Origin of the sequence: Pseudomonas sp. H9 (assembly GCF_004353925.1) — a bacterium.
Classification (GTDB): domain Bacteria; phylum Pseudomonadota; class Gammaproteobacteria; order Pseudomonadales; family Pseudomonadaceae; genus Aquipseudomonas.
Genome location: NZ_SMOK01000024.1, coordinates 112243 through 168623 on the forward strand (window position 1 = coordinate 112243; position 56381 = coordinate 168623).

A 56381-nucleotide genomic window follows, 5' to 3' on the forward strand; every position below is an offset into this window, starting at 1 on the left:
CGGCGTGGTCGCCTAGAATCGGAGTAATTACTATTAAGCGTGATATGAGAAACGATAAACGAGCTGCACCGAAAGCCCCGATCAACGAGAATATCTCGGCACGCGAGGTTCGGTTAATTGGCGCTGACGGCGAGCAGATTGGCATCGTCTCGATCGATGAAGCGCTTCGTATCGCTGAAGAAGCGAAGCTGGATCTGGTAGAGATTTCTGCCGACGCGGTACCTCCGGTATGCCGCGTCATGGACTACGGCAAGAGCCTTTTCGAGAAGAAAAAGCAGCAAGCCGCAGCCAAGAAGAATCAAAAGCAGATCCAGATTAAAGAAATCAAGTTTCGTCCAGGGACGGAGGAAGGGGATTACCAGGTAAAACTACGCAACCTGGTACGTTTCCTTAATGATGGGGACAAGGCCAAGATCTCTTTGAGATTCCGCGGCCGTGAGATGGCTCACCAGGAGCTGGGCATGGAGCTGTTGAAGCGGGTTGAAGCTGACCTTGCTGAATACGGCACCGTTGAGCAGCATCCGAAGATGGAAGGACGCCAGCTTATGATGGTCATCGCCCCCAAGAAAAAGAAATAACCACCAGGGCACGGCAGGCCTTGCGGTTATGTTTATCCACTGAATGCGGAGTATCCGAACATGCCAAAAATGAAAACCAAAAGCGGTGCAGCGAAGCGTTTCTTGAAAACCGCTTCTGGCTTCAAGCACAAGCACGCTTTCAAGAGCCACATCCTGACCAAAATGTCGACCAAGCGTAAGCGTCAACTGCGTGGTAGCAGCCTGCTGCACCCGTCGGACGTTGCAAAAGTCGAGCGCATGCTGCGCGTACGTTAATTTCGGTCAAAGATAGAGGAAGTTACTCATGGCTCGTGTAAAGCGTGGCGTCATCGCTCGTAAGCGTCACAAGAAAATTCTGAAACTGGCTAAAGGCTACTACGGCGCACGCTCGCGCGTATTCCGTGTTGCCAAGCAAGCGGTCATCAAGGCAGGCCAATACGCCTACCGCGACCGTCGCCAGAAAAAACGTCAGTTCCGCGCTCTGTGGATCGCTCGTATCAACGCTGGTGCGCGTATCAACGGTCTGTCCTACAGCCGCCTGATCGCTGGCCTGAAAAAAGCGTCGATCGAAATCGACCGTAAGGTTCTGGCTGATCTGGCAGTGAACGAAAAAGCGGCGTTTGCTGCGATTGTCGAGAAAGCTAAAGCCTCGCTGGCTTAAGTACCCCGACAATCACCCGGCGTCATTTCCGGCGCCAGGTGTTAACGTCTTAATAGGGGAAGAGCCTGCGCTCTTCCCCTATTTTGTATCTGGAGTCTGTACATGGAAAACCTGGACGCGCTGGTCTCCCAAGCCCTGGAGGCCGTGGAACGCGCTGAAGACATCAATGCCCTGGAACAGATCCGGGTTCAATTCCTTGGCAAGAAAGGCGAGCTGACCCAGGTGATGAAGACCCTGGGCAATCTGCCTGCCGAAGAGCGGCCAAAAGTTGGCGCGCTGATCAACGACGCCAAGGAACGCGTCACCGAAGTGCTCAACGCGCGCAAAGCAGCCTTCGAAGAAGCTGAGCTCAGCGCCCGTCTGGCGGCCGAGTGCATTGATGTGACCTTGCCGGGCCGTGGCCAGACCTCCGGTGGTCTGCATCCGATCACCCGTACCCTGGAGCGCATCGAGCAATTCTTCACCCACATCGGCTACGGCATCGCCGAAGGCCCAGAGGTTGAAGACGACTACCACAACTTCGAAGCCCTCAACATTCCCGGCCACCACCCGGCCCGGGCAATGCATGACACCTTCTATTTCAATGCCAACATGCTGCTGCGTACCCACACCTCGCCGGTGCAGGTACGGACCATGGAGTCCAGCCAGCCGCCTATTCGCATTGTCTGCCCGGGCCGCGTCTATCGTTGCGACTCGGACTTGACCCACTCGCCGATGTTCCATCAGGTCGAAGGCCTGCTGATCGATCGCGACATCAATTTCGCCGACCTCAAAGGCACCATCGAAGAGTTCCTGCGGGTGTTCTTCGAAAAGGAACTGGCGGTGCGTTTCCGTCCGTCCTTCTTCCCCTTCACCGAGCCTTCGGCTGAAGTCGACATCCAGTGCGTGATGTGCAGCGGCAAAGGCTGCCGTGTGTGCAAGCAAACCGGCTGGCTGGAAGTCATGGGTTGCGGCATGGTTCATCCGAACGTGCTGCGCATGTCAGGCATCGACCCTGAAGAGTTCCAGGGCTTTGCCTTCGGCATGGGCGCCGAGCGCCTGGCCATGCTGCGTTACGGCGTCAACGATTTGCGCCTGTTCTTCGACAACGACTTGCGGTTCCTTGCGCAATTTCGCTAGGTCGCGCACCCGTAACGAATCTTTCAGGAGAGCAGGATGAAATTCAGTGAAAAATGGCTGCGCGGTTGGGTCAACCCGCATGTATCCCGAGACGAGCTGGTTGCACGTCTTTCCATGGCCGGTCTTGAAGTCGACAGCGTCACCCCGGCTGCCGGTCAGTTCAGTGGCATCATCGTCGGTGAGGTGCTGAGCACCGAGCAACACCCAGACGCCGACAAGCTGCGTGTGTGCCAGGTCAGCAGCGGCAGCGAAACTTTCCAGGTGGTGTGTGGCGCGCCTAACGTGCGCCCAGGCCTGAAGATCCCGTTCGCCATGATCGGTGCCGAACTGCCGGGCGACTTCAAAATCAAGAAGGCCAAGCTGCGTGGCGTTGAATCCAACGGCATGCTGTGCTCGGCTGCCGAGCTGCAGATCAGCGAAGAAAACGACGGCCTGCTGGAATTGGCTGCCGATGCGCCGGTTGGCGAAGACATTCGTGTGTACCTCGACCTGGACGACGCCAGTATCGAAGTCGACCTGACTCCGAACCGCGGCGACTGCCTGTCCCTGGCGGGTCTGGCGCGTGAAGTGGGTGCCCTGTACGCAGAACCCGTTACCCGTCCACAAGTGCCTGCCATCGCGGCCGTACACGACGAAGTGCGCCCAGTTGAAGTACTGGCGCCAGCGGCGTGCCCACGTTACCTGGGTCGCGTCATCCGCAATGTCGACCTGTCGCGCCCAACCCCGCTGTGGATGGTTGAGCGTCTGCGTCGCGCCGACGTCCGTAGCATCGACGCTGCTGTCGACATCACCAACTACGTGATGCTCGAGCTGGGCCAGCCGCTGCACGCCTTCGACCTTGCCGAAATCAACGGCGGCATTCGCGTACGCATGGCCGAAGAGGGCGAGAAGCTCGTTCTGCTCGATGGTCAGGAAGTCGCTCTGCGCAGCGACACCCTGGTCATTGCTGACCACACCCGCGCCCTGGCAATCGCCGGCGTCATGGGTGGCGAACACAGTGGCGTGTCGACCAAGACCCGCGACATCTTCCTCGAAAGCGCCTTCTTCGAGCCGATTTCCGTAGCTGGCAAAGCCCGTTCCTATGGCCTGCACACCGATGCCTCGCATCGCTACGAGCGTGGTGTAGATTCGCAACTGGCGCGTGAAGCCATGGAGCGCGCTACCGGTCTGCTGCTGGACATCGTCGGCGGCGAAGCCGGCCCGGTTATTGAAACTGTCAGCGAACAGCACCTGCCCAAGGTTGCGCCCGTGACCCTGCGTTCCGAGCGTATCAACCAGATGCTCGGCATGGACATGGACACCGCCGAAGTCGAGCGCCTGCTCAACGCCCTGGGTCTGAAAACCAGCGGTGAAGCCGGGCAGTGGCAGGTCGAAGTACCTAGTCATCGTTTTGACATCAGCCTGGAAGTCGACCTGATCGAAGAGCTGGCCCGACTGTACGGTTACAACCGCCTGCCGGTTCGCTACCCGCAAGCGCGCCTGGCCCCGCAGGCCAAAGCCGAGGCCCGTGGCGAACTGCCGGCGCTGCGTCGTCTGCTAGTTGCCCGTGGCTATCAGGAAGCGATCACCTACAGCTTCATCGACCCGAAACTGTTCGAGCTGTTCAGCCCAGGCGTTGAGCCGCTGCTGCTGGCCAACCCGATCTCCAGCGACATGGCCGCCATGCGTGCATCGCTGTGGCCGGGCCTGGTCAAGTCGCTGCAGCACAACCTTAACCGTCAGCAAGACCGCGTGCGCCTGTTCGAAAGTGGCCTGCGCTTTGTGGGGCAGCTTGAAGGCCTCAAACAGCAGCCAATGCTCGCTGGCGTTGTGTGCGGCAGCCGCCTGCCAGAAGGTTGGGCCAACGGTCGCGACACCATCGACTTCTTCGATGTGAAAGCCGACGTAGAAGCGCTGCTGGGCTTCTCCGGTTCGTTGGCCGAGTTCAGCTTTGTACCGGGCAAACACCCGGCGCTGCATCCAGGTCAAACCGCCCGCATCGAGCGTGACGGTCGCGAAGTCGGCTACCTGGGTGCCATTCACCCGGAACTGGCCAAGACCCTCGGCCTGGATCGTCCGGTGTTCGTTTTCGAGCTGGTGCTGGGTGAAGTGGCCGAAGGCCGCCTGCCGACATTCAGCGAACTGTCGAAATTCCCGGAAGTCCGTCGTGACTTGGCCTTGGTTGCAGGACGTGATGTTGCTTCGAGCTCGGTGCTTGAAGTAATTCGTGACAATGCAGGCGAATGGCTGACAGACCTCAGGCTGTTTGATGTTTATCAGGGTAAAGGCATTGATCCTGATAGAAAAAGCCTCGCAGTAGGCTTGACCTGGCAGCATCCGTCGCGCACTCTTAATGACGAAGAGGTGAATACCGCAACGCAAAACATCCTCACCTCGCTCGAACAAAGGTTGAACACCACGTTAAGGAAATAGCGTATGGGTGCTCTGACGAAAGCTGAGATGGCTGAACGGCTGTACGAGGAGCTGGGCCTGAACAAGCGTGAAGCCAAGGAATTGGTTGAGCTGTTCTTTGAGGAAATCAGGCACGCTCTAGAAGACAACGAGCAGGTCAAATTGTCCGGATTCGGCAATTTTGACCTGCGTGACAAGCGTCAGCGGCCGGGCCGCAACCCCAAAACGGGGGAAGAGATCCCGATCACGGCGCGTCGAGTCGTCACCTTTCGTCCAGGGCAAAAGTTGAAAGCCCGAGTTGAGGCCTATGCTGGAACCAAGTCATAACGACGAGCTTCCGCCGATTCCAGGCAAACGTTACTTCACCATTGGTGAAGTGAGCGAGCTTTGTGCGGTAAAACCGCATGTGCTCCGCTACTGGGAGCAGGAATTCCCGCAACTCAACCCGGTGAAGCGCCGCGGTAACCGGCGGTACTATCAGCGCCAGGATGTGCTGATGATCCGCCAGATCCGCGCGCTGCTGTACGACCAGGGCTTCACCATCGGCGGGGCGCGTTTGCGCCTCTCTGGCGATGAAGCCAAGGACGACACCACCCAGTACAAACAGCTGATCCGGCAGATGATTGTCGAGTTGGAAGATGTGTTGGTGGTGCTGAAGAAGTAGCCCATACCGGGCCGGGAATTTTGGAAAAAATGCTTCCATAATTCAAAAGGTTAGGGTACATTCTTCAACGTTCTCAGCAATTAGGAGATCATGCTTCAAGCCCAGTCGGGGCGTAGCGCAGCCCGGTAGCGCACTTGCATGGGGTGCAAGGGGTCGAGTGTTCGAATCACTCCGTCCCGACCATTAAATTCAATGACTTAGGCCAGTTTCGTAAGAGCTGGCCTTTTTCATGTGCGTGACATTTGCGTGACTTCTCAGGATTTTACGCCTGCCTCCTCTTCAATATTGTCAGTACCGGCCCGAGAGAATCGGTAGCCGATACCTTATTTACCGCCTCGATTAGAACCGCTGTTCGCCGCCGAGCTTGTAGGACCAGCAGAATGGCTCGCTTGGTGCTGGGCGACAGGGGCATCAAGTAGACCCTGCCAGAACTCTGCGTGTGGTGACGGGCAGGGGTGGGCTTGGTACGGGAGCAGCTTCACCAGGCGCTCAACTTCATCGCGCGGCACACTGACCATCTGTTCGATGTTGCTGGATCGGTTTTCTGTGGGCATGGGGATACCTCGTCGGGCTGGCTTGATTCTGTGGCGTTGGAGTCGGCTACGCTTAACGTACTGCAGAGAGGTGCGCGTTATGAGCGAGAGTGCCAATAAAGCGATGCTAATGTCGGGTTGTGCGGGCTGCGGGGAGGCAATGAACTTCGACCCCGATGACCCAAGGCCTGAGTTTGAGTTCCAGTGTGAGCACTGCCAAAAGATCAATATCGTGATCTGGGGGGTAGGTGAGCCGCCTCACTGGTATACAGAAATCAAACCAAACTCACACGGTGCCGATGCTTCGGCGCAATAGGTTGTGGGTGGTTAAGCCGCCATCAGCAGCGCCTCAATCACCCTCTGGCCAGCCAGTGGTGGAACAGCGTTACCAGCCATGTGCATGGTCAGCAGGTGGTTGTCCGGGCGCAGCGTGTCAGCCGGGAACGACATCGCGGCCAGGGCCTCGTTGGCAGTGAGTATCTGCATGTGATCACCGTCGACCAATGCCCAGCGGTCCAGGGTGGTGATGGTGCCGATCGGGCGGTTTATGTCGCGCCCGGTGATCCACATGCAGCCCTGCATCTGGTCCATGATGCCGCTGGCATCGTTGTCGATGTGGAAGGCCCGGAGCTTGCCCGGGGCCAAGAAACACTTGTACCCGCTGCCGCCATCTTCTCCGATCAGACCGGTCTGCATCTCGTGTTCCATCCAACCCATGGGCTCCAGCTCATGGCCGCGTATCACAAGGCCAAGAAGGTCGATGCCATGGGCAAGCTGGTGCCGCTGATCGCCACTCAGGTGCCGAACCTCTTCTGGTACAAGGCCGTCACCGTTTGGGCTATTCCGCCAGTGAAGAGGGGCAGGCTTCATCCGGAAACGAGATCGCGAGCCGATCGGCCCGAGAGCGCACAGAGTTCGAATCACTTAACGCTGCCGTGACCGGTCACCTGAGGGGTGGAGAATTGCCTGATGACGCAGGGCAAGCCAGGCGCGAGCAGTACGTGAAGCGCCCCACAGACATGATCGTGCTACCGCCTGGGTTTTACGACATCAACACCTGGGACAGCCAGGGCCTCACAGGACCACTTAATGGCGCTGGAGGAAGGCCATCGAGAAGGTGTTGGACGAAATGGTGGCCGAGGCTTTGGCTGTGGCTGGCAAGATTCTTCGGGAGGAAAGCGTTCTGATGGCAGATGCCGCTTGACACCTGTGCAACGGTGCAACATTGTTTCTCGTCCTGACATTCCTGCGCGTGTTGAGGATTGATCGCAAAAGCCTCGCCAGAGAAATCTGCCGGGGCATTGTCGGCTTTGGCTTAGGAGGAATTATGTCCAGAGCACAACGCCGACACGATACACGCCGAATTAAGGCTCGCTTTTACCTGAAGCAGCGAGCCTATGAATCATGGGTAACCAGTGAGCACAACGCTGGGTTATTTGCTAATCATGGCAAGGTCTGCTCATGCTGGATGTGCGGAAACCCGCGCCGATCTGGCGAGCTCACTATGCAAGAAAAACGGGCGAACCTACACGATATCGAGTGACAACCAAGAGTCGGCCATTTAGTCGGTTTTTTGCTTCGGGTTTGACAATCATCCGTCAACTTCAGGCTGTTTATGCATTTTTTTGCACGTGGAAGAGTTGAAAATTTCGACCATGAGTTCGTGAGTCTCTTGGCTGTCGAGCTTATCAAGTCCCAACTTTTCTCTTCCGCCTAGGGATATTTTTTTGATCTCTTCAGCATTCGGTAAAAAGCCGGTGCTCCGAGTAAACTCCTGCGCATAACTGGTAATTTCGTAGAGCGCCTGGGTTTGCGAGAGCCGTTGTGCAGATAAGTTGCACTTAATGATTTCTAGGTAGTCGTCTTCGTTGTTGGAGCAGCCCGAGATCACTGCTGCCATAACCCCTAACATGAATAGCTTTTTCAATCTGCGTCCTTGATTCGAATTGCCTGCTTGAGACACGAATGATCTCAGAGTGCTATCGGGCTTGTGAAGGGCTTGCCGTGGTGAGCTGACGTCCCCGGTACGCTTTGATGCCCATTGAAGGTGCGATTCACGGAAGGCGGGAAAGACCGCATACCAATTCAGGGCCTCGACATTGATCGGGCCCTTTCTGTTTTCGGCTCCACCACGCCCATCGCTTTGAGCAGGGAGTGCTGCTGGGGCCGTTCCAAACCTAGTGATGCCAATGGAGTCGAGCGCATGGAGTATTTGCACCGCCTGCTCGAAAAGCTCGACTGGGCCAGTTGGTGGCACCGGGACGAACTGACAGACCGAAAAGGCGTGGTTGCTGTTCCTGTCCACGGGCGCCGCCTGCGCGCACTACCTGACCGGCATGGTCGAAGAAAAGCTCAACGCAGTGTCCAGGATAAGTTGACCACTACATTATGGAGCTGGCGAGACAGACCTGTAGAGAGGATTACAGGAACTCGGTTCCTCCGACAGAAACCCGGTGACTCTTGAGCCCAACCCCACACTGTTTCAGCGCCCTGCGCGTTGAACATCGCAGCTATGGCCTCGGTGTGCCTCTTTCTCCTTGAGACTGCTGCAGCGCAATAGCTCTCCACGCCCGCTAAGCAGACTGTAGAATCGTGAGAAATTTATTAGTGAATCTAAGGAGTTAGGGTGAGAGGCCTGGAGAAATTCGTATCGCTGCGGTTCTTGCTGACAGTGGTGTTTATTGCGTTGGGCGCCTTCCTTCACGAAGCGGGTCATGTTGGCTTCTCGGGGATGCTAATCATCATGATGCTGCCGAACATCGTCTTCATAATCATCAGGGTCAGAAATCGGAACCAAGCGCGGTAAGCGTAATGAGTTGTAGCAGAATCAGGTAGGTTGAAGCGGGGATTTTCATGAACGTGACCCAATGCGCCAGATTCTGCGATTCAACATTGTTCTTCGCTTTGTGGCGCAGCTTGTCATGAAGTGGATAGCCTCAGTCATGAGATGTACATAACCCGCGCTCGAACATTCGTATATTCCAGTCTAAAGGGCTGTAGCCCTCCAAGAACACTCAGACTGGAGAAACAACATGGCCAAAGCTGTTCGCTTCTACGAAACCGGCGGACCTGAAGTACTTCGCTATGAAGACGTCGACGTCGGTGAGCCAGGCCCAGGGCAGGCGCGCGTCCGGCACAGTTACATCGCAGTCAATTTCATCGATATCTATCACCGCACCGGCTATTACCCGGCACAGTTGCCGGGCGGCCTGGGGTCGGACGCAGTTGGCGTTGTCGAAGCGGTGGGGCCGGATGTTACCGATATCAAAGTCGGCGATCGCGTCGGTTATTTGATGGGGCCGCAGGGCGCCTATGCCGACGTGCGGGTGATGCCTGCCGCAGTGTTGATTCCGCTGCCTGATGGGATCTCGGATCGCACCGCGTCGACGCTCATCATGAAAGGCCTGACCGCTCAGTATCTGTTCCGTCAAGTCTATCCGTTGAAAGGTGGCGAGACAATTCTCTATCACGCAGCAGCCGGAGGGGTGGGGCTGATCGCCTGTCAGTGGGCGCGTGCACTTGGGGTCACGATGATTGGTACCGTCAGCACTGACGAAAAGGCGGAAATCGCTAAGGCTAACGGTTGCACGCATACGATCGTGACTTCCCGTGAAAACATCGCGGAGCGGGTGCGCGAGTTGACGGACGGGCAGGGTGTACCGGTCGTCTATGACTCTGTTGGCAAGGATACCCTGCAGGCATCGTTGGACAGCCTGCAAGTGCGCGGCACCTTCGTCAGCAATGGAACGAGTTCCGGCCCGGTCAATGTCGATGCTTTGACGCTTGCGCTCAAAGGCTCCATTTGGTTCACGCGTCCGGCGATGGTGCACTACATCCAGCCTCGCTCCCACATGCTCAGCATGGCCAAGGAATTGTTCGATCTGGTGCTTGCCGGGAAGATTTCGGGTGAGCCGAAACAGTTGTTTGCGCTTGCAGAGGCCGCTGACGCACATCGCATGCTGGAGTCACGCAAGACAATCGGGGCGACTGTCCTGGTTCCGTAAAGTCACAGCGCCTAACTCCAAAAACGACGCAGGAGACTTTGCGATATGCACATCAAACCACAAACCTGCGCGTTAGGCGCCGAACTGGTGGGTGTAAAGCTCGTAGATGCCATTCACGATGACCAATTGTTCGCCGAAATTCGCGCGGCAATGCTCAAGTATCGTGTGCTTTTTCTAAGGGATCAGGTGATCAGCAGCGCTGAGCATGTGGCGTTTGCCCAGCGATTCGGTGAGCTCGAAGATCACCCGGTCGCGGGCAGTGACCCGGAACATCAAGGCCTGGTTCGTATTTACAAAACACCGGATCAACAGCCGGACCGCTACGAGAATGCATGGCACTCCGACGCCACGTGGAGGGAGGCACCGCCATTCGGTGCGGTGTTGAGGTGTGTTGAATGCCCGCCAGTTGGGGGCGATACGATGTGGGCAAACATGGTGCTGGCTTATGAAAACCTACCTGCCTACATCAAAGAAAAGATTGCCGGCTTACGGGCTCGCCACAGTATCGAAGCCACCTTTGGTGCATCGATGCCAATGGAAAAGCGCCTGGCACTCAAAGCGAAGTTCCCGGACGCAGAGCATCCGGTGGTGCGAACGCATCCGCAAACCGGAGAGAAGGTGTTGTACGTCAATGTATTCACTACGCACTTCACCAACTTCCACACCGCCGAACATGTCCGCTATGGGCAAGACGCCAACCCTGGTGCCGGAGAGTTGCTGCGCTACCTGATCAGTCAGGCATGCATCCCGGAGTATCAGGTTCGCTGGCGCTGGGAACCCAACAGTGTCGCGATCTGGGACAACAGCGCCACTCAACATTACGCAGTAATGGATTATCCGGCGTGCCATCGAAAGATGGATCGTGCCGGGATCATAGGCAATAAGACTTTTTAAATGTTTCTTCCTGTCGACTGACAAAAATACTAAATCCAACAATATGTCCTCGGAGATACCTATGAATTTCATAGACGGCTCGCTGTACCCCGAAAATCAGGAAAAACTGGTCATCACCGTTGCTCCTTACGGCCCCCAGTTCGAAGTCGATGATTTTCCGGAAGACATTCCGGTCACCATGGACGAGCAAGTCCAGAAAGCTGTCGACTGCTATGAGGCCGGTGCCACCGTGCTGCACCTGCATGTACGTGAACTCGACGGCAAGGGCTCTAAACGCCTGTCCAAGTTCAACGAGCTGATTGCCGGGGTACGAGAAGCCGTACCGGATATGATCATTCAGGTAGGGGGCTCGATTTCATTTGCGCCGGAGTCGGATGGCGAAATCGCCAAATGGCTGTCTGACGACACGCGCCACATGTTGGCTGAACTGACGCCGAAGCCGGATCAGGTCACTCTGGCCATCAACTCGAACCAATTCAACATTATTGAGGCGCTGTCCGAAGATGATGTCGCTGGCACCTCATTCGCCGATCCGTTAAAGCAGATTGCCTACCGTGAAATGACTATTCCGGCAGGGCCCGGTTGGGTTGAAGAGCACGTAAAACGTTTGACTGCGAACGGCATCCAGGTGCAGTTCCAGATGGGCAACATCAACTCGTTGGAAACGGTGGAGCGCATGATGCGCCGCGGTGTGTGCAACGTTCCGCTGATTTTGACCTGGATTCCCATCGGCGGTGGTGCGGATGCCATGACGCCTTACAACATGACGAACTTTTTACGCGCAGTGCCCGACGGTGCAGTGCTCACGTTCGAGGGCCAGATGAACAACGTGCTGCCGCTCAACATGATGGCCATCGCGATGGGACTGCATGTGCGTTGTGGCATTGAAGATACGATCTGGACGCCTGATCGTTCGCGCAAGATGAGCAGCGTGGAGCAGGTCGAGCAACTGGTGCGAATTGCCAATGAATGCGCTCGGCCCGTTGCCAATGGCAAAGAAGCACGGGAAATCTACAAGATCGGTACGTTCTACAAGGATGCGGACGAAACGCTGGCCGCGAACGGTTTCGCACCGAATCGCAAGCCTCGACACTAACAGCGCGGCATTAACCTGACGTCAGTCTACCCATGGCGGGGGCGTAGCACGCCCTTTGCCATCAAAACCAATAACAACAAGACGCATCGACTCGAGGACCTGCCATGGCTTTTCATCACGCTGCCGTCGGTGATAGCGCGGACGTCTCCACCAGCGTCCCCCGTACGTTTGCCTGGGTCGTGTTCGCACTGACCTTTGGCTTGCTGATTTCTGATTACATGTCGCGCCAGGTGCTCAACGCGGTTTTCCCACTGCTCAAGGTCGAATGGGCGCTGAGTGACGCACAGTTGGGGATGCTCAGTAGCATCGTCTCGGTGATGGTTGGCGTACTGACTATCCCCTTGTCGTTACTCGCAGATCGCTGGGGGCGCATCAAAAGTCTGGTGTTGATGGCCATGTTCTGGAGCCTGGCGACGCTGGGCTGTGCAATCGCGGAAAGCTTCAACCAGATGTTTGTCGCACGCTTTCTGGTAGGTGCTGGTGAGGCTGCCTACGGCAGTGTCGGCATTGCCGTGGTGCTATCCGTTTTCCCCAAACACATGCGTGCGTCTCTTTCGGGCGCGTTCATGGCCGGCACTATGTTCGGCTCTGTGTTGGGTATGGCGCTGGGCGGCATCATCGCGGCACACCTGGGCTGGCGCAGCGCATTTGCCAGCATGGCGGTGTTTGGCCTGTGTCTGGCCGTGCTGTATCCGATCGTAGTGCGTGAAGGGCGCATCGGTGCGCAGCAGAAGGTCTCGACGGCATCAGCCAAGCGCCCACTGGCTACGCTGTTTGCCAGTCGCTCCGTGATCTGCGCCTACGTTGGCAACGGGCTTCAGCTTTTCATCGTGGGCTCGGTGCTTGCCTGGTTTCCGAGCTATTTGAATCGCTACTACCACATGAACACCGACAAGGCCGGGATGTTATCCGCCTTGATTGTTCTGATTGGCGGCGGCGGAATGATTCTTTGCGGCATATTGAGTGATCGTCTGTGCCGCAATGCACCCGACCGAAAGATCTCCCTGGCCATCACGTACTGCCTGATCAGCGGTTTTTTACTGGCAACTGCGTTCCGTTTGCCGCCCGGCATTGGGCAGCTCACCCTGGTCTGCCTGGGGATGCTGGTTGCCAGCGGCACCTGTGGGCCGGCCGGTGCCATGGTGGCTAACTTGACTCACCCTTCGGTGCATGCCACGGCATTTGCGGTGCTGGCACTGGCCAACAATATCCTGGGCCTGGCACCTGGCCCGCTGGTCACGGGCATGCTCGCGGATGCCCTGGCATTGGACCACGCCTTTCAGATTATCCCGCTGATGGCCATCGCATCCGCTCTGGTGTTTTGGTACGGCAAGCGTCACTACCACCGTGATATCGGAAAATCGGGACTGCCCGACACAGCTACCGCAGGCGTGGCGTGAACATGACGCTTATGCCCAGACGTCGCCAGCGTTGACCTTGCACCGACTTTTTTTCGGCCGCATCGCTCCGGCCCTCAGCCTGTATCGAGAGAAATTGATATGAACGAGAATCCCGTTTTTCAGCCTTCCCCTGAGAGAATTGCCAACACGCGTCTCAGCGCTTTCATGCAGTTCGTGAAGTCGCGTACTGGGCATGAATTCATCGACTATGACGCACTCTGGCGTTGGTCTGTCCAAGATATAGAGCAGTTCTGGCCACTGGTTTGGGCATTTTGTGGCGGCGTCGGCGAGCTGGGCGAAGTAGTGTTGGAGCAGGCCGAACGGATGCCCGGAGCGCATTGGTTTCCGAATGCTCGATTGAATTATGCACAATCGCTGCTTGCGCGCCGCGACGACACTGATGCATTGGTATTCTGGGGTGAAGACAAGGTCCAGGTGCGACTGTCCAGAGGTCAGCTCTACGAGCAGGTGTCACGCTTTCGCCAAGGTCTGCAAGCATTGGGGATCGGCCAGGGCGATCGGGTTGCTGCGGTTATGCCGAACATGCCTGAAACTTTGGTGGCCATGTTAGCGACCACCTCGTTGGGTGCTGTCTGGTCCTCCGCCTCACCTGATTTTGGTGTTCAAGGCGTTCTGGATCGATTCGGGCAAATCGAACCCAAGCTACTGCTGTGTGCTGATGGCTATTGGTACAACGGCAAACGTATCGATTGCATGGAGAAAAACGCACAGGTAGTGGCGCAGTTGCCTAGCCTCCTGTGCACCGTGGTAGTGCCCTATGTGGGCGAAAGTCTGGACGTGACCAATGTTGCTGGCGGTGTGGGTTACGCTGACTTTATCAAGCCCTATGCTACAGCCGAGATTGCGTTCGTTCAGGTGCCTTTCGATCATCCGTTGTTTATCTTGTTTTCCTCGGGAACCACTGGCGCACCTAAATGTATTGTTCATGGTCACGGCGGCTCCTTGTTGCAACACCTCAAAGAACACCAGTTACACACCGATGTGCAACCGGGTGATCGATTGTTCTACTTCAGCACGTGCAGCTGGATGATGTGGAACTGGCTGGTTTCCGCCTTGGCGTCCGGAGCTACGGTACTGCTCTACGACGGCTCGCCGTTCCTTGCCGGGCAAGATGGCCGCCCTGGCAGTATTCTTTTCGACTACGTCGATGCGGAAGGGATGACTCACTTCGGTACATCGGCCAAGTTTATCGATGCACTGCTCAAGCAGGGGCTATCACCGCGCAGTAGCCATTCTCTTGCGACCTTACGGAGCGTTTTGTCGACAGGTAGCCCATTGGCGCCGGAAGGCTTCGAGTATGTCTATCGCGAGATCAAAAGTGATGTTCATCTGTCTTCGGTCGCCGGGGGGACGGACATTCTTTCCGGTTTCGTTGTAGGCGTTCCAATACAGCCGGTGTATCGCGGGGAAATCCAGCGGGCAGGTTTGGGTATGGCGGTGGCTGTATTTGATGAGCAAGGCAAGTCTGTCCGGGAAACCAAAGGTGAGCTGGTGTGCACACGACCGTTCCCATGCATGCCCGTCGGGTTCTGGAATGACCAGGACGGTTCGCGCTATCACGCAGCCTATTTCGCCCGCTTCCCGAACATCTGGTGTCATGGAGATTTTGCCGAGATCAACAGTCGTGGCGGATTTGTAATCTATGGACGCTCCGACGCCACGTTAAATCCTGGAGGGGTGCGCATCGGGACTGCGGAGATTTACCGGCAAGTTGAGCTATTGCCGGAAATTGTCGAGTCTTTGGTAATCGGACAAGAATGGGCGGGCGATACGCGCGTGGTGCTGTTCGTGAAGCTACGGGAAGGGGATCAACTAGATGATGCGTTAGTGGAGCGGGTCAAAAAACAGGTCCGCGACAACACTACGCCGCGCCACGTTCCCGCAAAAGTTCTGCAGGTTGTGGATATTCCCCGGACCAAGAGCGGCAAGATCGTCGAACTAGCGGTTCGTAACGTCGTGCAGGGTGAGCCGGTGAAAAATGTCGAGGCGCTCGCTAACCCTGAAGCATTGGCTTACTTTCGCGATAGGAGCGAGTTAGCCGTCTGAGTAACTGCATCATGGGGCTTGCCTGTTGGGAGGTGGCCCCATGATGTCTGTTATTCAGGGTTGTTGAACCGTTGACGGCGCCAGGTCGACGGTGCCACACCGAACTGTGCCGTAAACCAACGGGTGAAAGAGCTGGGCGTTGAGTAACCCAGCAGCCCTGCGACCTGGCTCAGCGAATAGCGTGGGTTCTCCATGTACCGGTGCAACAGGTCTTGCTGAACCTGGTCATGCAATTCGGAAAAACTGACGCCACTGTCTTCCAGACGCCGTTGTAAGGTGCGCACATTCATGCCGAGGGATTGGGCTACCTGCCTGATCGTGGCGCGATCCAGGGGCAACAGCAGGTAAATGGCCTGGCGTACTTCGTTCAGCGTCGAGCCTTTGCTTACCCCAGGCAATGTTTCGAGAAACTCCCGTGCATAATCCGCCATCACCGGGTCTGCAGTGGGGTTGGCCGTATTCAGGTCCGACACCAGGCAGACAATGCCGTTGAACTGGCCGTTGAATTCAACGTTGCATCCGAACACACGGCGGTGAACATTCAGGTCTTTTGGCGCGGTGTGAGTGAAGCTGACGCGCAACGGGCGCCAGCTCGTGCCCAGCAGAGCACCGCATAGCCGATGCAGCACGCCGATTGCCAGCTCGATACTTTGGCGTTTTGGGGTGGAGGGGTCGATGATGATCTCCTCGCGGATTATCACGATCTTGTCCGTCTCAGTGATTTCCATTGCCAGGGATTCATTGAGCAGATGTCGATATTGCCCAATGGTGTTCAAGGCATCGCGCAAGGTTGGCTGATGGGTAAGCAACAGGCTGATTGCACCAAAATTGGAAAGCTGTCGCGACTCGGCCATACGCAGGCCAAAGGTTTCACAGCCGCTGGCTTTTGCGGTCGCCTCCAGCAGCATTGCTACCACTGTCATGGGAATACGCAGCTCTCGACTCTTTAACATCGACACGCTGAGTGCGAACTCATTGAGCAGCTGATGGGGGTTAATGCCCAATTGTGTGCACAGTTCAAGGTAATTCGTCAGCGCAGCGGTACGAGCCATCAGGGCCATTGAAATTGCCTCGTTATTGTTATGTTCACCTGCATGCACTGTGCAATGCAGGCGCGATGGGGGCGGAGAAATGCTGAACGAGTACTCCATCTCGGCCCATTTATAGAGGGTTGAGCAGGAAATGAAAACCGCGTGGCAGGCATCCCCCATCCGTGGGTTTGCAAATCTATCCTGTCTCGATTCAGGACGGTGCTGTTTTTGTTATCTGTCATCAAAAGGCTAGCATTTGACGCTGATTGAACAGCGCAGCGAGCAGGCAAATCCTACTTTTCATTTCCACGGCTTGAGGTGCATTCGGCTTCCGTACCGGCGATCTGTCGGCAGGGGGCGTTGAGCCGACGTCTCAGTGACAGGAGTGGAAAGTAACACCATGCTGACAACAAAAATAATCAAGCCATCGCCAGACGCGTATGCCTATCCGTTATTGATCAAGCGCTTGCTGCTTTCAGGAGAAAGGTACGAGCCGGAGCAGGAAATTGTTTATGCGGACAAACTGCGTTACAGCTACCGGACGTTGAATGCGCGAATCCAGCGTTTGGCCAATGCCCTGACGGCAGCCGGCGTCAAAGCAGGCGATACCGTAGCGGTGCTGGATTGGGACAGTCATCGTTATCTGGAATGCTTTTTTGCTGTGCCGATGATTGGTGCAGTTTTACACACCGTGAACATCCGCCTGTCTGCGGACCAAGTGCGTTACACAATGAACCACGCAGAGGATGATCTGGTGTTGGTTCATGACGATTTCCTCCCGCTGATTGAGCAGATTCATGAGGAGCTATTGACCGTCAAAGGGTACATCCAGCTCACCGACGACGAAGCCGCTGCAACGGTTTTACCGGTGGTGGGAGAGTATGAGCATCTGTTGGCCCGAAGCAGTGACCATTACGCGTTTCCTGATTTTGACGAAAACTCGGTGGCGACTCTTTTCTACACGACAGGTACAACCGGGAACCCAAAAGGGGTGTACTTCTCGCATCGCCAATTGGTACTGCATACGTTGAGTGCCGTCGGCACTTTAGGTGCCTTTCAAGGTCAGCCACTGCTGCGTTCCGATGACGTCTATATGCCCATCACGCCCATGTTTCACGTGCATGCCTGGGGTGTGCCATACGTGGCGACTCTGATGGGGGTCAAACAGGTTTATCCCGGCCGCTATGAGGCTAATCGCCTGGTCAGGCTGTTTCGCGATGAGAAGGTCACATTTTCCCATTGTGTGCCAACGATCCTGCAAATGATTATGGGATGCGAGGAGGCTCTCCAGACTGACTTCTCGGGTTGGAAAATGCTGCTGGGGGGCAGTTCCCTCACAATGGGCGTTGCGCAGCAAGCGAACAACCTTGGTATTTGCGTGCACAGCGCCTATGGGATGTCTGAGACCTGTCCGTTACTTTGCACAACCTACCTGCATGCGGGAGAGCTTGAACAGCCCACGCAAACTCAGCTCGCCAGCCGTATCAAGACCGGGATGCCTATTGCGATGGTGGATCTGAAAATCATCGACGCGAACGGTCAAGACGTTCCGCATGATGGTGAATCGCTGGGCGAAATCGTGGTGCGGACACCATGGCTGACACAGGGCTACTTCAAGGACCAGGAAATGGGTGCAGCCCTTTGGCACAACGGATGGCTGCACACCGGTGATGTAGCTTCGATTGATTCGCGTGGGGTGGTGGAAATCAAGGATCGCATCAAAGATGTGATCAAGACAGGAGGGGAGTGGGTCAGCTCGTTGGAGCTGGAGAGTTTGATCAGCGAACATCCTGCTGTCAGTGCGGTTGCAGTCGTTGGCATCGCCGATGCGCAATGGGGAGAGCGTCCCATGGCGTTGGTGGTATGCGTACCTGGCAAGCACCTCGACCCAGCTCATCTTGAAATTCATCTACAGCAGTTTGTTAAGTCCGGCCGTATCAACAGATGGGCAATCCCTAGGCAGTTTAAGTTCGTGACAGAGATTCCAAAAACCAGCGTAGGCAAAATCAACAAAAAGCTGATCCGAGAATGTGAGTCGAACTAACTTCCCACGTCAGGCAGCCCACCTCAGCATTACCATCGGCGTGGGCATGCCCGCCAATCACGTTTCAGCAAATAGTGCGTGGTTGCAGTGAAGTGGGTGATATGCTTCGCCGCTTACCAAACAGGGAACGTGGTAATGCGCGAAGGGTTGGAAAAATTTCGAGAGTGGCTAACACCGCGTCGGCGATTGTGGGCAGGGACAGGTTTGTTCGCAACTGTTCTGGTCGTGCCGTTGATTAGCCCAGGAACGAGCGTGAGCTTCCTTGTTGGGCCGGCAAGTGTACTTTTCTTCAACGCCTTTATGCCTGCGTATACCAAGCGATAAAGCAGGTGTTGGCCCGCGCATCGGCACCCGTTCTCTTGGGATCGTTCCAAAAGGGGGCTTTCGCCCCCTTTTTTCACATCATCTGGATTATTTACCCAAGCGCTTGAGCTGTGCCGGGGTGAACTCTGCTTTGGACATCTGCTCGCCCCAGACCCACTTCGGGCTGTGGTTGGTCATGTTGTTCACTGCATAGCGCCCAGATAGTAGGTCGAAGGTGCCTTCGGTGGCGTAGAACGGCAATTCGACGTCGTGGAACTGGGCCAGGTAGTTCTCCTGCATGCGCCACAGTTCTCCGCGCGAGTCGTAGATGTCGGTGCTCAGGATCGACCAGGAATCCTCGTCGATGTAGAAGCGGCGTTTGGCGTAGACATGGCGCTGGCCTTCCTTGAGAGTGGCTTCGACCACCCAGACGCGGTGCTTCTCGTAGCGGGGCAGGTCGCTGTTCAAGTGGCCGACCTTGAGCAGGTCGTCATAGCTGAGCTTTTTGTCCATCAGCTTGTAAGAGTTGTAGGGCACCAGCCTTTCCTGCTTACCGATCAGCTTCCAGTTGTAGCGATCGGGCGCGCCGTTGTAACCGTCGAGGCTGTCGGAAACCACTTGGCCGAAGGTGTAGCGGGCGCTGCTGTCATAGGCAACGGTGGGGGCTCGGCGTACGCGACGCTGGCCGGGAATGTATTGCCAGGCATTACGCGCCTCGGTCACCTGGTTGATCGGCTCGTGGGCCAGGGTCACCTCTCCGGCGTAGCGCGACGGGCTGAGGGTGCGCGAGTAGGTCATGAACAGGATGTTCGAGTCTGGCTCAAGGTCTGTGAGGTTTTCCCGGAAGGCCGCCTGGCTGTCGTAGTCGACGATGGTGTAGGTGCCGTTTTCTTGCACGGTGGCCGAAGAGAATTTGCGATTGCTGATGGAACCGCCACGGAAGCGGGCGATGTGGTTCCACATGACCTCCAGCGCTTGGGTCGGCATCGGGAAGGGGATGCCGTAGGCGTAGTTCAACAGGCCATTGCCCTTTTCGGCCAGTTCAGTCTTGGTTACGTTTTCCCGCGCCTGGTCCAGGTACTTTTGCGGAATCCGCGCAGTGCGGTGTGTCGGGTAGACGTTCATCTTGTAGTCCGGGAACCGGCTGAACATGGCCAGCTGGCCCTCGGTAAGCTGGGCTTTGTATTGCGCCAGGTTACTTTTATCGATGGTGAACAGCGGCTTCTCGCCGGCGAACGGATCAACATAGTTGCCATTGGCTTCAATCGGCGCCGCGCCTTTTTTCAAGCCGCCAGTCCAGGCCGGAATACTGCCGTCGGCGTTGCCGGCCATCTCGCCTCCCATGGGGTTGAGTTGGCTACCCAGTTTGCTGAGGTCGGTGTCCTTGGCCTGAACCAGGGTGCAAGCGGTAACGAGGGCAATAGCGAGGGACAGTTTCTTCATAGTGCTGTGCATGATCAGAAGCTCGCTTTGAGGGTGACGGAGGCGAAATCGCGGTCATCGATGGTGGAGAAGTCGTTGCTGCCGAAGTTTTCGTTGTAAGCCAACTCCAGGGAGTAGTCGTTGCGGTAGTCGAAGGTCAGGCTGAGGCCGACAGACTGCTGGCCTTCCTGGAAGTTTGGGCCGTAGCCTTTGACGTCGTGGCGCCAGGCCACCGCCGGAGTGACGGTGGTCGCAGGCAGCAAGCCTTCGTAAGCCAGCGACAGACGTGCCCGATAACCCCAGGAGAAGTGATCGACCAGGCCCTTGGTGTTGCAGTTGTCGGCGTTGTAGGCGATCACTTCGTCTGGGCTCAAACCGCCGTTGCCAACGCGGCCTGGGGCGGGAACCCCGACGCAGGTGCTGCCGTCGGTCGGTGGCGTACGACCGAAGGCACCGGCTCGGCCGAAACGCTGGCCGTTGATGTCTTCGACCCAGTTGGCACCGGCTTCTGCGGCCCAGGCAAAGCGGGCAGCGCCGAGCACGTTGGACACGGTGTCAGTAGCACCCAGGCTCAGTTGCCAGACCGGCAGCCGGTCGTAGCCCTGAAACAGCACACCAGCGGGAATACCGCCCTCGGGGGTGGTGGAGCTGTTGTTGGCGCGGGTCAGGGTGGCGATGGTGTCGTTGCCGTTGAACGCGATCGGCTGATTGGGGCGGTAGCTCAGTTCGCCAAACACCGCCGTGGTGCCAAGCACACTGCTCAGGCTCAGGCCGAACATGCGGATGTCTTCGGGGTAGGCGGTGAAGTAGCTGGCCTGGTTGAGCAACGTAGCCGCTGTGGTACCGGTGGTGGTGATGCCGTTCACCACGGGTGTGCGGCTATGGTAGTTGGCGTAGTAAACACCGATGTCGGTGCTGTTCCACTCTTCGATCACATAATGCATGGCCAGGCCATATTGGCCGGTGTCGCTGGCCCAGTCGGTGCTGGTGCGCGGCACGAAACCGCCGGCGGCGATGTTCTGCTCGGTGGTACCGCGGCCACTGATCAAAGTGCGGAACTGGCAGCCTTCCTGGGTGTTGTCTCCGGAGCTGAAGAAGGTGCCGCAGCCATCAAGCACCGAGGGGCGGAAGTTGTACTGCCAGAAGCCCTCGACGCTCAACGCGTCGGTGAGGTCGAAGTTGAGGCTGACCATCTCCACCGGCAATTGGCCTTCCTTGAGCTCCACACCGGGGCGGTTGAAGGCGGAAACGTCCAGCGGGTTGATGGTGTTGATGCCGTTCTGCATAAATAGCGCCTCGCCCCAGCTCAGCACTTGCTTGCCGACCTTGGCGCCCAGTTTGTGGCCCTGAATGTCGAAGTCCTTCCAGAGGTACGCGTCGAGTGCCTCGAATCCCTTGTACTTGGCCAAGTCTTGCCAACCGGAGTCGTCGAACTTGCGAAAATCGCCGTTGTGGGTCTCCAGGTAGTGGTCATACCAGTATTTCAGGCGCAGGAAGGCGCCCTGGCTGCCATCGTTCAGATCCAGATCGGTGAGTCCCTTGAACACCGTGGAGATGGTATCGCCCTCGTCAAAGTTGAGCCTGCCGTCATCGCCGTTGTAGTTGATGCCGCTGCCAGACTTGCCAATGCTGAGGGCGTCGGCCTTGGTGACCAGACCCTTGTCAGCATCTTCCAGTGCCCAACTGGTGCCGAGGCTGAGGGTGGTGTTGACGGCGAAGTTCCATTGCTCGCCGATCTGGAAGGAAGCAGCCTGCAGCGGTTGACTGCTGGCAAGTGCGACGGCTGCGGCCAACAGGGCCGGACGCAGTCGTTGAGGTGTGCTCGTGGGTAGCGCGTATTTCATGCTGTGGATCACCTGTTGTTTTTGTATTTGGTGAGCGATCGTGTCGCTGTCGTTGGCACAAAGTGCGGCTGGTATGCCGCATACGCTGGCAGGTGGTGCTAGCCAGGGCAGCTAAATCCTAAGCAGTCCAAACCCAGCAACGAAAGCAAGAACGGTCGTCATTTCGCGCCAATGCGCCCAAGGGCCCGGAACTGCATTCGCGCGCACCAGTGAGCAGGGGCCTGTTGCTGCACACCTTTGATCGACAGCGGCCCACGTTGCGCACGGCCTATGCGAAGAGGTTGGCAAAGGGGGGGCTGCAAATGTCGGAGGATATGCTGAGTAGCCTCGGCGGTAGGAGCTGGCTTGCCCCGCGACTGCGGTGTACCAGACACATCACATCGCGAGCTAATCAAAAGTGCCGCTTGTCCGTCCACAAACCGGTGCGCAGGGCTGTTGATAGAATGGAAAGCCCGTCGGAGACGATCATGAAAGGTCTCCTTTGTATCCTGCTCGCTTCACTGCCGCTGACAGCGGTATCGCTCGATTACCCAGTGGATGTTGAACAGAACCTTGCCGGCACCCAACTGACCTACGCCACCCAGGACTATGGCTCCGGCGTTAGCGGCGTTCGGGTGAAGAACAGCGGCCAGCAGGCCGCTAAGTGCACGGCGCTGTTCAATACCGGTTCAGAACAGCTTCGTGTGCGCCGAACGGTCGATCCCGGTGAGGAAACGACGCTCGCCACTCGCTACCATTCGCCGATTGTCAGGTTGCAGCTGAAGTTGAGCTGTGTGTCTGTCTGAACGTTGCAGCCGTCAACGTGAGGGATAACGGCCAGACAAAGCACCGGCGCCATTGCGACGCTGGTGCTTTTGTTGCCGTAATGCTACCCGGCCCCCTTTAACGTCACTGGGCATTCCCAGACCTTGAGCGGATCGTTGACCGATCATAGAGCCGATATTGCAGTCCGCGCGCGATTCGCAGGGCTTTTGCAACGAGCTTGTCGGTGCTCCTGGAATTGGATTCATTCTTGTCATGCATCGCAAAATAGCGTGTCAGCCAGTTCGCGAATTCAGGGCGCTCGGCATTGAGTCTCTGCAAAAATGCCTCGCGATAGGGCTGCTCCATGGATCGGGAGTAGTGAACGATGGAAGACTTATTCATGGCGGGCGCGGCAGAGGGGCCGGTGATCAAACCTTGAAATACCATGTTGTGCTCATCAGGCGTCAGTTCGCGCCACTTCAGACCAAGGCGGGCGACAATGGGGCTTAGAATAACTTGGTCTGCTGTAAAAAATTGCCCTTCAGGCGTTGCCAACTTACTGCGAAGCAGCGTTGAGAAGGCTGAGTAATAAGCATCGGCGAAACCGATTCCTCGTCTCCACGAGAACAAACCTGAATTAAAGTAAGCCAATTGTTCTGCGCACCGACCCTCAGTGGCGAGCCATGGTAAATCGTCCAATGACGTGCCGAGCACCTGGCATACATCGCGCCAATAAGGTTCAAAGTGAGCGTCGCCTTTGAGCATTGCCGGAGGTAACCATTCGCGTCGGGCAATGAACTGCTCTTCGCCCTTGAGCACCAGTGAGTTCGGCGCGCTCAGTACGAAAATATCGCTGTCTATCCAGGCAATCGTCTCGGTGCGAGCCATGCGTTCGGCGGTTTGAACGGCAACAACCTTGTTTGCGTAGTTGAGCCATGGATGCGGGTTTTCTCCCTCTTTCGCTTCGACGAACTCAACGCCCAGCCTTTCAAAAGCGCGAAGCGTCGATGGCGCGAGCGAAGGGCCTCGCCGTCCTTTGACTGCCAGCACGCGCGAAGAGGAGAGGTCGCCGCCAAATGTCCGCAGCGACTCGATCATTAGCAGTGTTTGTTGCTCAAGGCGGCCGTATTCGACGCAACATACAAAAGTCATCATAGTGGCATTTGCTCTTCAGGCTTCCACTTGGCTATCAGGTCAAGCAAAGCGTAGCAGCAAAAAAATGGAGGAGCGGGCCGTACATTTTTGCAGCAGAAACGCTCTTTCCATGTGCTGGAATGAAGAAGGCTAACCGTAATGCAGATTGAGACTATAGTAACCTCTTAAATCAGGTCAGAGAGGGTGCTATGCCTTCGATTGAGTTGTCGTCACCGCAGAGCCTGCGCAAGCGGGTGATCGGGGCAGGGGTGTTGAATATCGGGGGTATTCTGGTCTCCCAGATCATCCGACTGGGTGGCAATCTGATCGTTACCCGCCTGTTGGTGCCGGAAATGTTCGGTGTGATGGCCATCGCCACCACGGTTTCGGTACTGCTGCTGCTGTTGTCTGATGTCGGCCTGCGGCAAAACATTATTCAGAGCCCACGGGGCGACGACCCGCTGTTTCTCAATACCCTGTGGTCTGTGCAGATCATTCGCGGGTTTATCCTGTTTTTCCTGATGCAACTGCTGGCGCTGGCTAGTTGGTTCACGCAGTACATTGAACTGTGGCCGGCTCACTCCACCTATGCCGCCCCAGAGCTGCCGCTGGTGCTGGCTATCACCGGTTTTTTTGCGATTTTCAATGGCTTTCAGTCGACCAAGGTCGATGTGGCCATCCGGGCATTCCAACAGAAACGCGTGGTCCTTGCGGAGCTGATTACGCAGTTGTTTGGCCTGGTGCTGATGCTGGTGGCGGGCTATTTCACACGTTCCATTTGGGCGTTGGTGGCGTCGGGCCTGTTCAGTACCCTGGTTTTCACCATTCTTAGTCATGTGATGTTCCAGGGCCCCAACAACCGCCTGCAATGGGACCCGGCGGCATTGCGCGAAATGCTCAACTATGGCCGCTGGATCCTGCTGTCATCGGCAGTGGGCGTACTGGCTATGCAGGGTGACCGGATCTGGTTTGGCGGCAGTATGTCGGTGGTGGAGCTGGGGGTGTATTCCATCGCCGTGAGCATGCTGGGGACGTTTCAGTCGAGCTTGCAGCGGCTGGCGGGGGCTGTTGTGCTGCCAGCCTTCAGTGAAGCGACCCGAGCGGATGACAAAGTGCGTTTACGCACGCTGTACTACAACTTCAGGCTCATCTTCGACGTACTTTCGTTGCTCACTTGTGGCTTCTTGCTAACCGCCAGCCCCTTGATCATCGGTTGGTTGTACGACGCACGCTATGCCGGTGCGGGCAACATGATGGCGATCCTTTCGCTGTCGTTCTTTACCTTGCGCTATTCCCTGGCGCATCAGGTCTGGTTGGCCCTCGGACTGACCAAATACGTGGCGATGGATAACATTATCCGGGTTGTCTCGTTGTTCACCCTGATGCCGTTGCTGTTGGCGATCGGTGGTGTGACCTATGCGCTCTGGGGGGTTGCCTTGCATACTTACACGACGCTCTTCCTGATTTTCAAGGTCAATCGCCAACTGGGGCTTGTGGACTGGAAACGTGAATTGGTTGTGCTGCCAGCGCTGGGGGTCGGTGCCTGGATCGGGGTGTTGATCACCAAGCTGTTTGCCTGAGAGAGATTTCTTTTCTCTGCTGTCTACATTGCAGCACATCCCCTTTCTGAGAGAACGCAAATGATCAGATTCAAATCGTTAATAGCTGCGCTTACCAGCCTTGCACTTGTTACGGGATCAGCCGCTACATTGGCTGATCCGGGCAATGGCAATGGCAACGGCAAAGGTAATTCGCAGAAAGCTCAAGCGCACGGTGGCCAGGAAAAAGGCAAGAATTCGGGCCGAAGTGACTGGAGTCACGGACCTGATGTTGACCGTGGCAGTGTTCTAAGTGTGTTGTCGAGCTACCGAGACTATTGGAGCCCAGGGGCTGCACTGCCTCCCGGGATTCAGAAAAACCTGGCCCGAGGAAAGCCACTGCCACCGGGCATTGCCAAGAAGCTGGATGGACGGCTGATAGGGCATCTGCCGCGCTACGATGGCTATGAGTGGCAGCAGGTCGGGACGGATTTGATCCTTGTCGCTATCGCTACGGGGATCATTTACGAAGTGCTGAGTGGGGCGTTGGATTAAGCGAGGGTAATAGGTGCTCCGCCGAGCTCACTCAAAGCTCCTGATTTTTGGTTCTTCACGGATTGTCCGTAGCTTCAAGCTTCAAGCTTCAAGCTTCAAGCTTCAAGCTTCAAGCTTCAAGCTTCAAGCTTTGACGCCGCAGTCTGCGACTTCAGTAGGCTGAGTGGAGGTATTGCCTAGTGAGGTGACGGGCCGGATGCAAGAGCCAGCGGCTTTGCTTACTTCCCCCCAAGAGGAAAGTAAGCCACCGTAAAGGCGGAAGGGGCTAGCGGGGCCGCCATACCCAACCATTCCCACGAAGATATCCTCGGTGGATGAGCCTGGTGGGAGCGGGCTTGCCCCGCGATAGCGATCTGTCAGTCACACCGCAATCGCGGGGCAAGCCCGCTCCCACTGCAGGGCGCAGGCGGCGTCAACCGCCTGCTTTGCTTTTGGCAAGCTCGACCGCCGCGCTGATCGCCGCTCGGGCTTGTGGGCTGTTTTTCCAGCAGGTAGACCCTAACGCAGCGGCTGCTTGAGCCAGGATGTCATTGACATTCGCTTTGCCAAGCTCAGCCAGCGATTCAATACCCATCTGCTCAAGCCGGGTTATGACGGTTGGGCCTACGCCTTTGAGTTCAAGCAGTGCAGTGCGTTCCTGCGGTGGAAATGGCATCGTTGAATTCCTTTTCTGGCCAATACACCTGTGCAAGGTTGCCTCAACTTGGCAGGCACCTCAACACAGGTGCTATGCGCCCACCTGAGGCTCTTCAGAACTTACTACGCACGGTCAGCATAAAGTTGCGCGGGTCGCCATAAAAGTTGTTGTACGCCGAGGTACCCACCGTCGAGTAGTACTTTTTGTCAAACAGGTTGTTGGCATTGACCGTGGCCGACCAGTTTTTGTCGATCTGGTAGTCCAGGCTCGCGCTCCAGACGGTGTAGCCCGACTGCAGGAACTTGTAGTTCACAGGGTCGCCGTCGAACTTGCCGGTGTTGGGGTTGAACGGTGATACCGTGCCTTGCTTGGAGGTTGCACTCTGGCTGATGGCACCCAGGCCAACTTTCCAGTCGTGCATCTCGCCAGGCAGTTGGTAGGTACCCCAGACTTTGATCAGGTGCTTAGGGGTGACCCCTTCGAAGGTGCTACGGCCTTCTTCGGCGTTCTTGGCTTCGAGACGGTTGTAGGTGTAACCGGCCATCAACTGCAAGCCGGTGGCAACTTCGCCGCTGACCTCGGCATCGAAACCCTTGCTCACCACTTGGCCGGCATTGAAGTAGCAGCACGTGGCTTCGCTACCAACCGGGCCGGTACCGAGTTCGTCATAGACGGCGTTGTTTTCCTGTTCGATGCGGTAGACCGCGAACGAGGTGTTCAGACGGCCATCCAGCAATTGGCCCTTGAGGCCGATTTCATAGTTCTTCGAAGTGGCAGGGTCGAGCTGCACGCCGTCGGTGTCGGTGAAACCCGCTTGCGGGGTGAAGGTTTCGGCGTAGCTGGTGTAGGCAGTCCAGGCGTTGTTGAGGTCGTAGGTCAGGCCGGCATAGGGGGTGAATACACCGCGCTTGTGCTCGGTAGATGGGCGCGACGACGGGGCGTTGGCGAAGTCCTGCTTGTTCTGGTAGCTGTAGTCGGAAAGGCGGCCGCCAAGGATCAATTTCAGCTCCTCGGTCAAGGCCAGGCGGGTCATGCCGTAGGCTGAACGGCGGATCTCGGGCAGATCCTGACGTTTGGTCGGCGTGCTGCCCTGATCTTCCGGTGGGTTGCGGTCGCTCAGGTCAAGCGGGATTCCCTGGATCCGGCCAGTGCGCTGTATGACGGTGCCAACGGTGTGGGTGTAGTCGACACCCAAGAGCACATCGTGGCGTAAGCCGAATGCGTCAAAACCCCCTGTGAGATAGCTATTAGCGGTTTTACGCACGCTGCCGCCCTTGTTCGGGAACTGGTGCCAGGTCGGGCCGCTGCCCGTGAGCGGATCAACACCGCCGAAGAAGTACAGGCCGGCGGAATCACGGTCGATATCGACGTAGTTCAGGTCGGTGGTCAGCGACCAGTCGGCATTGAAGTTGTGCTCCAGCTTGGTGTACAGCTGGGTGGTCTTTTCCTGCACCGTGTTCCAGTCGGCGGTGTAGGCAGTGTGTCGCGGCAGTTTCAGGTCGTCGCCATTGGTGTAGCGAGGTAGACCGGCGAAGTAGGGTACGCCGTCGTTGTCCTGGTAGCTGCCGCCGAAGGTCAGGGTCGTGTCGGCGGCCAGGTCGAACTCCAGCGAGCCATAGGTCAGGGCGTTCTGGGTATCTACGTAGTCGAGGAACGACTTGCTGTCCTGATAGGCCATACCCAGGCGCCCGCGGATGTCGCCGCTCTCGACCAGTGCGCCGGTCAGGTCAAACTCGCTGCGGTAGTTGTCCCAGCTGCCGGCCGAGGCGGAGAAGGCCAGCTGGTTTTCCCGCAGGGCGCGTTTGCGTACCAGGTTGATGGTGCCACCGGGATCACCGGTGCTGGAGTACAGGCCATCGACACCGCGCAGAAATTCGACACGATCGTATTGGGCCATGTCGAGTTGGCTCAGCGAACCATAGCCGGCAATCGAGGTGGTCAACGGAGCACCGCCATCGATGGTGGTGTTGGAGACGGCGAAGCCGCGTGAGAAGAAGTTGCTCTCGTTACCCATGGCCGCCTGGGAGATTCCGCCTTTTTGCAGCGACACACCGGTCATCTTGCTCATGACATCGGTCAGGTTGTTGAGGTTCTGATCTTCGATACGCTGGCGAGTGATGACCGAAACCGAATGCGGCACCTCACGCAACGAGGTCGCCACTTTGCTGCCAACCGTTGCGGCGCTGACGGCGTAACCCTTGGCATCTGTTTGCAGGCTCTGACTCTGAATGGTGGTGGCACCCAACTCCACCGACCCTGCGTTGAGCTTGCTGGAGATCAATAGGTACACATTGTTGCTCTGACGTACGGCCTGCAATCCACTGCCGGCCAGTAGCACTGCGAAACCCTGATCGACACTGTAGGTGCCTTGCAACCCTGGCGAACGTAGCCCTTGGGTGCTGGCGCCATCGAACGACAAGGCCACCCCGGAACGGCTGGCGAACTGACTCAGGGTTTCGGTCAAGGTCCCGGCGGCGATGGTGTAGGCGCGGGTCTGGCTGCTGCTGACCTGCTCGGCGAACGCGACTCCAGGCCAGGCGATGGCCGTACCGAATGAGAGGTGCACTGTCAGGGCCAATGCGGTGTGCGCCCGTTGTTTACTGCTCATGTTTCCCTTCCCCAAACCGTTCGGTTGATCAGATGGAAGGGAGAGCCGATTGAGCCTGCGCAAAAGTGCACATCCAGGTAAAAAAAATCATTCGCGTTTTGCAACGGTCACCCAGTAGCGGCTGCGGCGATGCACGTTGAGCGGGAAAGCGCTTTGCAACGCTGTCAGTGCCAAGTCGGTATCGGTGATCGGAAAGGCGCCGGAAATCTTCAGGGCTGCGACGGCTGGGTCGCAGTGCAAAAAGCCGGGACGATAGCGCGACAGTTGAGCGAGCAGGGTGTCCAGACGCTGGTTGATGGCGATCAGGCTGCCATCCTGCCAGGCGCCCACCGAGGCATCGTTACTGTGGACAGGGCCGATGCCCGTTGCCCCGACAGCCACCCGTTGGCCCGCCTCCAGGCGCACGGGCTGTGCTGCGCCAGCCGACACCTGCACGGCTTTTTCCAGTACAGCCACTTCGCTGCTGTCGTCATCAACGCTGACGATGAAGCGGGTGCCCAGCGCCAAAGCCCGACCAAAACGGGTGTCGACCATAAACGGGCGGGCAGCAGGGTCGGCGGCGGTGCTGATTGCCAGTTGGCCACGACGCAACACCAGCAGGCGTTGCTGCGCGTCAAAGTACACATCCACAGCGCTATCGGTGTCGAGCATCAGTTGGCTGCCGTCGGCCAGCGTCAGGTTACGGCGTTCACCTACGGCAGTACGGTGGGTGGCCGTCCACACTTGACGCACTTCACTGCGCCAGCCCAGGGTCGCAAGGGTGCCACCACCCAGCAGCACCGCCAGGCTATAGAGCACCTGCCGACGCGAACGTCCGGCGCCCAACAGTGTCGAGGAAGCCAACTGTCGGGGCAGGTGCCCGAGGGTATTACTCACGGCCTGCATGCGTTGCCAGGCCTGTTGGTGCAGGGGGTCGCTGTCGTACCAGCGCTGCCATTGTGCTTGATCGTCGTTGCTGGCAGTGCCTGAAGACAACTGTGCGTACCACCGGGCGGCGGTACGGATGGCCTCGCGTTGCGCAGGTGTGGGCGAAAGGCTCACTCGTTCAGTTCCCATTGCAACAGGCAGATATGCTCCATGGCTTTGGCCATGTGATTGTTGACCGTGCGCAGGGAAATGCCGAGCTGCTGGGCGATCTGTGGGTAGGTCAGGCCGTCGAGTTGCGACAAGATGAAAACCTGACGCACCCGGGCGCCGAGCCCGCTGAGCAGGCGGTCCAGCTCGACCAGAGTTTCGAACAGCAGTGCCTGGGATTCGGCACTGGGGACATGGGCAGCAGGCAAGCTGGCCAGCGCTTCAAGGTAGGCCTGTTCCAGTGAGCGACGGCGAAACAGGTCGATCATCAGGCCCTTGGCGACGGTCGTCAGATAGACACGGGGTTCGCGGATTTCCAACGCATTGCGCGCCTTGATGATCTTGACGAAGGTGTCCTGTACCAGGTCGGCGGCATCGCAGTGATTGGCCATGCGTTTGCGTAACCAGCCGCGCAGCCATGAGCTGTGTTCAGCGTAAAGGTCGCCGACAGCGGCGGGCAGGGCAGAGGACTCGGCCGGCATGATGCAAAGCTCAAATGGGAATTGATCGCATTATTGTTTATTCATGACGGCCTTGGCAACGGGTAAGGTAAGCGGCCAGCGGCGCTGTTACTGCCGTTGGCTATTTTGTTTAGACACAACTGTTCTCGTGGGCGGCCGCAAAACAACTAGCCTGATTGGATGGAAGAGGTCACTCCAACGTGGTGAGGCCGTATCCATGAACACCTCCCTGGCGACGGATTATCTGGTGATCGGCGCGGGCGCTACAGCGATGGCCTTCGTCGATACTATGCTCGATGAATCTGATGCTCATGTGCTGATGGTCGATCGTCATGCGCAACCCGGCGGGCATTGGAACGACACTTACGCCTTTGTCCGTCTGCATCAGCCGTCAGCCTTCTATGGTGTTAACTCTCGCGCATTGGGCTCGGGTCGAAAGGACGATTCCGAGTGGGGCGGCGGCTTGTATGAGCTGGCGTCGGGCGCGGAAATTGTCAGTTACTTCGACCAGTTGATGCAGCAACGCTTCTTGCCGTCGGGGCGCGTGCATTATTTGCCGATGCACAGCTACGAGGGCGACCGCAGCGAACGCCATAGCATCACCTCCCTGCTGACTGGCGACAGCAGTACCGTGCAGGTGCGCAAAAAAGTGGTGGATGCAACCATTGCGCAGACCGCCGTACCGTCCACCCATCCACCGCGCTACCGGGTAGGCCCCGGTGTCTGCTGCATACCGCTGAACGACTTGGTCAATGTCGCGCACCCCTACGCGCGATACGTTGTGGTGGGTGGCGGCAAGACAGGCATCGATGCTTGCCTGTGGCTGCTGCACAACGGCGTGGCACCGGCAACGCTGCAATGGATCATCCCCAACGATTGCTGGTTTCTCGACCGCGCCAATATTCAGCCGGGTCAGGAGAACCTGCTGCGTACCATTGGCAGCCTTGCCAACCAGTTTGAGGCCATCGGCGCTGCAGACTCGCTGCCTGACCTGATGCTCCGGCTTGAGCGCGCTGGCGAGCTGCTGCGCCTCGACCCCTCAGTAATGCCCAGCGCCTTTCGCGCTGCGACCATTACCCAGGCCGAATTGAATGCCCTGCGGCGTATCGAAAATGTGGTGCGTTTGGGGCGGGTCTGCGCCATTGAGGCCGATCGCATCGCTCTGGAGCGGGGCAGTATTGCGGCAGTATCCAACGCCCTTTACGTGGATTGCAGCGCGAGCGCTGTGCCCTTTATTCCCCACGGTAGCCTGAAAGCCTTTGATGGCAATCGCGTCAACGTATTGACCGTGAGCAGTTATCAACTGCTGTTCAGTGCGGCACTGATCGCTTATGTCGAATGCCACCTCGATGATCAGGTGCAGATGAATCAGCTGTGTGGCTTTGTTCCACCGCCTCACTCACCACAAGACTGGCTGAACATGTGGGCCGCCTACCTTGATAACCAACGGCAATGGAAACATCACGCCGGTTTGTCCAGTTGGTTGGCGCGTTGTCATTTGCATCTGTTGCCCACCGTCATGCAAGCCCTGCAGGAGGGTGATCCTGCGAAGTTGGCCGTGTTGAATCGGTTTGCCCAAGCCCGAAAACAAGCCTTGGATAATTTACCCAGGCTGTTACAGGCAGTGGCTGATTCAACCCAGTCGTCTTGAGCAATCGACATGGTTTGCTCTCTTGATATCCATTTTTCAATGGGGGAGTCGGAGGGTTCTGCTATGAAAGGTTCCGCGAAAGTGTCGGCGTTACAGCCGATGTTCGGCGGTTTTATATTTTCGTTATTTATTGGGTTTTTCCTTGCCGGTTGTGCACACAACCCCGATATACGGATGGGGCCAGACAACACCTCGGGTACCACTGTGAATAATCCTTCCAGTTACCTGGGTTGTGTGCAGGGCGAGCTTCCGAAACATACCAAGGTCTATACGCAGCAGGAAAACAATACACTTCAACTCTTCGTCGACAGCACCGACCCCAACAAGGCCGCAGGGCTTGTCGAAATCAAAGACAACGGCAGCCAGCATCATTATGTGGCTTATCAGCGCGATGCCTGGTATGACCACGGACGGCTACTGGACGCCGCGCTCACCTGCTCCAGAGCCTAGAAACCTGTAGGAGCGGGCTTGCCCCGCGATGCGATGCGACTGGCAATCCGCAATCGCGCGGCAAGCCCGCTCCCACTGAGTTCAATATCCAGGCTATGTGCCAACCAGCTCCTATACTGCAATCCAAATGCCCTTAATGCCTGCGCAGAGGACCTGACGGATGAATGTGATCGACTACTTCGATCGAGCCAGAATCATCAACATCGTGTCAAGAAAGGACCGCCGCTTAGAAACCACCGAAGATTTCACCCGTAACGGTTTTCTCATCGATAACGACAAAACTGCTTTTTTCAAGGCCGTGACACCTTCCGAGTTAGAGGGCTTCCCGAGTCTCGGCGCCAGAGGCTGTTTTATGAGTCATCTGGGCATCATGCAAGAGGCCGTACACGCAGATTTGAACAACATCTTGATCATGGAAGACGACATCCAGTTTTCCAAATGCATCGCCAGTTATGGAAAACAGGCCGTCGAGGCGCTAGAAGGAATGGACTGGGACATCGTCTACTTTGGTCATCCGTTTGACGGTGACTCAAGTTCTCCCAGCTGGAAAGTGGTCGATCGACCCGTGCATTTAAGCCATTTCTATGCTGTAAACGGTCAGTGCATCGAGCGACTAAGAGACTTTCTCCTTCAGCTTCTGCAACGCCCGCCAGGGCATCCGGATGGCGGGCCGATGCATTACGATGCGGCGCTCAATACCCTGATCCACAGTCAAAAAGACGTGAAGGCCTATTACTTCACCTGGAACCTGGGTTATCAGCGGCCGTCACGCACAGACTTGCATGACCTGTCGATCATGGACAGGTCCGCGCTGCTGCGGCCGGTGATGACCATGCTCAGACGGTTAAAGGCCAGAGGCCTGCGGGCCATCCGCTAGGGCGTAATCTGCACCTTCGAGGAAAAAGTGCAGCGGTAGCGGGGGCGGTGTGTCGATCGATGAAACCTCGATCGCCCCCACCACGAGGGGCTGGCGTTGTTCGACTATGATCGCTTCCTGCGCCAGCCGTTTGACCATGGTCGCGTGGTTCATTGCGATTTCACTGAGCGTTGACACGTTACATCTCCGATGACTGGGCAGGCGCTTCGTAGCGACCCTTAAACGTTAATTTTGCTCGCTGCCGCGTCAGAATTACGTCTTTTCGGGGCCGCTGGGGCCGCTTGTGCAATCGCCACGCCAAAAGAGCTGGAAAATTGACTGTTGCACTGGCCAATGCGACGAGTGGACGCGGACGCCCACTTCGCCTGCCGGAAAGAAGCAATCCAAGTGCGTGTCAGAACGCCAAGGTGAAACCGACATAGAACGTGCGGCTCAACTCGATGTAGTCGCTGTCACGGGCGGCCGAGTCGCGCTTGGTGTCGCCGAGGTTCTTCACGCCACCATTCAGGCTCAGTTGCGGGGTCAGTTGGTACTGGCTGCCGAGGTTGACCAAGTGATAGGCGGCGCTGTCTACGTCGGTGTTGCTGATGGTGTTACGCAACACCTGGCTGCCGATGTACTGGTAGCCCAGCTGTGCTTGCCAGCGCTGGCTGACTTGCCAGTTGAGGTCGGCATTACCGGTATGCTTTGGCACCTGACGCAGCTCCTCGCCGGTGTCGCGGTCTTCGGCTTCAGTAAAGGTGTAGTTGGCCGTCAGCTTCAGGCTGTCGCTCAGTTGCGTGGTAGAGAACAGCTCGACACCCTGGGTGCGGGCGCTGCTGACGTTGTAGTAGGTCAGCACCGAAGGCGTGTGGCCACGACGCCAGCCGTCAGCGAGGATCATGTCCTTGATGTCGTTGTAGAACAGGTTGGCACCCAGTTCGAGCCGTTCGCTCTGGTACATCGTGCCGATTTCGTAGGAGGTTGCGGTTTCCGGCTTCAGGTCCGGGTTACCGGCCACCACACAGCGACCACGGCAGGCGGCAATCGCATAGCTGGGGTCGGACTGGCTGATGCTCGGGGCCTTGAAGGCCTTGCCCACACCCCCTTTGACTACCCACTCATCGGTCAGCGAATACACCGCATACGCACGGGGGCTGAACTCGGAACCGAACGATTTGTGATCATCCAGACGACCGCCGAGGGTCAGGCGCAGGTCGCCGAGGCCGATTTCGTCTTGCAGGTAAAGCGCACGCTGGAAGTCGGTGGTGCCGCCATTGTTGAGGTTCTGGTTGTGCTCCAGCAGGGTATGGCGGTACTCGGCGCCGGCGGTCAGCAGATGGTTGCCCAGCTCGCCGCTGATCTGCCCGTCGATGGTCTGGTTACGCTGGCGGACATCACCGACCATACCGCGCAGGCTGGTGGTCAGTTGCGAGTCGTCGTTGAGGTTGACCTGTTCGTGGTAGTAGCGCAGGCGGGTGTTGCCTTGCTCCAACTGGGCGTTGTGGGTCAGGCCAAAGGTGAAACGTTCCATTTCCTGTTGGTTGCGCGGGAAGTTGACGTTGGAGTTGTTCCATACACCGTCGCGCTGGTCGTTGCGGGCACTGAAGTCCAGCTCCAGGTCCTGGCTGTCGTCGATCAGCCAGATCAGGTTGGACATCAGCGCCCAGTTCTGGCGTTGTTCGCGGGCATGGGCGCGGTCGTCCGAGGTCATGCTGGTTTTCCAGGCGGCCTGGTCACTGCCGTCGAGCAACAGGTTGGCGAGCAGGCGGTCCTTGATCAACGGCCCTGCGGTGTAGATCGTGCTGTTGTGCACATCGCCGCCTTCGCCGGATGGCGTGTGGTGATAGCTGTAGCTCAACGAGCCCTCGGCTTCGTTGCCGGGACGGCGCAGGATCACGTTGATGACCCCACCCATGGCATCGGCGCCGTACAGGGATGACATCGGGCCACGAATGACCTCGATGCGCTCTACGGCGTTCAGTGGGATGGCCGAGAGGTCGAAATCGTTGGCGTAGTTACTGGTCAGGGCGTCACGCGAGTTGATGCGACGGCCGTTGACCAGTAGCAGGGTGTAGTCAGAGTCCAGGCCACGCATTTTGATCTTGTGGCGGCCATAGGTGGAAGACGCTGCAATGCTCACCCCAGGGACTTTGGCCACGGCTTCGGAAAGGTCCAGTGCCTGCATCTGCTGCAACTGCTCGCGGTTGATCACACTGACACTGGCGGGTGCGGTGAGTTCGCTGTGCTCCGTCTGGCTGGCGGTGATCACCATGTTGTCCAGGTTCAGGGCGGTGCTGTTGACAGGTTCCAGCGCCCAAATCTGTTCGCCAACCTGACGAGCTTTCAGCCCGCTGTTTTGCAGCAGGCGATCGAGCGCCTGCTTGACGTCGTATTCGCCCTGGAGTGCGGGTGCTTGCTTGCCTGCCAGCAGTGTTGGATCAAGGGGCAAGGTGATGCCGGCTTGCTGGGCGAATTGGCTCAGGGCGTCTTCCAGCGTGGCCGCCTGCACGTTGTAAGTCGCTGCGCTGCTGGCGGCCAACGCGCTGGTGGCTGTCAGGGGCAGGGTGCTTGCGACCAGGACGGCATTGAGCATGAGCGCGAGGCGGTGTTTGCGGTGATGCATGAACGTGAAGCTCCTTCGACAAATGCGTGTTTTTCTCTTATGTCGAAGGGCGCGCAGAAACCCGTAATCACCGACGTAAAAAAAATCAGGCCGGTACGATCCGTGCCCATAGCCGGGACAGTCGTTGGGTTTTCACCGGCAATGAGGCGCTGAGCACATCCAGTGTGCGTTCGATATCGTCCAGCTGAAAAACGCCAGACACTGGCAGGTTGGCGACTTCGCTGGCGCACTGCAGCCAGCCGTGGCGGTAACGCCCCAGCTCTTCAACCAGTTGTGCCAGTGCAATGCGTTTGACCACCAACCGGCCCTCCACCCACGTGCCAGGGATCATGTGGGTGTCTGGCAGTGGCTGCCGGCCGTGTGCGTCGATCAGCCACTGCTGACCTGCATTCACTTGAACCGCAGGATGCCCGGCGACACGGAGCTCAGCGTTGCCTTCGAGCATCGCCAAGTGATGTTGGCGCCCTAAGCGCTGAAGGTCGAAGCGCGCATGTCGGGTGTGCAGCAGCAATTCACCGCTGCGTACCTGCAGGGGCGAAAGGCCCGGTGCATGGTGAGCTATTTGAATCTGCCCATGTTGCAGGGCAATGAGTAGAGGCTGCGCAGGGCTTGAGCGGCCAATCGCGCTGTCGGTGTTCAACCACAACTGGGTATGTTCGGCCAAGGTCAACTGACGGCGCTGGCCGACGGCGGTGGTAAAGCCAGCGGGCGTTGATGGCGGTGTGTTGAGTACCAGCCAGCTGGCACCCAGCAAGCCAAGTAGCTTCAGGGCATGACGCCGGGTAATCGGGGAGCGCCCAGCGTCATCGAGGGCCTGGCGCACAATGCGTGCCTGGGGCGTCGGTATGTCGAACAGCCCTTCACTGGCCTGCAATGCCTGCCAGGCTGCTTCATGACGAGGGCAGGCCGCACGCCAGCGGCTGCACGCTTGCCACAGTTCTTCAGGGGCGTCACCTGAGCGCAGGCGCACCATCCAGGTGATGGCGTGCTCCAGCACATCCTCGTCTACCGGGCTGGAATTCATGACAACTGGGCTTGATAGCAGTGGCGGATGGCGGCGGCCATGTACTTCTCCACTGAACTCAAGCACACCCCGAGGTGCACGGCGATATCGCGGTAAGGCATGCCTTCCAGCCGTGACAGCAAATACGCAGTGCGTACGTTGGCTGGCAAGCCATCGAGCAGGGCATCGATGCGCACCAGGGTTTCAAGCAACAGCAGGCGGTCTTCGGGTGATACCTCAAACGCCTCGGGTTGGCTGGCAAGTACCTGCAGATAGGCCTGTTCGAGGCGTTGTCGACGTAGGCGATCAACCATCAGTCCTTTAGCGACCGTGGTTAACCAGGCACGGGGTTGCTGCAGCTCATCGCCCGCAGCGGGGCGGCCAAGCAGTTGCACGAAGGTGTCTTGCATCAAATCTGCAGCGGTCTCGCGATGCTGCAGACGTTTGCGCAGCCAGTTCAGCAGCCAGGCGTGATGATCGGTGTAGAGGTCGTGCAGTTGCTGACGACGGGCAGTGGACAAGGCTAGGGGCACCGAAGCTCCTTGGTGCAAACATGCTAATGAAAACGAGTCTCATTATGAATGTTTGTGTCCTGCTTTGTCCAAGCCTTGATGGCCGCGCCTACAACCGGATGATTTTGAACGTTGCCGTGGCGGTTGCCAGAATGTTGTCGTCACTGTCTTTGAGCATGCCAGCGGTGTACCAGTATTTAGGCCCACATTTAACCAGCCTGCCGATGCCTGTGATGTGCCCTGGCTTGGCTGCTCGTTTGTAAAACGTACTCAATTTGACGGTGACCGCCCCTTGGTTTTTTTCAAGATTGGCATAAACCGTCGGGCCCATGGTGTCGTCGAGCATCGCGGTCATCATGCCGCCCTGAATACCACCCAGCGGGTTGGTGAAGGTGGCCAGTGCATTGAATGAAACTTCGATTTGTCGATGCTTAGGGATGTAGTCGATGAACGACCAGCCGAGTAGGTAGGCGGCATTGGGTAGAGGATCTTTACCCTCGACCATGCGCCAGAACGGATTGTCCCTATCCATGTTCAATCTTCCTCTGGTGTTTATGTGTGATGCCCGGCGAGCAGGGCGAAGACAAAACCCACTACGGTCAATAGCGCCACCAAGGCACTGGTCAATGTAGGAGGCTTGGCGCCTGTTTGGCGGCGAACGCGGGTGGTGACAACAATTGCCGGCGTGATCATCAACAAACAGAACCCTTGAAAACTGATGAGTTGAAGCAGCCCGCTGGACACAAAGAATACGCCGTAGAGCAGCATCAGCCCTGCGCAAGCCAAGGCCAGCCAAGCCCAACCGACGATTCGTATCAGCGCCATCAAGAGCACCTGCAAGCGAGGGTCCAGGTCGCTCCAGGGGCGGGCAACGGCATCACGGTGATAAGGCATGAACTGTGTGCGCGTCAGGTAAATGACAGCGAAGGCTGCAAGGATCACAAAAGCCAGCAGGTAGCTGCTGATCGCGAGCCAGGTGAACAGGGGCATGGCCAGACTCCGTTGGTACCAACGTGTGCAGGCCTATATTCATTCGGGAGCGCGTGGCGGTCTACTGACAGAAATATCAGGTCGGGCTTGACCGGTGGGAGCGGGCTTGCTGTGGGAGCGGGGCGTCTTTGAAGGCGCAGGCCAAGGTCTGCAAACCGCGCATCAATACGGTGGTGTCTACGCCAACCGCGACGAAGCGCGCGCCCAGCTCGATGTAACGACGCGCCAGGGTCTGGTCGGCACTGAGAATGCCCGCTGCCTTGCCTGCCTTCTGGATGCGCACGATGGCGTCTTCAATCGCGGCCTGTACCCTTGCCCCGCGATGCGATGTGATTGAAAGACCGCAATCGCGGGGCAAGCCCGCTCCCACCAGTGCGCGTTAGTAAACTCCACCTCCGGTGGTGGGGAGCGGGGCGTCTTTGAAGGCGCAGGCCAAGGTCTGCAAACCGCGCATCAATACGGTGGTGTCTACGCCAACCGCGACGAAGCGCGCGCCCAGCTCGATGTAACGACGCGCCAGGGTCTGGTCGGCACTGAGAATGCCCGCTGCCTTGCCTGCCTTCTGGATGCGCACGATGGCGTCTTCAATCGCGGCCTGTACCTCAGGATGCCCGGGGTTACCGCGGTGGCCCATGGCTGCGCTCAGGTCAGCCGGGCCAATGAACACGCCATCCACGCCATCGACTGCCGCAATCTCGTCGAGCCTGGCCAGGCCTTCGAGGTTTTCGATCTGCACCAGCAGGCACATCTGTTCATCAGCCTGGTCAAGGTAGCCGGGGATGCTGTTCCAGCGCGAAGCACGGGCCAGGGCACTGCCCACACCGCGTACGCCGCTGGGCGGGTAATGGATGGCGCGTACCAGCTCACGGGCTTGCTCGGCGCTTTCGACCATCGGCACCAGCAAGGTCTGGGCGCCGATGTCGAGGATCTGCTTGATCAGCGCGGTATCACCGATAACCGGGCGAATGATCGCTTGCGCAGCATAGGGCGCGACGGCTTGTAGCTGGCCGAGCATGCCGCGCAGGTCATTGGGGGCGTGTTCACCGTCGATCAGCAGCCAGTCGAATCCGGCGTTGGCCGCAAGCTCGGCGCAGTACGGGTCGGCCAGGCCAAGCCACAGGCCGATCTGCGCCTCGCCGGATATCAGGCGTTGCTTGAAGGTGTTGATGGGCATTTGCATAACCGCGCTTCTCCCTGGAGGCTCAGACAAAGCGGCAGGCGATGCTGCCGAGCATGTCGTAATCGACGTGGAAGGTGTCACCGGGGCTGGCAGCCACCGGGCGAGTGAAGGAACCGCCGAGGATGATCTGCCCAGGTTCGAGGGTTACGTCGTAAGGCGCCAGTTTGTTGGCCAGCCAGGCCACGCCTTTGGCCGGATGGTTGAGCACCGCAGCCGACACCCCGGATTCCTCGATCACGCCGTTGCGATACAGCACGGCCGGCACTTTGCGCAGGTCGATCTCGGTCGGTCGCACCGCGCGCCCGCCCATGACCACACCGGCGTTGGCAGCGTTGTCGGAGATAGTGTCGAAGACTTTGCGCGTCGCCTTGGTGTGCGGGTCGATCTGCTGAATGCGCGCGTCGATGATCTCCAGTGCCGGGATCACCCACTCGGTCGCGTCGAGCACGTCAAACACCGTGACGTTCGGCCCTTTCAGCGGCTTGCCGAGAATGAACGCCAGCTCCACTTCTACACGCGGCACGATGAAGCGCTCGAAAGGAATGTCGCTGCCTTCATCGAACAGCATGTCATCGAGCAGCGCGCCGTAGTCGGGTTCGGTGATGTTCGACGAAACCTGCATGGCGCGGGAGGTCAGGCCAATTTTGTGGCCGACCAGCTTACGCCCGCTGGCGATTTTTTGGGCCACCCAGGCGCGCTGAATTGCGTAGGCATCGTCGATGGTGATTTCGGGGTAGTCCAGCGAGAACTGGCGTACCTGTTCGCGCGAACGTTCCGCCGCGTCGAGGCGGGCAGCGGCCTGTTGGATGAGCGTGGCGTCAAGCATGTGAAACCTCAGGAATGCGTGTTGAACAGGGGATGCAGGCTGCTGTGTTTACCGTCGTACACTTGGCCGGGGCTTTGATCGATCTGCACGGTGATGCCCACCGGGCGCTGCTGCAGCAGGTCGTCGAGATGGTTGCGCAGCACCGCCAGCAGGCTGTCGCCCACGGCCTTGTGTACCGTCGCGCTGCGCCCGGCGCCCATGCGCAGGTTGGCGTAGAGAAAACCGTAGTCGCCCTTGCCATCGGCCACGGCGCAGTGCGCTGCCGGATAGGCCAGCACACGGGTGCCGCCAGTGGGGAACACCGCTTTGCCAGCCTCGTCACGTTGCTGCAGCATGCTGTCGGCCAGAGCACGGCACAGGCCGGGGATATCCGCCTGCTGTTCAAGGTCGGGGGTGTAGAGCAGTACCAGGTGAGGCATGGTGGTTATCCTGGGGGAAGACCAGCACAGGGTCGCCCCGGTGTGGGCGGCGGCCGCTGTGCGGGGCATTGATCAGAGCCGGCTGGTAGACACCACGCCGTCCGGGTTGGAGGCCTGCGCCGGGGGCAGGCTTGAGCCGTCCTGTGGCGTGACCGGGAACACTGCGTTGATTTGCCCGGTACCGGAAGCGGCGAAGTAGGGCGTCAGCACTTCGGCCTTGGCGTCGTACTTCGACCAGCCCAGGGCACCCAGGAGCATGGCGGTGTCATGCATGAAACCTTCACCATGACCTTTGGCGGCGTACTCCGGCAGCATGGCGCAAAAGGCCTCCCACTCGGCGTTTTCCCACATCTGAATCACACGCTCGTCGAGGTTCTGCAGGAACGGGCTCCAGATTTTCGTGGCGAATTCCGGCGCCTGGCCATTCTGGGCAAAACGGTGCGACAACGAGCCGCTGGCCAGAAACGCCACGGTGCCGTCGTACTGTTCTTCCACCGCCTTGCGCATGGCCCAGCCGAGGCGGGCGCTATCGTTCAGGTAGTGCGAGGTGCACAGCGACGAGACCGAGACCACCTTGAAGTGCTGGTCGGCATTCATGTAGCGCATCGGTACCAGGGTGCCGTACTCCGGTGCCAGGGTAGTGGCATCGTGGGCCATGGTTTCAACGCCGAACTGATTGCACACCTCGGCCAGCAGCTTGCCCAGCTGCGGGTTGCCAGGGAATTCGTATTCCATGTTGCTGATGAAGTGCGGCAACTCGTTGCTGGTGTACAGCCCTTTGAAGTGCGCGGCGCAGTTGATGTGGTAATTGGCGTTCACCAGCCAATGGGTATCGAACACCACGATGGTGTCCACGCCCAGTTCGCGGCACCGTCGGCTGATCTCGATATGACCGTCGATGGCCGCCTTGCGAAAGCCCTGGCGCGGGCCCGGCAGTTCGGACAGGTACATCGATGGTACGTGGGTGACTTTGGCAGCCAGAGCAAGCTTGCCCATAGTACTTCTCCTAGCGCGGCCCCCAGGGGCCTGATTCTTGTGATTGGTCTGCACGCAGGAAACTGGCGACCCTAACCGGGTTATAAACCCGGTCGGGTCACTCTTGCGAGTGCAACCTCACACGCCCCAACGCGGAATGTGGTGGCTACCCATGGAGATGCACACGTTTTTGATTTCAGCGAACACTTCAAAGCTGTACTCGCCGCCTTCACGGCCGGTGCCCGAGCCTTTCACGCCACCGAACGGTTGACGCAGGTCACGCACGTTCTGGCTGTTGATGAACACCATGCCGGCCTCGATGCCACGGGCCAGTCTGTGGGCCTTGCCGATGTCCTGGGTCCAGATGTACGAGGCCAGGCCGTATTCGGTGTCGTTGGCCAGGCGCAGGGCTTCGGCTTCGTCCTTGAACTTGATCAGGCACACCACCGGCCCGAAGATCTCCTCTTGGGCGATGCGCATGCGGTTGTCGACGTCGGCGAACACGGTCGGCTGAATGAACTGACCTTTAGCCAGGTGCGCAGGCAGATTGGCCGGGCGTTCCAGGCCACCGGCGAGCAGGGTGGCGCCTTCTTCGATGCCGATCTTGATGTAGCCGGTAACCTTGTCGTAGTGGGCCTGGGTGATCATCGAGCCGACCTGGGTTTTCGGGTCGGTCGGGTCACCGACAATCAGGCGTTTGGCGCGGGCGGCAAACTCGGCGACGAACTGGTCGTAGACGGTTTCCTGGATAAAGATACGGCTGCCCGCAGTGCAGCGTTCGCCGTTCAGCGAGAAGATCGTGAACAGCGCGGCGTCGAGGGCGCGGTCGAGGTCGGCGTCGTCGAAAATCAGCACTGGCGACTTGCCGCCCAGTTCCATCGAATATTTTTTCAGGCCGGCGGTCTGCATGATCTTGCGCCCGGTGGCAGTGCCGCCGGTGAACGAGATAGCCCGCACGTCCGAGTGGCGCACCAATGCGTCGCCAGCGGTGGCACCGTAACCCTGCACTACGTTCAGCACGCCTGGCGGAATGCCGGCTTCCAGTGCCAGGCGGCCCAGCTCGTTGGCGGTCAGTGGCGACAGCTCACTCATTTTCAGCACGGCGGTGTTGCCCAGCGCCAGGCATGGCGCGGTTTTCCAGGTGGCGGTCATGAACGGCACGTTCCATGGCGACACCAGGCCGCACACGCCCACGGGCTGATACAGGGTGTAGTTGAGCATCTGATCGTCGACCGGATAGCTATGGCCGTCCATGCGTGTGCAGACTTCGGCAAAGAAGTCGAAGTTGTGCGACGCACGCGGGATCAGCACATTGCGGGTCTGGTGAATGGGCAGGCCGGTGTCGAGGGTTTCCAGTTCAGCCAGCTGTGGCACGTTCTGGTCGATCAGTTCACCCAGTTTGCGCATCAGTTTCGCGCGTTCCTTGGCCGGGGTGTTGGCCCACTTCGGAAAGGCTTCTTTGGCAGCAGCCACGGCCAGGTTGATTTCCTCAGCGCCACCACTGGCCACTTCACCGATGGCTTCACCAGTGGCCGGGTTGTAGTTGGTGAAGGTGTTCTGGCTTTCGACTTCGCGGCCGTTAATCCAATGCTTGATCATGCTGTGTGTCTCTCGTGTTCTGAGGTTAGCCGCGTGCGGCAAAGAATTCGATTTCGCTGACGATACGGTTGACCAAACGGCCCACGCCCTCGACTTCCACCACCACTTCATCGCCAGGCACGACATCGGCCAGGCCCTCGGGCGTGCCGGTGGCGATCATGTCGCCCGGCTGCAGGGTCATGAAGCTGGAGAAGTATTCGATCAGGTAAGGGATGTCGAAGATCATGTCGGCGGTGCTGCCTTCCTGTTTCAACTCGCCATTGATCCAGGTGCGCAGTTTCAGCTTTGACGGGTCGGGCACATCGGCGGCATCGACGATCCACGGGCCGACCGGGGTGGTGCAGTCGCGGTTCTTCACTCGCAAGTTGGGGCGGTAGTAGTTTTCCAGGTAGTCGCGAATGGCGTAGTCGTTGCACACCGTGTAGCCGGCCAGATAGCTCAGGGCATCTTCGCGCTTGACGTTGCGCGCCGGCTTACCGATTACCGCCACCAGCTCGCACTCGTAGTGCATGTACTTGACGTTGTCTGGGCGCCAGGTGACCTGGTTGTGGCCGGTGTAGGTGCCGGGCGACTTGATGAACGCCAACGGCTCGGTCGGTGCCTTGAACGCGAGTTCGGCGGCGTGGTCGGCGTAGTTCAGGCCGAGGGCGAACATACTGCCTTCAGCGGGTGGCAACCACTGCACCTGGTTTTCGGCGAGCAAGCGGCCATCCTGCAGACGAACCGCGTTATCGGCTTCGACGGTCACCGCGTGGATCTGGTTTTCGTAGCGGATGCGGGCGTGTTTCATGGGTCTCTCCTTATTCCGCGACGATGGTGTTGGTCAGGCGGCCCAAGCCGCTGATATCGACGACCACTTGATCGCCTGGCTGCACATCGACACGGCCTTCCGGGGTGCCGGTGATCAGCACATCGCCGGCATGCAGGGTCATGAACTCGCTGAGTTCGGCGATCAGTTGAGGAATGCTGCGCACGAAGTTGGCGGTGGAGTTCTCCTGACGTACCTGGCCATTGACCAGCAAGGTCAGGGTCAGGTTGTGCGGGTCGGCGACCTCGCTCACGGGAATCACTTCACTGCTCAGCGCGCAAAAGCCGTCACGGCATTTGGCTTTCACCGCAGGGCGGTAGTAGCTGTCTTCCGGCAGGCTGAATTCGTTGACGATCAGGTAACCGGCCACATGCTCAAAGGCCTGCTCAGCGCTGACGCGGCTGGCGTCTTTGCCAATGACTACACCCAGCGCCGGGCCAGGCTGCAAACGCTCGCCGCTCGGCGCGACCACCGCCTGGCCATCGCCATTGCGGGTATTGGGGGTTTTGATGAACAGCACCGGTTTGACCGGTGGCTGCTGGTAGGGCGGCTGGTTGAATTCGGCCAGACGGCTTTGCAGCAGGCCGGTGTAGTTCAAGGCGATGCCAAACAGGCTGCCGGTGGCAATTTCGCGGGTGGCGCGACGCATGCTTCACTCCTGGATCGGGCGGCAAGCCGCCGTTGATAGCGTTAGGCGATGCTCTGTGGGGAGGGCAGTCGCCGGAAGATTGTTAACATGCTAATGTTATAATTAATATGTTAACGATGGTCAAGCCATGGTTCACGCCAAGACATGATTGACGGTTTGCCTCGGCACACCGGTTGTTGCTTAAATCATTTACTGTTTCCTTTATTTGGCCGGAGAGCCGATAGCCTTATGCCTGTACCTCGTCCCTCACTGACATTGACCCTGCTGCAAGCCCGTGAAGCGGCCATGGGGTTCTTTCGTCCATCGCTCAATCAGCACGGCCTGACCGAACAGCAATGGCGGATCATCCGCATCCTGCGCCAGAACGGCGAACTGGAGAGCTACCAACTGGCCGAGCAGGCCTGCATCCTCAAGCCGAGCATGACCGGCGTGTTGTCGCGCATGGAGCGCGATGGCCTGGTGCGCCGCTGGCGCTCGCCGCAGGACCAGCGCCGCGTGCACGTGGGCCTGACGGAGAAGGGCCAGCAGTGTTTCGTGTCGATGAGTGAAGACATGGAGCGCAACTACCAGCGCATCCTTGAACAGTTCGGCGAAGACAAGCTGCAGTTGCTGCTCGGCTTGCTCGATGAGTTGAAGCAGATCAAGTACTGATGGCAGTCCGGCCGCCTATCCCCAACATCCACATCGGCCAGGCCTACGACCAGCGCTATGCCGATGCCGAAGTGCACTACGAAGCACTGGGCAAGCTGGCGGATTTTTTTGGCCGCAATATGCCCGTGCACCGGCACGACCGGTTTTTTCAGGTGCATTACGTCAAGAGCGGCACGGTCAGGGTGTACCTCGACGACCAGCGTTACCTGCAAGAGGGGCCGATGTTCTTCCTGACCCCGCCGACTGTGGCACATGCCTTTGTCACTGATGCACAGAGTGATGGGCATGTGCTGACGGTCAGCCAGCAATTGGTCTGGCCGTTGTTGGAAGAAAGCGTGGGCCTGGCTGCTGGCGCGCGGATTGCGCCGATCTGCGTGGCGGTGGGCGACCTCGATGAGGCATACGCTGATGAGGTGACGCGTTTGAATCTGTTGTTCGATCAATTGCGCAACGAGTTCGCGGCGAATCAGCCGGGGCGTGCCTTGAGCCTGGAGGCGCTGACGCGCTTGATCTTTATCAGCCTGTTGCGGCTGTCGGCGCGTTCGTTGACTGCGCAGTCGTCGCGCAGCGAAGACCTGCACATTTTTCAGCGATTCAATTTGCAGATTGAAGCGCACTACCTTGAGCATTTACCGCTCAGCCGATACGCGCAATTGTTGGGCGTGACCGAGGCGCGGCTCAACGATGTCTGCCGGCGCATTGCCGACATGCCGTCCAAGCGCCTGGTGTTCGAACGGCTGATGCAGGAGGCCAAACGCTTGCTGCTGTTTACCGGCAGCACCGTGAACGAAATCTGCTACCAGCTCGGCTTCAAAGACCCAGCCTATTTCAGCCGCTTTTTCACCCGCCATGCCGGCGTCACGCCAGGCGAGTACCGCCAGCGCCAACGCACCCTGTAGGAGCGGGCTTACTGTAGGAGCGGGCTTGCCCCGCGATTGCGATTTGTCAGATACATAGCAATCGCGGGGCAAGCCCGCTCCTACAGCAAGCCTGCTCCCACTGATTACATCAGCGGCAGGGTATAGCCAATGATGATGCGGTTCTCGTCAATGTCCGAGGTCAGGCCACTGCTGGAGCGGAAGGTGGCGTTGCGCAGGCGGATGTTGAGGTTCTTGAAAGTGCCGGACTGGAAGGTGTAGACCAGGTCGGTATCCCGTTCCCATTCTTTACCGCCGCTGACTTTCGCCGTTTCGATGTTACGGCCGTTGACGTAACGGGTCATGAAGGTCAGGCCGGGCACGCCGAGGGCCACGAAGTCGTAGTCGTAGCGGGCTTGCCAGGCATCGGTCTCGGCTTTGGTGAAGGTGTTGACCGTCACCAGGTTGACCGAGTACGGGTCCAGGCCGGGGAAGGCAAAGTCGCCATCACCCGACAGGCTCTGATAGCCCGCGCCGAATTTATGCGCACCGATACCTAAGGTCAGCATGCCGTTGAAGAAACGGTTGTCGATACGCCCAGCGTCGACGCGGCCAGCGCTGCGATAGCGATGGTCGCCACTTTCACCCGTGTCGAAATAGCGCAAATCGGTTTTCAGGCTAATGCCTTCGGCCAGGGTAGCGTTGTGTACCAGGCCGGCGTAGTGCTGCTGGTAGATGTTGTCCATCTGCGCATAGTAGTAACTGGCAACCAGGCTTGGGGTGATTGCATAGCTACCACCGGCCAGGTCGAGGTGCGCGCTTTCGACACCGTTGTAGTTCATCTCGTCATTGCTCGACGAGTCACGAAGATTGACCTTCTCCAGGCGACCGGCGTTGAGGGTCAGGCCACCGATTTCCTGTGAATTCAGCAGGGTCCCGGCGTAGGTGGAGGAGAGCAGGCGAGTGTCGTTGTAGGCCGCTACCGGCAGTATTGGCTGCAAGGTGCCGACCTTCAACACCGTCTTCGACAGCCGCACCTTGGCCGTCAACCCCAACTCGCTGTAGGTATCGTCCGGCTCCAGGCTGTCGGCGCCATAGGCCAGCAGGCCGGTACCGCGACGGTCACGGCTGGAGTCAAGCTTGATGGCGGTTTCACCAATGGCATCCAGGCCGAAACCCAGCGTGCCTTCAGTGAAGCCCGACTCCACCCGTGCGGTGAAGCCTTGCGCCCATTCCTCGGCCTTGGCCTGAGGCGCGTTGCTTTGCCGGAAATCACGGTTCATGTACATGTTACGGGCTTCGAGGCTGGCCTTGGTGTCGCTGAAGAAGTCGGCAGTCGCCACCTGGCTGAAGCCGCAGGCGGTACCAAACAGGCAGACGAGGGCCGGGGTAGTGCGGGGCATCCTGATCATTGTTCTTGTCTCTAGGATTGGTGTTGGCGTGTCTAAACGGCATTGGGTCCTTGGGCCGTGTCTAATCATGTAGCCATATTGTTAAGTTATTAACAATGGTCTTTTTCATGGGATGAAAAGATCTAAACGCCTTTTTTGCTTCGAAAAAATGAATTAAGCAATTGATAAATAACAATAAAAATAGATTTTTCGAAACGATGAAGTCTACGTTCGATTGTCACGACGGCGCGCAGGGTGGTTGACAATCTCTGTCAAAAAATTAACTTATTAACGTATTCCGCTTCCTCAGCGCTATCGCACCAGCGTGGCCACAACAACAACACGGAGCTAACACTATGAAAACAATGACAATTGCTGCCCTGTTCCTGGCCATGGCGGGTACGGCGTCGGCCCAGGCCGAAACCGTCACCCTCAAGATCGCTCACTTTCTGCCCTCGACCTCCAATGCTCAGGCCAACATCATCGAGCCGTGGTGCGAACAGCTGCGTCAGGAGTCGAACGACCGCATCAAGTGCCAGCTGTACCCGTCGATGCAACTGGGCGGTACCCCGGCCAAGCTCGCCGATATGGCGCGCAATGGCGTAGCGGACATCGTCTGGACGGCACCTGCCTATTCAGCCGGTAAGTTCCCGCGCGTCGAAGCGCTGGAGTTGCCGTTCGTTCTGCCCTATGGCGGCAAGGCCGGTAACGAAATCATCTGGAAGTTCTACGAGCAGTACGCCAAAGACGACTTCAAAGGCTACAAAGTGCTGGTGGTGCATGGCGATGGCGGCATGAGCCTGCACACCCGGGGCAAGGCGGTGCAGACCCTGGCCGACCTCAAAGGCTTGAAGTTGCGGGCGTCGAGCCGTACTGCGGCAAAAACCGTCGAGAGCCTGGACGCAACACCGGTGAGTATGCCGCCAGCTCAAATGACTGAAGCCATATCCAAAGGTGTGGTCGACGGTGCCCTGGCCGCCTGGGAAGTGGTGCCCGCGACCAAGCTCGACGAAGTTACCCAGTACCACAGCGTGACCCCGGCCGGGCAGCCCGCCTTTGGCTACACCGTGCTGGCTATGCTGATGAACCAGCGCAAATTCGACAGCTTGCCGGCCGATCTGCAAGCGATCATCGAGCGTAACAGCGGCAAGGCGTTGTCCGAGCGCTTCGCCACGGCCTGGGACAAAGCTTCCGATGCAGCCTATGCCGCGACCCCGGCGGCCGGGCTGGTGAGTATCGATGCCAACGCTTACAGCCAGATGCAGGCATCGGCAGCAGGCGCGGTGCAGCAGTGGATCAAGGAAGCCAATGAGAAAGGCCTGGATGGCAACGCGCTGGTACAGGATGTACGCAGCCTCTCCGGCCTGGCGCAGTAATCGCTATGCAGGAATCTCTGACTATCGAGTTCGATGCCGAGCAGCATCGTGGCTGGGCACGTCGCACCTTGTTGTGGGTGACCCAGGGCTTTGCCATGGCGGGCGGTCTGCTGTTGATCGGCCTGATCGCCATGTCGATGGTGTCCATTATCGGGCGCAAGCTGTTCTCCATGCCGGTGCGTGGTGACATGGAACTGGTCGAGGTGGGGGCCGCGATTGCCATCGCGGCGTTCCTGCCGTTGTGCGAGTTACGTGGCACCCACATCAAGGTGGATGCGCTGACCTCCTGGTTGCCGGCTGGGGTGCGCGACACTCTGGACGGCATCGGCCACCTGTTGTGTTGTGCCGCTGCGTGGATCCTGGCTTGGCGCACCTGGCTGCAGATGCTGGAAAGCCGAGAGTTTGGCGATACCACCACGCTGTTGTCATTCCCGCTGTGGATCCCCTTGTTGCTCATCGTGCCCAGCCTGGTGCTGCTGGGTTTGTGCGCCCTGGCGCGTGTGCAGGATATCTGTCGTAAAGCCGGGAGGCGTTCATGAGCGGTCTGGTATTGGGGCTGATTGCCCTGGGTATTACCACAGGCCTGTTGTTGCTGCGGGTGCATATCGGCGTGACCATGCTGGTCGGTGGTGCCGCGTGCTTCTGGGCAATCAACGATGGTGACCTGTCGAGCCTGTTGTACACCCTCAATTCGTTGGCTTACTCGCGCTTGTCCAACTACGACCTGGCGGTGATCCCGCTGTTCGTGATGATGGGGCAGTTCGCCACTCACGGCGGCTTGTCACGGGCGATTTTCCGCTGTGCGGCTGCGTTCATCGGTCACTGGAAAGGCGGCATGGGCCTCTCGGCCATCGGTGCCTGCGCCGGTTTCGGAGCGATCTGCGGCTCGTCTCTGGCGACGGCAGCGACCATGAGCCACGTAGCGTTGCCGGAACTGCGCCGGCACAACTACTCCGGACGCCTGGCTACCGCCACTGTGGCGGCGGGCGGCACGCTGGGCATTCTGATTCCGCCGTCGGTACCGTTGATCATCTATGCCGTACTGACCCAGGAATCGATTGCCAAGCTGTTCGTCGCGGCCATCGTGCCGGGCGTGGTGGCGATCATCGGTTACATGATCGTGCTGCGCATCATGGTTTCGCGTGATGAAAGCCAGGCGACCGTATCGCCCAAGGCTTCGGCGGTCGAGCGGGTTAAGGCACTGATCGCGGTGTCGCCAGTGATTGGTGTGTTCCTGGTAGTGATCGTCGGTATTTACGGCGGCTGGGCCAACCCCACCGAGGCAGCGTCCATCGGTGCGGCAGCTTGCGGCCTGCTCGCGGTGTTCCAGGGCGGGATGCGTTGGAGCGGGTTCCGCGCCAGTATGCTCGGCACCGCCGAAACCACGGCGATGATCTTCCTGGTGCTGCTAGGTGCCGACCTGCTCAACTCGGGCCTGGCGCTGACCCAGATGCCTGGCGAGCTGGCCGCCTGGGTGATTGGCAGTGGCCTGGCGCCGATGCTGGTACTGCTGATCATTCTTGGCCTGTACTTGCTACTGGGCTGCGTCATGGACTCGCTGGCAATGATCCTGCTGACCATTCCGATCTTCTACCCGATGATCATGGGCCTGGACTTCTTCGGCATGAGCGAAACCGACAAGTCGATCTGGTTTGGCATCCTGGCGCTGATGGTGGTGGAGATCGGCCTGATCCATCCGCCGTTGGGGATGAACCTGTTCATCGTTCAGCGCACTGCGGGGGATGTGCCATACGGTGAAACCGCTCGGGGCATTGTGCCGTTCCTGTGTTCCGACCTGTTGCGCATCGCCTTGTTGGTGGCCTTTCCGGGCTTGAGCCTCTGGTTGCTGGCGTTTTAAGTGGTCATCGCGGGGCAAGCCTGCTCCCACAGGTTGAGAATCTGTGGGAGCGGGCTTGCCCCGCGACGCTTTGGAGTCCCCATGCCCCACCGTTTGATTGTTCTGCTCGCCGCCCTGGTGGCCTTCGGGCCCCTGTCTATTGATATGTACCTGCCCAGCCTGCCACTGATTGCCACCGATCTGCGGGCCAGCGAGCAGCAGATCCAACTGACCATCAGTCTGTTCCTCGCCGGTTTCAGCCTAGGCATGTTGTTCTACGGGCCGCTGTCCGACCGCTTTGGTCGACGCAATCTGCTGCTGGCCGGGATTGTCCTGTACATGCTCGCCAGTGTCGGTTGCGCCCTGGCCAGCGGGCCGGGCCAGTTGATTGGCTGGCGCCTGGTGCAGGCGTTGGGCGGGGCGGCAGCGTCGGTGCTGGCACGGGTCATTGTCCGTGACCTGTTCCCGCTCAACGACGCCGCTCGGGTACTGTCGCTGATGCAGCAGGTGACCATGATCGCCACGCTGGTGGCGCCACTGTTGGGCAGTTACTTGATGCTGTGGAGTGGCTGGCGTGTGCTGTTTCTGGTGCTGCTCGGCTTTGCCGGTGTGTGTCTGCTGTTAGTGATGCGCTACATCCCGGAAACCCATCCACCACAGGCACGCGGTGCTTCGCTACTGAGCGTGTTCAAAGCCTATGGCGACATTGCCCGTACGCCGCAGGCGTTGGGCTACATCCTGTGCATGGGCCTGACCTTCGCCGGAATGTTTGCGTTCATCACCGCTTCGCCCTTCGTCTACATCCAGTATTTTGGCGTGTCCGCACAGCACTATGCCTGGCTGTTTGCCCTGAACATTGCCGGGATCATGAGCATGAGCTTCATCAATGCGCGTTGGGTCAGGCGCCTGGGGTCGCAGCGCATGCTTGGCTTTGGCGCAACGTTGGCTGCGGGCGCTGGTATTGCATTACTGGTGTGTGCTGGTACTGCGCTGGGAGGTCTGCCGGCACTGGTGCTGTGTGTGCTGCTGTTCGTCAGCGTAACCGGCCTGGTCGCGGCCAACTGCCTGGCCTGTTTGATGGCGATTTTCCCGCGTCAGGCCGGGGCGGCTGCCGGGTTGGCAGTTGCCCTGCAATTTGGCCTGGGCACCTTGGCCAGTGCGCTGGTCGGTGCCCTGTACGACGGCAGCCCCTGGCCGATGGCGCTGGTGGTGGGCGGTGCCGGTATGGGCGCCTTTCTGGCCTACCGCCTCAGCCGTGGCTGATGCCTGGGCGGCGCACGGCCCAGGCGCAGTAGACCAACAGCAATGCGCCGGCACCGAGCAACACCGTCGGTGCTCCCAACTGTGCGGCAACAAGGCCGGCCAGCAAGCCGCCAATGGCGTCAAACCCGAAGCGTGTCGAGGTGTACAGGGCTACCACCCGACCCCGTAGCGCTTCCGGTGCCTGGCTCTGCAGCACGATGTTGGTGCCGACATTGCACAGGGTAATGCCAAAGCCCAGCGCAGCCATGGCCAGCAGTGACAACCACAGCTGCGTGCTGGCGGCGAACACCAGCATGGCCAGGGCGCTGCTTGCCGCACTGGCCAGTATCAAGCGCTCCATTGGCGTGGTGTTGCGATGGCCGGCCAGCACCACACTGGCGGCCAATGACCCCAGCCCGGCGGCACCCCACAGCCAACCGAGGGTGCGCGCGTCTCCGGCAAAAATGTCGCGGGCAAACACCGGTAGCAGTACCACGTAGGTAGAAGCGGTGAGGTTGATCACCATCACACTGAGCATCAGTTGCTTCACGTGAGGGGTGTCCAGCGCATAGCGCAATCCCTCGCGGAACACATTGCCAAACGAACCGCTGGCCCGTGGCGAGGGCAACTGGCGTACACAGGCCAGGCCGATCACCAAGGCCAGATACGACACGGCGTTAAGGGTGAAGCACACCGCTTCGCTGACCACCGCCAATAGCAGCCCGGCCAATGGCGGGCCGATAAAACGTGACAGGGTGAACAACATGGCGTTGAGGGCCAGGGCGTTGGGCAGGTCTTGACGGTCGTCGACGAACTGGCTGAGCAACGACTGGCGCAGCGGCGTGTCGACCGCATTGAGTATGCCGAGCAGCACAGCCATGAGCACGATCAGCGTCGGCCCGATCAGTTGGCTGGCAGTCAAACCGGCGAGGATCAGTGCCTGCACCGCGAGGGCTGATTCCACCATGATCAGCAAACGGCGCTTGTCATGTCGATCAATCCAGGCACCGGCAAACGGCCCCACCAGCAATTGCGGAATCAGTGCGGCGAAGGTGGTCAGGCCGAGCAGGGCGACCGAGTCGGTCAGCCGGTAAATCAGCCAGCTCAATGCCACCTGCTGAATCCAGGTTCCCAGCGTGGAAATCGCGTGGCCGAAGAAATACAGGCGGAAATTGCGATGGCGCAGAGCGCGCAGGGAGCTGGGCCAGTGACGCATGACAGAGAACCGCTCCGGAGCAAGAAGGGGGCGTTATCGTACTGGGTTCGTTGCCTTGTTAACAATTTTTTTGAACCGGTAGGAGCGGGCTTGCCCCGTGATGCGATCTGACTGACAAACCGCAATCGCGGGGCAAGCCCACTCCCACCCAAAAAGCCATGGAAAGTGCAATGCAGAGTTCGAAATGTCCATTTTTAGCACTGTTCGGGCTGCGCATAATCCTCCTCAGAACTAAGCGAATTTCTAACAACAAGGTCGCTCACAATGAAAAAGCCAACGCCACTCCTTGAGGCCCTCAAGGAGATCCTCCCTGCCATCGCCGCCAATGCCGCTCAAGCCGAGCAAGACCGTATGGTCCCGGCTGAGAACATTGCCATGCTCAAAGGCATTGGCCTGCACCGTGCGTTTCAGCCCAAGCCGTTCGGTGGCCTGGAAATGTCCCTGCCGGATTTCTGCGACTGCATCGCTTTGCTGGCCGGCGCCTGCGCCAGTACCGCCTGGGCCATGAGCCTGTTGTGTACCCACAGCCACCAACTGGCGATGTTCCCCAAGCAATTGCAGGATGAAATCTGGGGCGCTAACCCGGATGCCACTGCCAGCAGTTCGATTGCGCCGTTCGGCAAGGTGGAAGAGGTCGAAGGGGGTGTCATGTTCAGCGGCCAGATGGGCTGGAGCAGTGGTAGCGACCACGCCGAATGGGCAATTGTCGGCTGCCGCCGGGTGAATGCCGAGGGCGCCCAGGATTACTGCTTCGCTGTGCTGCCACGCAGCGACTATCAGATTCTGGATGACTGGTATGCCGTTGGCATGAAGGGCAGCGGCACCAAAACCCTGTCGATCGACAACGTGTTCGTCCCTGAACACCGCATTCAAAAAGCCAAGGACATGATGGAAGGCAAGTCGGCCGGCTTTGGTTTGTACCCCGACAGCAAGATCTTCTACACCCCCTATCGTCCGTACTTCGCCAGTGGTTTCGCCACCATCAGCCTGGGTATCGCCGAGCGTATGCTTGAGGCGTTCAAAGAGAAAACCCGCAACCGCGTACGTGCCTACACGGGCGTCAATGTCGGTGTCGCCACCCCAGCGCTGATGCGCCTGGCCGAATCGACCCACCAGGTCGCCGCCGCCCGGGCGTTCCTGGAGAAGACCTGGCGCGACCACGCCGAGCATGGCGAGCGCCATGAGTACCCGAGCCGCGAAACCCTGGCGTTCTGGCGCACCAACCAAGGTTATGCGGTAAAAATGTGCGTGCAGGCGGTCGATCGCCTGTTTGAAGCCGCAGGCGGTACTGCCTGGATGGAAAGCAACGAGCTGCAGCGCTTGTGGCGCGACTCGCACATGACCGCAGCCCATGCCTACACCGACTATGATGTCTGTTCACAGATTCTGGGGCGTGAGTTGATGGGGCTTGAGCCTGACCCCAGCATGGTTTGAAGCCATACGCTCATTTTTGAATCGACCTGCCGGGTTCGCCCGGCCCTGAGGGCATCATGAATAACCCACAAGAAGCGGGCTTCGATCCGCGCGCCTTTCGCCGTGCCTTGGGCAATTTCGCTACTGGTGTGACGATCATGACCGCCGCCGTTGGCGGTCGCAAAGCCGGCGTCACGGCCAACAGTTTCAACTCGGTTTCATTGGACCCGGCACTGATTCTCTGGAGTATCGACAAACGCTCCACCAGCTACGACGTGTTCAATGATGCCAGCCACTTCGCGGTGAACATCCTGGCGGCTGACCAGATTGATTTGTCCAATCAGTTCGCCCGCCCCAAAGACGACAAATTTGCCGGCATCGACTACGAAGAAGGTGCCGGTGGCGCACCGCTGTTCAGTGACTGCGCAGCGCGCTTTCAGTGTGAAATGCATCAACAAGTAGACGGTGGTGATCACTGGATTCTGATTGGCAAAGTGATCGCCTTTGACGACTTCGGTCGATCGCCGCTGCTTTATCACCAAGGGGCTTATTCCTCGGTGCTGCCGCACCCGCGCCTGACGTCGCGACCTGAAGGTACCGGCAAGAGCGCCTTTCAAGGGCGGTTGAGCCATAACCTGTATTACCTGATGACCCAGGCGGTACGCAGCTACCAGGCGGACTACCAGCCGCGCCAACTGGCTACCGGCTTGCGCACCAGCGAGGCGCGTATGCTCATGGTGCTGGAGAACGATGCCGGCCTGGACATGAACGGCTTGCAGCGTGAGGTGGCGATGCCCATGCGCGAGATTGAACAGTCGGTGGATATTCTCAAGCGCAAAGGCCTGGTCGAAGACCTGGCTGGCGGTTGCTTTGGCCTGACGCCTGCGGGTGTCGAACAGACCGAAGCGTTGTGGACCATTGCTTCCGAGCAGCAGGGCAGGGTGTTTGCCGGTTGTTCTGCGGAGCAGATCGAAACCTTCAAACACATGCTCAAACAAGTGATCGGCACCTGCTGACGTAGGTGGGAGCACTGTCTTGCTCAGTGGGAGCGGGCTTGCCCCGCGATTGCAATC

At 58.6% G+C, this 56381-nt stretch carries 52 protein-coding genes, 1 tRNA gene and 2 pseudogenes (1 of these 55 running past the window's edge); 30 read left to right on the forward strand and 25 right to left on the reverse strand.

Translation table 11 applies throughout. The features are described 5' to 3' along the window. From thrS to E1573_RS19055, 9 genes are all read left to right on the forward strand, one after another. A protein-coding gene (gene thrS / locus E1573_RS19015; protein ID WP_133216123.1) for a threonine--tRNA ligase crosses the window boundary here: on the forward strand, positions 1-27 show its end. Its footprint begins 1896 nt before the window's first position; the window shows 27 of its 1923 coding nt (coding positions 1897-1923); its start codon lies off the left edge, out of view; it ends in the stop codon at positions 25-27. Then, positions 27-578: a translation initiation factor IF-3 gene (gene infC / locus E1573_RS19020; protein ID WP_177494592.1), complete on the forward strand. Its 552-nt coding sequence runs from the start codon at positions 27-29 to the stop codon at positions 576-578. The genes thrS and infC overlap by 1 nt, the downstream gene beginning before the upstream one ends. 60 nt (positions 579-638) lie before the next feature. Continuing rightward, complete coding sequence (rpmI, locus tag E1573_RS19025; RefSeq protein ID WP_009394045.1) at positions 639-833, forward strand: 50S ribosomal protein L35; 195 nt, start codon at positions 639-641, stop codon at positions 831-833. A gap of 28 nt (positions 834-861) precedes the next feature. Next, positions 862-1218 (forward strand): 50S ribosomal protein L20, encoded by a 357-nt coding sequence (gene rplT, locus E1573_RS19030; protein WP_010222414.1) that lies wholly within the window; start codon positions 862-864, stop codon positions 1216-1218. Positions 1219-1320: 102 nt separating this feature from the next. Continuing rightward, the gene (gene pheS, locus E1573_RS19035; protein ID WP_133216125.1) at positions 1321-2337 is read left to right on the forward strand and encodes a phenylalanine--tRNA ligase subunit alpha; all 1017 of its coding nucleotides are present in this window, start codon (positions 1321-1323) and stop codon (positions 2335-2337) included. A 36-nt stretch (positions 2338-2373) separates the two neighbouring features. Continuing rightward, a complete protein-coding gene (gene pheT / locus E1573_RS19040; protein WP_133216126.1) occupies positions 2374-4749 on the forward strand; it encodes a phenylalanine--tRNA ligase subunit beta in 2376 nt (791 codons plus the stop codon). A gap of 3 nt (positions 4750-4752) precedes the next feature. Next, on the forward strand, positions 4753-5055 hold the full coding sequence (gene ihfA, locus E1573_RS19045) for an integration host factor subunit alpha (protein ID WP_002553164.1): 303 nt from the start codon (positions 4753-4755) through the stop codon (positions 5053-5055). After that, positions 5036-5392, forward strand: a complete 357-nt coding sequence (locus tag E1573_RS19050) for a MerR family transcriptional regulator (RefSeq protein WP_010222411.1) — start codon at positions 5036-5038, stop codon at positions 5390-5392. The genes ihfA and E1573_RS19050 overlap by 20 nt, the downstream gene beginning before the upstream one ends. A gap of 106 nt (positions 5393-5498) precedes the next feature. After that, positions 5499-5575 (forward strand) — tRNA-Pro (locus tag E1573_RS19055). Positions 5576-6252: 677 nt separating this feature from the next. Here the strand turns inward: E1573_RS19055 and E1573_RS27020 are convergent. Then, positions 6253-6663 (reverse strand): annotated as a pseudogene (locus E1573_RS27020) (hypothetical protein); the annotation flags it as partial. Between E1573_RS27020 and E1573_RS27025 the strand changes: the two are divergent. Further along, complete coding sequence (locus tag E1573_RS27025; protein ID WP_256659579.1) at positions 6655-6864, forward strand: hypothetical protein; 210 nt, start codon at positions 6655-6657, stop codon at positions 6862-6864. The pseudogene E1573_RS27020 and the gene E1573_RS27025 overlap by 9 nt on opposite strands. Positions 6865-7516: 652 nt before the next feature. On the opposite strand, the gene E1573_RS27125 is transcribed toward E1573_RS27025, so the two are convergent. Next, positions 7517-8230, reverse strand: coding sequence for a hypothetical protein (locus E1573_RS27125; RefSeq protein WP_165957361.1), 714 nt, complete (start codon positions 8228-8230; stop codon positions 7517-7519). A gap of 727 nt (positions 8231-8957) precedes the next feature. Between E1573_RS27125 and E1573_RS19090 the strand changes: the two genes are divergently transcribed. From E1573_RS19090 to E1573_RS19110, 5 genes are all read left to right on the forward strand, one after another. Beyond that, positions 8958-9929, forward strand: coding sequence for a quinone oxidoreductase (locus tag E1573_RS19090; protein ID WP_133216129.1), 972 nt, complete (start codon positions 8958-8960; stop codon positions 9927-9929). A 45-nt stretch (positions 9930-9974) separates the two neighbouring features. Next, positions 9975-10823: a TauD/TfdA family dioxygenase gene (locus tag E1573_RS19095; protein ID WP_133216130.1), complete on the forward strand. Its 849-nt coding sequence runs from the start codon at positions 9975-9977 to the stop codon at positions 10821-10823. Between the two features lie 61 nt (positions 10824-10884). Further along, a complete protein-coding gene (locus tag E1573_RS19100; protein ID WP_133216131.1) occupies positions 10885-11919 on the forward strand; it encodes a 3-keto-5-aminohexanoate cleavage protein in 1035 nt (344 codons plus the stop codon). A 104-nt stretch (positions 11920-12023) separates the two neighbouring features. Next, positions 12024-13319 carry an MFS transporter gene (locus tag E1573_RS19105; RefSeq protein WP_133216132.1) on the forward strand — a complete coding sequence of 432 codons (1296 nt, stop codon included), beginning with the start codon at positions 12024-12026 and terminating at the stop codon, positions 13317-13319. Between the two features lie 99 nt (positions 13320-13418). After that, complete coding sequence (locus E1573_RS19110; protein ID WP_133216133.1) at positions 13419-15386, forward strand: acetoacetate--CoA ligase; 1968 nt, start codon at positions 13419-13421, stop codon at positions 15384-15386. A 50-nt stretch (positions 15387-15436) separates the two neighbouring features. Here E1573_RS19110 and E1573_RS19115 read toward each other — a convergent pair whose 3' ends face one another. Next, complete coding sequence (locus E1573_RS19115) at positions 15437-16447, reverse strand: AraC family transcriptional regulator (RefSeq protein WP_133216134.1); 1011 nt, start codon at positions 16445-16447, stop codon at positions 15437-15439. A gap of 370 nt (positions 16448-16817) precedes the next feature. Between E1573_RS19115 and E1573_RS19120 the strand changes: the two genes are divergently transcribed. Next, the gene (locus E1573_RS19120) at positions 16818-18461 is read left to right on the forward strand and encodes a fatty acid--CoA ligase (RefSeq protein WP_133216135.1); all 1644 of its coding nucleotides are present in this window, start codon (positions 16818-16820) and stop codon (positions 18459-18461) included. A gap of 411 nt (positions 18462-18872) precedes the next feature. Here the strand turns inward: E1573_RS19120 and E1573_RS19130 are convergent, their stop codons facing one another. Continuing rightward, positions 18873-20207 (reverse strand): DUF1329 domain-containing protein, encoded by a 1335-nt coding sequence (locus E1573_RS19130; RefSeq protein ID WP_256659580.1) that lies wholly within the window; start codon positions 20205-20207, stop codon positions 18873-18875. Positions 20208-20221: 14 nt separating this feature from the next. Beyond that, a complete protein-coding gene (locus E1573_RS19135; RefSeq protein WP_133216138.1) occupies positions 20222-22030 on the reverse strand; it encodes a DUF1302 domain-containing protein in 1809 nt (602 codons plus the stop codon). Positions 22031-22497: 467 nt separating this feature from the next. Here E1573_RS19135 and E1573_RS19140 point away from each other — a divergent pair, with 467 nt between their 5' ends. After that, a complete protein-coding gene (locus E1573_RS19140; RefSeq protein WP_133216139.1) occupies positions 22498-22815 on the forward strand; it encodes a 3-phosphoglycerate kinase in 318 nt (105 codons plus the stop codon). A 103-nt stretch (positions 22816-22918) separates the two neighbouring features. On the opposite strand, the gene E1573_RS19145 is transcribed toward E1573_RS19140, so the two are convergent. Further along, positions 22919-23929 carry a hypothetical protein gene (locus E1573_RS19145; RefSeq protein WP_133216140.1) on the reverse strand — a complete coding sequence of 337 codons (1011 nt, stop codon included), beginning with the start codon at positions 23927-23929 and terminating at the stop codon, positions 22919-22921. 188 nt (positions 23930-24117) lie between these two features. Between E1573_RS19145 and E1573_RS19150 the strand changes: the two genes are divergently transcribed. Both E1573_RS19150 and E1573_RS19155 read left to right on the forward strand, forming a co-directional pair. Then, complete coding sequence (locus E1573_RS19150; protein ID WP_133216141.1) at positions 24118-25488, forward strand: oligosaccharide flippase family protein; 1371 nt, start codon at positions 24118-24120, stop codon at positions 25486-25488. Between the two features lie 60 nt (positions 25489-25548). Continuing rightward, positions 25549-26001 (forward strand): anti-virulence regulator CigR family protein, encoded by a 453-nt coding sequence (locus tag E1573_RS19155; protein ID WP_133216142.1) that lies wholly within the window; start codon positions 25549-25551, stop codon positions 25999-26001. A gap of 412 nt (positions 26002-26413) precedes the next feature. Here the strand turns inward: E1573_RS19155 and E1573_RS19160 are convergent, their stop codons facing one another. The 4 genes from E1573_RS19160 to E1573_RS19175 all read right to left on the reverse strand — a co-directional run bounded on the left by E1573_RS19160 (position 26414) and on the right by E1573_RS19175 (position 30802). After that, entirely contained in the window at positions 26414-26656 is a 243-nt protein-coding gene (locus E1573_RS19160; protein ID WP_133216143.1) for a helix-hairpin-helix domain-containing protein, read from the reverse strand. Positions 26657-26750: 94 nt separating this feature from the next. Continuing rightward, complete coding sequence (locus tag E1573_RS19165; protein ID WP_133216144.1) at positions 26751-29246, reverse strand: TonB-dependent receptor; 2496 nt, start codon at positions 29244-29246, stop codon at positions 26751-26753. Between the two features lie 87 nt (positions 29247-29333). Then, positions 29334-30302, reverse strand: coding sequence for a FecR domain-containing protein (locus E1573_RS19170; RefSeq protein ID WP_133216145.1), 969 nt, complete (start codon positions 30300-30302; stop codon positions 29334-29336). Then, positions 30284-30802 (reverse strand): sigma-70 family RNA polymerase sigma factor, encoded by a 519-nt coding sequence (locus E1573_RS19175; protein WP_133216146.1) that lies wholly within the window; start codon positions 30800-30802, stop codon positions 30284-30286. The genes E1573_RS19170 and E1573_RS19175 overlap by 19 nt, the downstream gene beginning before the upstream one ends. A gap of 196 nt (positions 30803-30998) precedes the next feature. Here E1573_RS19175 and E1573_RS19180 point away from each other — a divergent pair, with 196 nt between their 5' ends. The 3 genes from E1573_RS19180 (at position 30999) to E1573_RS19190 (ending at position 33759) form a co-directional block, all read left to right on the forward strand. Next, positions 30999-32432: an NAD(P)/FAD-dependent oxidoreductase gene (locus tag E1573_RS19180; RefSeq protein ID WP_133216147.1), complete on the forward strand. Its 1434-nt coding sequence runs from the start codon at positions 30999-31001 to the stop codon at positions 32430-32432. A 99-nt stretch (positions 32433-32531) separates the two neighbouring features. Then, complete coding sequence (locus tag E1573_RS19185) at positions 32532-32882, forward strand: hypothetical protein (RefSeq protein WP_133216193.1); 351 nt, start codon at positions 32532-32534, stop codon at positions 32880-32882. A 160-nt stretch (positions 32883-33042) separates the two neighbouring features. Next, the gene (locus E1573_RS19190) at positions 33043-33759 is read left to right on the forward strand and encodes a glycosyltransferase family 25 protein (RefSeq protein WP_133216148.1); all 717 of its coding nucleotides are present in this window, start codon (positions 33043-33045) and stop codon (positions 33757-33759) included. Positions 33760-34153: 394 nt separating this feature from the next. Here the strand turns inward: E1573_RS19190 and E1573_RS19200 are convergent, their stop codons facing one another. The 13 genes and pseudogenes from E1573_RS19200 to E1573_RS19260 form a co-directional block, all read right to left on the reverse strand. Next, positions 34154-36364, reverse strand: coding sequence for a TonB-dependent receptor (locus E1573_RS19200; RefSeq protein ID WP_133216150.1), 2211 nt, complete (start codon positions 36362-36364; stop codon positions 34154-34156). 85 nt (positions 36365-36449) lie between these two features. Next, entirely contained in the window at positions 36450-37388 is a 939-nt protein-coding gene (locus E1573_RS19205; RefSeq protein WP_133216151.1) for a DUF4880 domain-containing protein, read from the reverse strand. Further along, positions 37385-37900, reverse strand: a complete 516-nt coding sequence (locus E1573_RS19210) for a sigma-70 family RNA polymerase sigma factor (protein WP_256659582.1) — start codon at positions 37898-37900, stop codon at positions 37385-37387. Before E1573_RS19210 ends, E1573_RS19205 begins: the two co-directional genes overlap by 4 nt. Positions 37901-37988: 88 nt before the next feature. Then, a complete protein-coding gene (locus tag E1573_RS19215) occupies positions 37989-38411 on the reverse strand; it encodes a PaaI family thioesterase (protein ID WP_133216152.1) in 423 nt (140 codons plus the stop codon). Positions 38412-38431: 20 nt separating this feature from the next. After that, on the reverse strand, positions 38432-38869 hold the full coding sequence (locus E1573_RS19220; protein ID WP_133216153.1) for a hypothetical protein: 438 nt from the start codon (positions 38867-38869) through the stop codon (positions 38432-38434). A gap of 76 nt (positions 38870-38945) precedes the next feature. Continuing rightward, positions 38946-39179 (reverse strand): annotated as a pseudogene (locus E1573_RS19225) (hypothetical protein); the annotation flags it as partial. 69 nt (positions 39180-39248) lie between these two features. Continuing rightward, positions 39249-40049 carry a 4-hydroxy-2-oxoheptanedioate aldolase gene (gene hpaI, locus E1573_RS19230; RefSeq protein ID WP_133216154.1) on the reverse strand — a complete coding sequence of 267 codons (801 nt, stop codon included), beginning with the start codon at positions 40047-40049 and terminating at the stop codon, positions 39249-39251. Positions 40050-40071: 22 nt separating this feature from the next. Beyond that, complete coding sequence (hpaH, locus tag E1573_RS19235; protein ID WP_133216155.1) at positions 40072-40875, reverse strand: 2-oxo-hept-4-ene-1,7-dioate hydratase; 804 nt, start codon at positions 40873-40875, stop codon at positions 40072-40074. An 8-nt stretch (positions 40876-40883) separates the two neighbouring features. Continuing rightward, positions 40884-41294 carry a 5-carboxymethyl-2-hydroxymuconate Delta-isomerase gene (locus E1573_RS19240; RefSeq protein ID WP_133216156.1) on the reverse strand — a complete coding sequence of 137 codons (411 nt, stop codon included), beginning with the start codon at positions 41292-41294 and terminating at the stop codon, positions 40884-40886. Between the two features lie 72 nt (positions 41295-41366). Then, positions 41367-42290, reverse strand: a complete 924-nt coding sequence (hpaD, locus tag E1573_RS19245; protein ID WP_133216157.1) for a 3,4-dihydroxyphenylacetate 2,3-dioxygenase — start codon at positions 42288-42290, stop codon at positions 41367-41369. A 117-nt stretch (positions 42291-42407) separates the two neighbouring features. Next, positions 42408-43868, reverse strand: a complete 1461-nt coding sequence (gene hpaE, locus E1573_RS19250; protein ID WP_133216158.1) for a 5-carboxymethyl-2-hydroxymuconate semialdehyde dehydrogenase — start codon at positions 43866-43868, stop codon at positions 42408-42410. Positions 43869-43893: 25 nt separating this feature from the next. Next, complete coding sequence (locus E1573_RS19255; protein WP_133216159.1) at positions 43894-44658, reverse strand: fumarylacetoacetate hydrolase family protein; 765 nt, start codon at positions 44656-44658, stop codon at positions 43894-43896. A gap of 10 nt (positions 44659-44668) precedes the next feature. Continuing rightward, entirely contained in the window at positions 44669-45325 is a 657-nt protein-coding gene (locus tag E1573_RS19260; protein ID WP_133216160.1) for a fumarylacetoacetate hydrolase family protein, read from the reverse strand. A 228-nt stretch (positions 45326-45553) separates the two neighbouring features. On the opposite strand from E1573_RS19260, the gene hpaR reads away from it, so the two are divergent. Continuing rightward, positions 45554-45976 (forward strand): homoprotocatechuate degradation operon regulator HpaR, encoded by a 423-nt coding sequence (gene hpaR, locus E1573_RS19265; RefSeq protein WP_133216161.1) that lies wholly within the window; start codon positions 45554-45556, stop codon positions 45974-45976. After that, positions 45976-46875, forward strand: coding sequence for a 4-hydroxyphenylacetate catabolism regulatory protein HpaA (gene hpaA / locus E1573_RS19270; RefSeq protein ID WP_133216162.1), 900 nt, complete (start codon positions 45976-45978; stop codon positions 46873-46875). The genes hpaR and hpaA overlap by 1 nt, the downstream gene beginning before the upstream one ends. Before the next feature lie 104 nt (positions 46876-46979). Here the strand turns inward: hpaA and E1573_RS19275 are convergent, their stop codons facing one another. Further along, positions 46980-48245 carry an OprD family porin gene (locus E1573_RS19275; protein ID WP_133216163.1) on the reverse strand — a complete coding sequence of 422 codons (1266 nt, stop codon included), beginning with the start codon at positions 48243-48245 and terminating at the stop codon, positions 46980-46982. 335 nt (positions 48246-48580) lie between these two features. Between E1573_RS19275 and E1573_RS19280 the strand changes: the two genes are divergently transcribed. The 4 genes from E1573_RS19280 (at position 48581) to E1573_RS19295 (ending at position 52700) form a co-directional block, all read left to right on the forward strand. Next, on the forward strand, positions 48581-49600 hold the full coding sequence (locus E1573_RS19280) for a TRAP transporter substrate-binding protein (protein ID WP_133216164.1): 1020 nt from the start codon (positions 48581-48583) through the stop codon (positions 49598-49600). Positions 49601-49605: 5 nt separating this feature from the next. Then, the gene (locus E1573_RS19285) at positions 49606-50139 is read left to right on the forward strand and encodes a TRAP transporter small permease (protein WP_133216165.1); all 534 of its coding nucleotides are present in this window, start codon (positions 49606-49608) and stop codon (positions 50137-50139) included. Then, positions 50136-51458: a TRAP transporter large permease gene (locus tag E1573_RS19290; RefSeq protein WP_133216166.1), complete on the forward strand. Its 1323-nt coding sequence runs from the start codon at positions 50136-50138 to the stop codon at positions 51456-51458. Before E1573_RS19285 ends, E1573_RS19290 begins: the two co-directional genes overlap by 4 nt. Positions 51459-51539: 81 nt before the next feature. After that, positions 51540-52700, forward strand: a complete 1161-nt coding sequence (locus tag E1573_RS19295; RefSeq protein WP_133216167.1) for a Bcr/CflA family multidrug efflux MFS transporter — start codon at positions 51540-51542, stop codon at positions 52698-52700. Here the strand turns inward: E1573_RS19295 and E1573_RS19300 are convergent. Beyond that, complete coding sequence (locus E1573_RS19300) at positions 52687-53895, reverse strand: MFS transporter (protein WP_133216168.1); 1209 nt, start codon at positions 53893-53895, stop codon at positions 52687-52689. The genes E1573_RS19295 and E1573_RS19300 overlap by 14 nt on opposite strands. Before the next feature lie 264 nt (positions 53896-54159). Here E1573_RS19300 and E1573_RS19305 point away from each other — a divergent pair, with 264 nt between their 5' ends. Continuing rightward, the gene (locus E1573_RS19305) at positions 54160-55329 is read left to right on the forward strand and encodes a p-hydroxyphenylacetate 3-hydroxylase oxygenase component (protein ID WP_133216169.1); all 1170 of its coding nucleotides are present in this window, start codon (positions 54160-54162) and stop codon (positions 55327-55329) included. Between the two features lie 56 nt (positions 55330-55385). Further along, a complete protein-coding gene (locus tag E1573_RS19310) occupies positions 55386-56324 on the forward strand; it encodes a p-hydroxyphenylacetate 3-hydroxylase reductase component (protein ID WP_133216170.1) in 939 nt (312 codons plus the stop codon). Positions 56325-56381 lie beyond the last annotated feature (57 nt).

Bases quoted from the DNA above. Each gene is read 5' to 3' on its own strand.
- E1573_RS19220 (WP_133216153.1), bottom strand. From the start codon at position 38,869: ATGCCCCTGTTCACCTGGCTCGCGATCAGCAGCTACCTGCTGGCTTTT.
- E1573_RS19170 (WP_133216145.1), bottom strand. From the start codon at position 30,302: ATGGGAACTGAACGAGTGAGCCTTTCGCCCACACCTGCGCAACGCGAG.
- E1573_RS19090 (WP_133216129.1), top strand. From the start codon at position 8,958: ATGGCCAAAGCTGTTCGCTTCTACGAAACCGGCGGACCTGAAGTACTT.
- E1573_RS19285 (WP_133216165.1), top strand. From the start codon at position 49,606: ATGCAGGAATCTCTGACTATCGAGTTCGATGCCGAGCAGCATCGTGGC.
- E1573_RS19180 (WP_133216147.1), top strand. From the start codon at position 30,999: ATGAACACCTCCCTGGCGACGGATTATCTGGTGATCGGCGCGGGCGCT.
- E1573_RS19105 (WP_133216132.1), top strand. From the start codon at position 12,024: ATGGCTTTTCATCACGCTGCCGTCGGTGATAGCGCGGACGTCTCCACC.
- E1573_RS19130 (WP_256659580.1), bottom strand. From the start codon at position 20,207: ATGAAGAAACTGTCCCTCGCTATTGCCCTCGTTACCGCTTGCACCCTG.
- E1573_RS19160 (WP_133216143.1), bottom strand. From the start codon at position 26,656: ATGCCATTTCCACCGCAGGAACGCACTGCACTGCTTGAACTCAAAGGC.
- hpaA (WP_133216162.1), top strand. From the start codon at position 45,976: ATGGCAGTCCGGCCGCCTATCCCCAACATCCACATCGGCCAGGCCTAC.
- E1573_RS19095 (WP_133216130.1), top strand. From the start codon at position 9,975: ATGCACATCAAACCACAAACCTGCGCGTTAGGCGCCGAACTGGTGGGT.
- E1573_RS19260 (WP_133216160.1), bottom strand. From the start codon at position 45,325: ATGCGTCGCGCCACCCGCGAAATTGCCACCGGCAGCCTGTTTGGCATC.
- E1573_RS19100 (WP_133216131.1), top strand. From the start codon at position 10,885: ATGAATTTCATAGACGGCTCGCTGTACCCCGAAAATCAGGAAAAACTG.
- hpaD (WP_133216157.1), bottom strand. From the start codon at position 42,290: ATGGGCAAGCTTGCTCTGGCTGCCAAAGTCACCCACGTACCATCGATG.
- hpaE (WP_133216158.1), bottom strand. From the start codon at position 43,868: ATGATCAAGCATTGGATTAACGGCCGCGAAGTCGAAAGCCAGAACACC.
- hpaH (WP_133216155.1), bottom strand. From the start codon at position 40,875: ATGCTTGACGCCACGCTCATCCAACAGGCCGCTGCCCGCCTCGACGCG.
- ihfA (WP_002553164.1), top strand. From the start codon at position 4,753: ATGGGTGCTCTGACGAAAGCTGAGATGGCTGAACGGCTGTACGAGGAG.
- E1573_RS19215 (WP_133216152.1), bottom strand. From the start codon at position 38,411: ATGGATAGGGACAATCCGTTCTGGCGCATGGTCGAGGGTAAAGATCCT.
- pheT (WP_133216126.1), top strand. From the start codon at position 2,374: ATGAAATTCAGTGAAAAATGGCTGCGCGGTTGGGTCAACCCGCATGTA.
- E1573_RS19290 (WP_133216166.1), top strand. From the start codon at position 50,136: ATGAGCGGTCTGGTATTGGGGCTGATTGCCCTGGGTATTACCACAGGC.
- E1573_RS19200 (WP_133216150.1), bottom strand. From the start codon at position 36,364: ATGCATCACCGCAAACACCGCCTCGCGCTCATGCTCAATGCCGTCCTG.
- E1573_RS19310 (WP_133216170.1), top strand. From the start codon at position 55,386: ATGAATAACCCACAAGAAGCGGGCTTCGATCCGCGCGCCTTTCGCCGT.
- E1573_RS19155 (WP_133216142.1), top strand. From the start codon at position 25,549: ATGATCAGATTCAAATCGTTAATAGCTGCGCTTACCAGCCTTGCACTT.
- E1573_RS19150 (WP_133216141.1), top strand. From the start codon at position 24,118: ATGCCTTCGATTGAGTTGTCGTCACCGCAGAGCCTGCGCAAGCGGGTG.
- rpmI (WP_009394045.1), top strand. From the start codon at position 639: ATGCCAAAAATGAAAACCAAAAGCGGTGCAGCGAAGCGTTTCTTGAAA.
- E1573_RS19295 (WP_133216167.1), top strand. From the start codon at position 51,540: ATGCCCCACCGTTTGATTGTTCTGCTCGCCGCCCTGGTGGCCTTCGGG.
- E1573_RS19275 (WP_133216163.1), bottom strand. From the start codon at position 48,245: ATGATCAGGATGCCCCGCACTACCCCGGCCCTCGTCTGCCTGTTTGGT.
- E1573_RS19050 (WP_010222411.1), top strand. From the start codon at position 5,036: ATGCTGGAACCAAGTCATAACGACGAGCTTCCGCCGATTCCAGGCAAA.
- E1573_RS19165 (WP_133216144.1), bottom strand. From the start codon at position 29,246: ATGAGCAGTAAACAACGGGCGCACACCGCATTGGCCCTGACAGTGCAC.
- E1573_RS19205 (WP_133216151.1), bottom strand. From the start codon at position 37,388: ATGAATTCCAGCCCGGTAGACGAGGATGTGCTGGAGCACGCCATCACC.
- E1573_RS27025 (WP_256659579.1), top strand. From the start codon at position 6,655: ATGGCCGCGTATCACAAGGCCAAGAAGGTCGATGCCATGGGCAAGCTG.
- E1573_RS19255 (WP_133216159.1), bottom strand. From the start codon at position 44,658: ATGAAACACGCCCGCATCCGCTACGAAAACCAGATCCACGCGGTGACC.
- rplT (WP_010222414.1), top strand. From the start codon at position 862: ATGGCTCGTGTAAAGCGTGGCGTCATCGCTCGTAAGCGTCACAAGAAA.
- E1573_RS19240 (WP_133216156.1), bottom strand. From the start codon at position 41,294: ATGCCTCACCTGGTACTGCTCTACACCCCCGACCTTGAACAGCAGGCG.
- E1573_RS19145 (WP_133216140.1), bottom strand. From the start codon at position 23,929: ATGATGACTTTTGTATGTTGCGTCGAATACGGCCGCCTTGAGCAACAA.
- E1573_RS19110 (WP_133216133.1), top strand. From the start codon at position 13,419: ATGAACGAGAATCCCGTTTTTCAGCCTTCCCCTGAGAGAATTGCCAAC.
- pheS (WP_133216125.1), top strand. From the start codon at position 1,321: ATGGAAAACCTGGACGCGCTGGTCTCCCAAGCCCTGGAGGCCGTGGAA.
- E1573_RS19175 (WP_133216146.1), bottom strand. From the start codon at position 30,802: ATGCCGGCCGAGTCCTCTGCCCTGCCCGCCGCTGTCGGCGACCTTTAC.
- hpaI (WP_133216154.1), bottom strand. From the start codon at position 40,049: ATGCAAATGCCCATCAACACCTTCAAGCAACGCCTGATATCCGGCGAG.
- E1573_RS19135 (WP_133216138.1), bottom strand. From the start codon at position 22,030: ATGAAATACGCGCTACCCACGAGCACACCTCAACGACTGCGTCCGGCC.
- E1573_RS19280 (WP_133216164.1), top strand. From the start codon at position 48,581: ATGAAAACAATGACAATTGCTGCCCTGTTCCTGGCCATGGCGGGTACG.
- E1573_RS19185 (WP_133216193.1), top strand. From the start codon at position 32,532: ATGTTCGGCGGTTTTATATTTTCGTTATTTATTGGGTTTTTCCTTGCC.
- E1573_RS19115 (WP_133216134.1), bottom strand. From the start codon at position 16,447: ATGGCCCTGATGGCTCGTACCGCTGCGCTGACGAATTACCTTGAACTG.
- E1573_RS19140 (WP_133216139.1), top strand. From the start codon at position 22,498: ATGAAAGGTCTCCTTTGTATCCTGCTCGCTTCACTGCCGCTGACAGCG.
- E1573_RS19300 (WP_133216168.1), bottom strand. From the start codon at position 53,895: ATGCGTCACTGGCCCAGCTCCCTGCGCGCTCTGCGCCATCGCAATTTC.
- hpaR (WP_133216161.1), top strand. From the start codon at position 45,554: ATGCCTGTACCTCGTCCCTCACTGACATTGACCCTGCTGCAAGCCCGT.
- E1573_RS19120 (WP_133216135.1), top strand. From the start codon at position 16,818: ATGCTGACAACAAAAATAATCAAGCCATCGCCAGACGCGTATGCCTAT.
- E1573_RS19305 (WP_133216169.1), top strand. From the start codon at position 54,160: ATGAAAAAGCCAACGCCACTCCTTGAGGCCCTCAAGGAGATCCTCCCT.
- E1573_RS19190 (WP_133216148.1), top strand. From the start codon at position 33,043: ATGAATGTGATCGACTACTTCGATCGAGCCAGAATCATCAACATCGTG.